Below are 55,363 nucleotides of genomic sequence, written 5' to 3'. Positions count from 1 at the left end.
GCAATTCTGCCGGATCACGCAATCGTCGCCGATCACGCTATTGCCGTGAATCACGATCCCGCCCTGATGTTCGATCACGACACGACGTCCGAGCACGACCGAATAGGGCAGTTCGATGCCATAATTGTTGCGGCATCGGCGGAACATCATCCGGTACAGCAGACTGAACGGAATGCGCAGCGGCTTGGGGCGGACCCCCATCCGCCACACGCCGAAGCGATGGATCGCGACCGCGCGGAAGCCGGGACGCGTCCAATCGCGACCATGCGCCACCCAATCCTCGCGGATCTGCGCCCATAGCGATGGCGTATCGCTCATTTGCGCACGGGGCCGCTGTTATATTCGATCAGGTCGGAGCGCCGTCCGGTCAGCCGCCCGATCTGGAAGCGCGCCAGTCCGATCATCTCGGCCCCCTTGCCGATCATCAGGAACGCCCCCGTCAGCAACGCCTGCCGCGGTTGCAGCGTCGCACGCCGCCGCGCCGCGATCCGCAGCGCCTGCAACGGCCACACCGCGGCGAACGCAACGGCGGGCACCAGCCAGAGCGGCCCGAACACGATCGCGAGCAGCACCATCGCCAGCACCAACACCGGCAACACCCCGCCCCACAGCAGGATGCTGCGGCACTGACGCCGCCAATCGGGCTCGCGCAGACCCGGATGCCGATCCGCGAGTTCGCCGAACGCGTGGCCGGAACGCTCGGTCCGGCGCCACCATTGGCCGAACCGCAGGATCGCCGCATCGTGAATCGTCATCTCATGGTCGATGCGGTACAGGCGCCAGCCCGTCTTGCGCAGCCGGATCGACATGTCCGGGTCCTCGCCCGCAATCATCTCGCCATCATAGCCGTTTATCGCGGTGAGTGCATCGACCCGCACCATCACGTCGCCACCACCGGCAGCGGCTTCGCCGACGGGGACGTTCCATTCGTCATCGCAGAACGCGTTGTAGATCGACCGTTCCGGGAAGCGCTCGCGCCGGCGACCGAACACCAGCGCAAGACCGGGATCGCGTTCCAGCGCATCGCGCGCCGCATCGAGCCAGCCCGGCGCAAGCTCGCAATCGCCGTCGACCATCTGGACAAAGATGAGCCCGGGATGATCCTTCCGCAACCGCTCCAGCCCGGCGTTCCGCGCGCGCGCCGCGGTGAACTTGGGCGGTACCGCAAGCTCCACCACCGTCACGCCCTGCGAACGCGCCCACGCCACACTGTCGTCGGTCGACCCGGAATCGACGTAAACGCGGGCAGCGGTCCCGCTGGTCGAGGCAATGCAACGGCGCAGACGCTCGCCCTCGTTGCGGCCGATCATGACGACGCCCACGTGCGCGCCGATCGTTTCAGGCCGCGAATCCGGCGAGGGCGACACAATTCGATCCATTGGCTGGGCTAGCCTTACGGGGCCCCTGCTTGTCAACCGCATGATGGTCGGCGCTTGACGCCGGGGTTGCCAAACTGGCACCGGAAGCGCCGTTCATCAGCAGGGGAAAGATTGCCGTGACCTCGACGCGACAACCAGACGTTCCCCGGAACGACCGTTTTCCAAGGACGACCTTCCTCGACCTCGATTTCGACACCGTGACGGCAGCGGAGGTCGTCGCGTTCCTGCGAACGCGGACTGTGGAGGATCGGTTCGGCTACATCGTCACGCCGAACGTCGACCATATGGTCCAGATCGACGCGCAGCCCGAGCTTCGGCCGGTCTATCAGGGGGCGCTGCTGTGCCTCAACGACAGCCGCGTCCTCGCGCGGCTCGCCAAGCTCTACGGGATCGCGCTGACCGTCGTTCCCGGCAGCGATCTGATCGTCGCGCTGTTCGGTTCGGTCCTGCAGGACGGCGACCGCCTGTGCATCGTCGGCGCGAGCGCCCCGCTGGTCGCGCAATTGCGCGCGCAATATCCGCGCATCACGATCGTTCACCACGAACCGCCGATGGGATTGCGCCGCAACGCCGCGGCGCGGCAGGCCGCGGTCGATGCGGTTGCGGCGGCGAACGCGCGGTTCACCTTGCTCGCCGTCGGGGCGCCGCAGCAGGAAATCCTCGCGTCGGAGATGGCGGCGGCTGGAACGGTCACGGGCACGGCCTTCTGCATCGGCGCGGCAGTCGATTTCATCGTCGGGGCGCAGGTGCGCGCGCCGCGGATCGTCCAGCAGGCCGGGATGGAATGGTTCTGGCGCCTCGCCGGAAGCCCGCGCCGGCTGGGCCGGCGCTATCTGGTCGAAGGACCGAAGATCTTTAGGATCGCGCTGCGCTGGCAGCGGAACCGGCGGCGCAGCACGCCGCACTGAGGTCAGAGACCCCTGCCGGGAGGAAAGCCCTCCCGGCAGGGGCCTCTGGATCAGAACACGAAGTCGGTCGACAACACGCCCGCGGTCGACTTCACGGTCAGCACCATGTCGGCGACGCCGTCGCCGTTGGTGTCGGCGGAAACGATCCAGTCGCTGCCGCTAGCCTGGACGCGAAGCTCACCGGCCTTCTTGGTGAAGTCCGCGCTGCCGACAAAGCGGAACGCGTCCCGCGTGGTCGTGGCCGTGTTGGCGTCGATCGCACTCAGGTTGATCTTGTCGCCCTGCCCTGCGCCCAGCACTACGGTCGCCGATGTCGCCGCCGTCTTGCCGAGTTCACCCGGCAGGAACCGATAAGTATCCGCGCCAGCACCGCCGTCGAGGAAATCCTTGCCCCCGCCGCCGTACAGCGTGTCGTTGCCGGCATCGCCGAACAACTGGTCATCCCCCGTGCCGCCGTACAGCGTGTCGTTCCCGCCACCGCCGCGCAGGATGTCGTTCCCGCCGCCGCCGCGCAACACGTTGGCGGCAGCATTGCCGGTGATGGTGTTGGCGCCGGTGTTGCCGGTTCCGTCGATCGCCGCATTGCCGTCCAGCCACAATGTCTCGACATTGTCGGACAGGGTGTAGCTGACGCTGGCGCGAACAACGTCGTTGGTCCCTTCCCCGGCCAGTTCGATCACCTTGTCGTTGACGTCGTCGACCAGATACGTATCGTTCCCGGCACCGCCATACAGGGTGTCCGCCCCCGCGCCGCCGTCCAGCACGTCGTCGCCGGCATTGCCGTACAGCGTGTCGTTGCCGGCCCCGCCCCACAGATAGTCGTTGCCCGCACCGCCCCACATGGCGTTGGCGCTGGCCGACCCCATGCCGATGAAGTTGGACGACCCGAGATACCGCAGGTTCTCGACATCGCTGGACAGCATGTACATCGACAGCGTGGTATTGACCGTATCGTTGCCGCCGTTGGACAGTTCGATCACCTGATCAGCATACGTGTCGACGACATAGGTATCGTCGCCCGCGCCGCCGGTCATCTTGTCGGAACCTGCGCCGCCGTCGAGATAGTCGTTGCCGTCACCGCCGAGCAGGGCATCGTTCCCCGCGCCGCCGATCAGCCGGTCGTTCCCCGCCCCGCCCGACAGCGTATCGTTGCCTGCGCCGCCGGTGATGACGTTGTCGAGCGCGTTACCCGTTCCGGTGAACGCAGTTGTCCCGGTGTAGCTGAGGTTCTCGAGATTGGCACCAAGCGTGAAGCTGGCGAGCGTCGTGCGGATTTCGTCGGTCCCACCGTCCGCCGCTTCGGTGACGACGTCGCCCGCATTGTCCACGACATAGGTGTCATTGCCAGCGCCGCCGATCATCGTATCCGCGCCGACCCCGCCATCCAGCACGTCGTTCCCCGAACCCCCGGTGATGACGTTGTCGAGCGCGTTGCCCGTGCCCTTGAAGGCCGCCGTGCCGGTGTACGTCAGGGTTTCGAGGTTGTCGCCCAGCGTGTAGCTGGCGAGCGCGGTGCGCACCTCGTCCGTCCCGCCCGATGCGAGTTCGGTGACGACATCGCCTGCGTCATCGACAATGTAGACGTCGTTTCCGGCTCCGCCGACCATGGTGTCGGCGCCCGTGCCGCCATCGACCACATCGTCGCTGGCCCCGCCGACCAGCCGATCCTGACCAGCGCCGCCCGAAAGCGTATTCTTGCCGTCGCCGCCGAGGATGACGTTGTCGAGCGCATTGCCCGTCCCGACGAACGCACCGGTGCCACCGAAGGCGAGATTCCGTTGGGTCGCATTCAGGACATACTGGTTGAGCGCGGTGGCGACATCCAGCTTGTCGCCGGACGAGATCGTGTCCGCCGGATTGGCAGCGGTCCGCCCCGCATTGGCCAGCGCCACCAACGCATCATATTTTGCGCTGCCTGCGTCATAGGTGCTGGCGAGCGCACCCCATTCGCCGTATTTCGAGGACGGGCCGACGTTGTTGAACGCGTTGATTTCGGTGCCACCTGCCGCCGCAAAGTCCGCCGCCATCTGTTTGTACAGATCCGCCATCCGGGGATCCGTGCTGAGCCGCGCGAGGAACGCCTGGATTTCGGGCTGCGCTGCAGCGGAATAGCGGATCGAGTCGGTGTGGACACCGCCTTCGTACGCGATCAGGTCGAGACCTAATTTTTTCGCGACCCCCGCCTGATATACGTCTTGCGCCTGCACACGGGCCAGCGAGTCCTTCAACGCCGCAAATCCGGACACCATTCCGGCCTCCCCGGCGCGCGACCAAGCCAGAAGATCTGTCTCACTGACCTTGTAGAGATCGAAATAGGTCGTGACCGCATAATCGTCGAACAGTTTCGAGACGTCACCGACCCGGGCGACGCCCTTCAGGACGGAGCGCTCAAGCCCTTGATACGCGGTTTGCGTCGCAAGCACGCTCTCCTGGCGGCTCGGCGCGTCCGCGAAAATCGCCTTGGCGATCGTTGCGATCTGGGCCGAACGATAGCCGTAGAATTGCACGTAGCCATCCCCGACATGTTCGGCGGAGTTGTTGCCATCGATGACCCCGTCCCCGTTGACGTCCTTGCCGAACAGCTGATCGCCCATTTTCAAGGCGTAATGGGACTGGAGAAATCCGAAGTTCCACACTTCGTTCGAATATTCGACCTTGACCTTCAGCGCCGGGTCGAGATTGTCGTGAACGTATTGCAGCGCTTTCGTGACATATTGGTCGTCCGCTTCCGCTGGAATGTTCAACCACATGTTGTTGTGCGTCTTGTTTGCCAGCGCGACCATCACCTCGATCGGAACGTCACCCGACCAGGATGCCGTGTTGATCGACTTGCGGCTGCCCCAATTGGTGGTCTTCGAGTTGTTCGTGCCGCCCCAGTCCATGAAACGCAACGTCGAGAACGGGTCGACCTTTGCCAGAAACTCCGGGGTGAAGATTTCGCCAGAGTCGAACAGCGAAAGCTGGTCCTGCCGTACGATCTGAATATCGGTTGGCGGGTTGCCAGCATTGATCGCATTGATGCTAAGCTGCGCCGACACTCCACCACTATAGCGAAAGACGATTTCGCCGGGCTTCTGACTCAGGACTTGGCTATACGAAATCGAGAAGCTGGCGTCACCCTTGTACCGCAGAACATAGACGTCGGGCATCGGGAGAGAAGCAGGGTCGAGCTCGACCATCGCATACATATGCGCCCCGCCCGTGGGGATGGCGGTCGGATACCCGTTCGCGTCAAGCGGCGGCGCCCCCATCGGGGTGTATTTGCTGTCGCGCACGGTCCAGCTTCCCGACGTCTTGAAACGGTTTAGGAACGGAAACTGGTTGCCGTAATAGCTGACGCCAGCGAGATTCATTCCGATTGTGGGTGTGTCAGGCATTTTTACTTCCCCAAAGTCAGTGCTTTGGAGAGTGTATTACTGCATTTGACGTATTAGAATCGTCGACGTGTTTGGTTAATAATTCGCCAATCGCGTGTTTCTGGAGGAGCGTCTGTTTCGGTGCGCGTTATGGCGGCACCGGCGCACTTTCCTCGGTTGCCGAATGCAATTAGGAGGAGGCGTCGCCCACACTCCCGCAGCCGCTGACGGGCCGCCAATCTCGAGCACACCATGCTGACACTCGCCAAGAACTTTGTATATCTCGAGGTTGTCATGGCGATCGGATGGGCGATGTACTTCGCTGTCCTGAAGCGGGAAAGCAGGACGGTCGCGGCGCATTTTCCGTTTCTCGTCGCTACGGCGTTCAACGCGGCGTTTTTCGCGATCCCCTATTTCCCGCTCGTACACCTCGCGGTGTTCCTGATTCCGATCGTTGCCGGACGGACGAGGAAGCACCTGCTGATGGTGATGCTGGTCGGCCTGTTCTGCATCCCAGCGCTGATCGTAAGCCTGAACACGGCAGGCCTGGTCATCTTCTCGTGGACGATGCAGGCGACGCTTGGCCTCGGTGGGCTGGTGGCGCTCGCCTCCTCGCAACGCGACCGTATGACAGAACCGGGGCGATGGAACGTCCCGCTCGCCGCATTTCTAGTCCTGATGATCATCATCGCCATTCGTGGAACCAGTGCGACCAACTGGGTGCGACAGGCCATCGCGATCATCTCGGCGTACGGAATTTCCGTCGTAGTCATCGGTCAGTGCTTGCGATCGGCAGGAAATCGCAGAGCTTTTTTGATCACGCTTGCCGGCATTGGCAGCATGCTCGCCGCCGTGCTGACGTATGAGGCGCGCGTCCACTGGCCGCTCTACACCTCGCTCTACGGCAAGTTTCAAGTTCAGCTGCCGGGAATGATGGTCAAGTTCCGCGGTGGCTCGATGCGCGCTTTCGGTCCGCTCGATGAAGCCACGAATGCCGGCTTCGCGCTGGTCATCGCATTCGCGGCAGCGCTGGCGTGCCATCGTGAATTTCGGAACGGCCCGGCGCGTTATGTCGTGCCGGGGGTGGTCGCCATCGGCCTGCTCGCGCCGCAATCGCGCGGGGGCTTGATCGGCGCGGCCGTCGTCCTGCTGTGCTACGCTTTCTATCATTATGGCAGTGCGGGATTGGCCAAGGCCGTTGCGTTGCTGACATCGGTCGGCGCGCTCTACTTCGCGCGATCTCGCCTCCTCGGCGGCGCTACTGCCGACGCCCAGAACACCGCGGACTATCGTCAACAATTGTTCAACCGCGGCATGGAGGAATTCTGGAAGAACCCGATCATCGGGGACTCGATGGATCAGGTCACGGCGCGCATGGAGGATATGCGCCAGGGTGAAGGGATCATCGATTTCGTCAACAGCTACCTGTATTTCGGACTGGCGCTCGGCGCGGTCGGCGTGCTGCTGTTCTGCATCGTGTTGTATTTTCCAGCGGCACGCTTGCTGCTCGAGCGGAACCGACTGAACCGCCATGGCCCGACCGGGACGTTCGCCGGCTTCGCCTTCGGTTCGCTGCTTGCCGCTGGCGTGATGCTCGCCTTCACCTCGATCCCGCAACGCCCGATTATCGTCACCCTCGTGGTCGCAGGCGCGGCGCTCGGCTTGCGACCGCCCCGGCGCGCGGTACGGAACGCCACCACCCCGGGTACGATGACGCCCTCCACCCCACCGTCCGAGCGCGGGCTTGCCCGGTCGGCGGTGGCCGACGTCGGACCTAGAAGTACAGGATCTTGATGCAGATCGACATGACCACGATCAGGCCGAGACACAGGGCATCGATCTTCACTGAGAACAAGCCGTCCTTGGCCGCCATATAGGCGACGTAGATGTACCCGATGAACGTCGCGACACCGCCGCCGATCAGCATGCCGATCGTCCCGCCGGCGTAGAATCCGGCCACGGTTCCCGCAATCCGCGCGACCATGAACACCGCCATCAGGTTCGCGTGCAACCGGACCTTGCCGAGCGCCATGAACGCGCTTTGATAGCCCGCGGAAATGATCCCGATCGGCCCGGTAACGCACAACAGCGCCATATAGCCCGCCGCCGCATGGTAGCGGGAGTCGTACAGCCCCCAGATCAAAGGACCGGCCGCAAGCCCGAACACGAAGAAGATCGGCAGCGACCCCAGCAGGATCCGCGTCCGGATCTTGGCGAACGTCCCCAGGAACCGCTCCTGCCCATGGATCCGCGCTTCCGACAGGGCGGGAAACCCGACCAGATTCTGCACCTGCGTGGCGAGTTCGGCCGGCATCGTCGCGAAGGTCGTCGCGATCCCCAGAATGCCGAGCGTCTCGATCGAAATGAGGCCGCCCTGGATCGCGCGAATACCCTGGCCGCCCAGATAGGTGACCATCGTGGAGACAAAGATCCACCGACCGAACCGCAACAGGTTGCGCGCCGCGACCGGATCGAGGTGGAGCTTGTGCCGATGCCCCGGCAGCGCCACGAACCCCAGCACCGTCGAAACCAACGCCCCCGCGACGCCGCCATAGGCCAGCGCCCAGACGGTTCCGAGCCACCACGCGAACAATGCGGTGATCGTCAGCGTGATGAACTGCCCCGCGACCTGCACCGTGACCAACGCCCCCAGGTGAAGCTTCTTTTCGCGCAGCGCCAGCGTCGTCGAGGCGAACCCGTTGATCGCCGCGGTCGCCCCCAGCACGCACATCAACGGAAACAGCACCGGCTGCTTGTAGACGAGCGCCGCCGGCCACGCGATCAGGCAGCACACGCCCCACAGGATGAAGCCACGGATGACCTGCACCGTCCAGGCGGTGTTGAGATACTCGTCCTTCGCGCCATCTTCGCTCTGAACGATCGCAGGCTTGATCCCGACATCGCTGAACATCGCCAGACCGATCAGGATGACGTTGGCCAACGTCATCAGACCAAAGGCTTCCGGGAACAGCAGCCGAGTCAGGATCAGGTTGGAGGCCAACTGCATGACCCGTTGCATGCCAAACCCCGCAACCGCCCATACGCTGGCCAGCGTTGCGCGCTGACGCAAGGTGTCGGCGTTCGAAAGGAGTGCCGTCAACCGCTTCATGACCATCAAATCTCACCGTATTGGAACAACGCCGAACTCGAGCAACACCACAGAGCTTTCGCGTGATCCGCGTTGCGGACGCCCAGTGGGTGGATCGCCAAGGATGGTCAGCGAGGAAGGTCGCGTATATAGCCACGAAATGCTGATCGATAGACGAAATCTACTGCGATGGTCGGGTGCCGGAATTAGCGCCCTGATGTTCGGTTCCTGCGCGCGCGCCATGCCGCAGGACCTGAACTGGCCCGGCCCCGTCGTTCCGCCGTCGCAAATGCCGCATTTGCCGATCGGCATGAACCTCGCGGGCATTTCCGATTACGCGGGCGGCTTCCCGTTCCACAATCTGATGTGGGGCTCCCGCAAATGGCTGACCCATAATGCGGGCGGCGGTGGTGCGTGGAATACGGATCAACAGGATGCGTTCGCCTTCGACGCCAACGGGTATCCGCGCGAAGTGCCGGTGAAGGTTGGCGGGCTGCCGCCGCAGTCGATCTTCACGCTTCTCCCCAATACGCTGAAACCCGGGAAGTATGTCCTCCTGCATGACGGCGAAGGCGTCTTCGGGGGCGTGATGGGGACGCGCGTGATCAGCCAGGGGCGTGGCCGTGCACTCCTCCAGATGACCCAAAACGGGAACTTGAACGAAGGGATCTCGATCGAGCGGTCGAACCCCGCCAATCCCGTGCGAAACATGCGAATCGTTCCGCTTGCGAGCGAGCACGTCGACCTCGCGGCAAATCCGTTCCTGCCCGAATTTTTGGATTTCTGCCGTCCGTTCCATGCCTTGCGGTTCATGGATTGGGGCGCGACCAACAATTCGATCGAGGAAAGCTGGTCGAGCCGGCGCCTGCCGACATTCTACACCATGACCCCGACGACCGGGAACCCCGACGATGCGAAAGACCGTGTCCCCAGCGCGTTCGAACGTCGCTTCTCGGGCGGCGTCGCGCTCGAGGTGATGATCACGCTCGCCAATACGCTCAAGATCGATCCCTGGTTCTGCATTCCGCACCGCGCCACCGACGAATATGTCGCGGAAATGGCCAAGCTGGTGCACGCGAAACTCGATCCCAAGCTGACCGCTTATGTCGAGGTTTCCAACGAAATCTGGAACTGGCAGTTCTTCCAGGCCGGCTGGATGCTGAACTCGCCGCGGCTTGGCGCGATCGTCGAGGCGAAGGGTGGCAAGGCGTGGGATGATGCCGCCAAGACCAAGGGGTCGAATCACCCCGAACGGATCGGGGCGTTGTTCGGGCACATGTTCCAGATCTGGCAGCGCAACTGGCCCGCGAAAGATCGCGCGCGCTCGCTGCGCGTTTGCGCGACCCAGACGTCATGGCTCGACGTTGCGGTGCGGACGATCGACGCGACCATGGCCAACGGGGGCTGCGATGCGATTGCGCAAAGCGGGTATTTCGGACCACGCGACGAAGAATATGCGCACTGGGACCAGCGTGGCGCCGCGTTGACCGCGGACGACGTCCTCAAGGACATGGGCACCGTCATCGCCGCACAGGCACAACCCGGCAATGCGCTGGGCGCTGCGCAACACGCCAAGAAGCTGGGGCTGCGGTACGTGGTCTATGAAGGCGGCCAGCATATTCAGCCCAAGAAGCAGGCCGAACTTCCCTATAACGCCGCGCTGGGTGCCGCGCAGACCAATTCGGCGATGTACGACCTGTATCTCGAGAATTTGCGCGGCCAGGTACACCTCGGCTGCTCGTTGTTCTGCGCGTTCAACAGCGTCGGTGCACAGGGGACGCGCTGGGGCAGTTGGGGCGCGAAAACCAGCTACGATCAACCGAACGCCGAAGCACCGAAGTACAGGGCGTTGATCGCGGCCAATACCCCCAAATCGTAACCGGCCGGGCCTCCATCGGGCTGGGGGAAGCGGCTGGTTACGCCACGGGTTTCATCAAACCCGGCCCGCTGCCGATGTCAGCGCCTGCTCGAACCGGTCCGTTGCGTCTTCCCAGCTATACCCTGCCACCGATTCCCGCGCCCGGGCGGAAAGGTCTTGCCAGGCCTCCGCGGGCATTTCGGCGATGTTGACGATGGCATCCGCCATTTCGCTCGGTTCGAACGTATCGAGCAAAATGCCCGCCCCGGGAATGAGCTCGGGCGCCGCGCCGGCCCTGGTCCCGATCACGGGCGTACGGCACGCCATCGCCTCGGTGATCGGCAAACCATACCCCTCGCTGCGGCTCGAGAAGATCCAGGCATCACAGCTCGCGTAGATTTTGCTCAGTCCGGCATCGTCGACGGATTCATGGTATTGCACGAAGCTCGGCAGATAGTCGGGCCGACTGTCGACGCCGACGACATGGACCGCCAGCGCGGGGACTTTCGTCTTCGCCGCGAGGATCGCCGAAACCGCGATATCGCAGCCTTTGCTATGCATTTCCCGGTGAATGAATCCAACGGTCGGCACAGCCTGCTTCGAACGCGGCGGAGCGTCGAATTTGACCGCATCCACCGCGTTCGTGACCACGCTCACGCTGGCGGCCGGATTCTCGCGGAGGATCGCGTCTTTCAACCATTGCGCAATGGTGATGAAGAAAAACGGCATATGCCACGTCGGGACGAGCTTGGGGAATTCCTGACCAGCCGCACCGTAATCCTGCATGAAATAGACTTTGCTCCCCTTGGAAGCAGACAAGGCTGCGACGGGCGCGGCCGTTTCCCACCAGGTTGCAACGACCAGGTCGGCATCCGGAACATCCGAATCTTTCACCGCACGCCTGGACTCCAACGGAATCATGGTGAGACCCGAATCGTTGAAATAGCTGCCTTCCCGGTACGGCGGCGGCAGCCGACGCTTCTTCGCGAGCGTTTTTACGATCGACGGTAGCGATCGGCGCCCCTTCGGCCAGTGGACGATCGATACGGAATGCCCGCGTTTTTTGAGGTTCTTTGCGAAGATCGCAATGACCCGCACTCCGCCAGCAGGGCTCAGCTCTGGGCAAACGAACGTAATATTCACCGGATCCCCCTCAATTAATAGCACAATCCGGCATGGATGCTATTTTCGGCGTCATTTCGTACTCAAATTGTATGGGGCCCCGTACTCTGAAAAGATAATTAACGCTACCGTTCGCGCAACGCGGTCTTGCGCGCCTCGTCGATCGGGCTCGTCAGATAGCTGAAGAAGCTGCGATCCCCCGTCACGATGTCGGCGGTGACCATCATCCCCGAGGTCACCGGCACGTCGCGGTCGCCCCGCGCCATCCGCGTCCGGTCGAGCGCGACGCGCAGCACATAGACCGGGCCGAGCTTCTCGTCGTCGATCGCATCCGGGCTGATCCCGAGCACGTGCCCGGGAATCAACCCATAGCGCGTGAACGGAAACGCATCGAGCTTGACGCCGACCTTCTGCCCGATGCTGACGAACCCGGCATCGCGGTTGAGCAGCTTGACCTCGGCAACGAGCTTCCCGTCGCCCGGCACCACGGTCATGATCGGCTTGGCGGCTTCGACCACCCCGCCCTCGGTATGGACCGACAGCTGCCCGACCGTCCCGGTGACCGGCGCGCGCAGCGCCTGGAGCGTGGTCCGCTGGGTCGTCTTGACCAGTTCGTCCTGGCGCAGCCGCATCTCGGCGGTGGACTTGACCAGCTCGTCGAGCAACGCGGACCGCGCATCGGCGCGCGCCTTGCTCGAATTGCTCGCCGCCCCGCCCGCCTGCGCGGTCGCGCGGTGGATCGATTGCAGCGCGGCATCGCGGTCGCGCACCTGCGCGATCCGCTGGCGCCGCATCTCGAGCACCTTCATCTTCGACACGAACCCCTTGGCGAGCAATTGCTCGTTGGCGGCTATCTGTTCGTCGAGCAGCGGGAGCGTCTCGGTCAGCTTGGCAACTTCGGCGCGTGCCGATCCGATCTCCGCGCTCGCCACGGCATTGCCCGCCTGCTGCGCCTGAATCGACGCGTTCACTTCAGCCAGCTTCGCGCGTGCGAGCGATTCCTGCAAAGCCGCGGCCGAAGGATCGGTCCCCGCCGGGGCGACGAAGCGGAAGCCCTTGCCGTCGAGCGCATCGACCACCGCCCGGGTCCGCGCGACCTCGAACGAAACGGTCTCCAGCGCCTTGCGCGCCTGCGCCGCATCGGTCGCCGAAACGGTCGGATCGAGCAGCACGAGCACCTGCCCCTTCTTCACATGGTCGCCGTCGTGCACCAGGATCCGCCGGACCACGCCCGCTTCCGCCGGCTGGACCAGCTGGACCGCGCCGGTCGGCACGATCCGCCCCTGCGCGGAGGCGATGATGTCGGTCCGCCCCAGCGTCAGCCACAAGCCCAACGCGGCGACGCCGGCGAGCAGCACCTTGGCGGTGATCCGCGCGGTCGGTGACACCGGACGCTCGATCACTTCGAGCGCGGCGGGCAGGAACGCGGCATCGTCGATCCGCAACCGCCCGACGTTCCGGGCCTTTTCCTCGGCGAGCGTGGCGGAGATCATCCGCCAGTTGGTCGTCAGCGCGTTCATGCGGCGATATCCTTCAGGCCCGATTGGCGGCGGTGGAGCTCGGCGTAGCGACCACCCTTCTTGATCAGTTCGTCATGCGTGCCGACCTCGACGATCCTGCCCTTCTCCAGCGCGACGATGCGGTTGCAGTCGCGCACGGCGGACAGGCGATGCGCGATGACCACGACGGTACGCCCCTTGGCGATCGCGCTCAGATTGTTGCGGATGATCTCCTCGCTCTCGGCATCGAGTGCGGAGGTGGCTTCGTCGAGGATCAGGATCCGCGGATCGGTGACCAGCGCGCGCGCGATCGCGATCCGCTGGCGCTGCCCGCCCGAGAGGTTGACCCCGCGCTCGACGATCGGCGTGTCATACCCCTGCGGCTGTTGCAGGATGAAGCCGTGTGCCCCCGCCAGGTTCGCCGCGCGCATCACGCGGTCGAGCGGCATCGCCGGATTGACCAAAGCGATGTTCTCGCGGATCGAGCGGTTGAACAGGATGTTCTCCTGCAGCACCACGCCGATCTGGCGGCGGAGCCAGGTCGGATCGACCTGCGCGATGTCCATCCCGTCGATCAGCACGCGACCGCTTTCGGCGAGATACAGCCGCTGGAGCAACTTGGTCAGCGTCGACTTGCCCGACCCCGAGGAGCCGACGATCCCGATCGACTCGCCCGGCGCGATGTCGAGCGTCACCCCGTCGAGCGCAGGCTGGCTGTCCACCGCATAGCGGAAGCGCACCGCCTCGAACGTAATCCCGCCCTTCATCGCGGGCAACGTCACCCGCGAGGTCGCCTGCGGCTCGACCGGATGGTTGAGGATGTCGCCCAACCGCGCGACCGAGATCCGCACCTGCTGGAAATCCTGCCAGAGCTGCGCGAGACGGATCACCGGCCCCGACACACGCTGCGCGAACATGTTGAACGCGACGAGCCCGCCGAGCGTCAGCGTCCCCCCCATCACCGATTTGGCGCCGAAGAACAGGATCGCGGCAAAGGTCAGCTTGGAGATGAGTTCGACCGCCTGGCTGCCGGTGCTGCCGACGTTGGTGACGCGGAGCGACGCGGCGCTTGTCGCGGCGAGCTGGCGTTCCCATCTATCCTGCCACTGGGGTTCGACCGCGGCGGCCTTGACCGTCTGGATCCCGCTGACGCTTTCGACGAGCAGCGCGTTGCTCGCCGCGCCGCGTTCGAACTTTTCCTCGATGCGCTGGCGCAATGTGCCGGTGACCATGACCGAAACGGCGACATAACCGACCAAACTGACGACCACGATGCCGAAAAGCGGCGGCGAATAGACCAACATCGCCGCCAAAAAGACGCAAACGAACAGCGGATCGACCAGCACGCTGAGCGACGCGGTCGTCAGGAATTCGCGGATCGTCTCGAGCTGCCGGACCCGCGTGACCGTATCGCCGACACGGCGCTTCTCGAAATAACTCAGCGGCAACGCAAGCAGATGGCGGAACAACCGCGCACCGAGCTCGACGTCGATCTTCTGGCTCGTCTCGGCATAGACGCGGCTGCGGATCCACCCGAACATCGTCTCCCATACCGAAACCGCGACAAAGCCGATCGCCAGGACATTGAGCGTCGTCTGCGCATTATGAGCCAGCACCTTGTCGATAACGTTTTGAAAAAGCAGCGGCGCCGCCAGCCCGAGCAAGTTGAGCGCGAAGGTGATCAGCAGCACTTCGCCGATCAGTCGGCGGTATCGGACGATCTGCGGCACGAACCAGCTGAGGTCGAATCGACCGTTCCCCGCCCCGCGCGCTTCGCGTGTAGTCAGCAGGATCAGCTCGCCGTCCCACAGCGCATCGAGCGTCGCGCGATCGACCTTTTCGACTGCATTTCCAGGACGTTGGATCAACACGCCGTCCTCGACGAGCCGCCCGATCACGAACCATCCCGCGGGTCCACTGGCGAGCGCCGGAAGCGGTTGCCGCGACAGCCGGCCAGGTTCGACGGTGACGGACTTGGCCTTGGCCCCGTCCTGCCGACGCGCCAACCGCACGATATCGCGCGCTGTCAGCGGTTCGGCATGCCCCAGTTCGTGCCGCATCTGCGCGGGATCGACCGAAACGTTCTGGATCGCGAACAATAGCGCCAGCGCGCGTGGACCCGTTTCCGGATCGATCTTGCGTGCCTCTTCCGGGCCAAACGCCTCGGACAATCTGCGCTCGACGCTCTCGTGCAATTTCATGAATGCGGACCTGACAGCCTTGGGATACCGTCTATTTGCCGCGGATTGGTAAAGATTAGGGTAACGACACACCCGGCCGTTTTCAGGCCGCTAGATAAAAACGCGGTCATCCAGACGGTTGTAGCGGGCGGGCGCAACGCCATCAGCATACCCGTTAGACGAAAAAGTCGTACCGGATCACCAAAGCCCTTCCGCAATCGTTCGCACTATGGCACAAACATGACACGACGCACGTTGAACGATGCGTGAGTGAGTGCCCTTTAGGAGAGTGAGCAAGACCATGATGTTCGCCGCCACGCTATCGAACGCTGGACGCTCCACCACCCGCATCCCGACGGCACGACCGGCGACGCTCCGCGACGCGCAGCGGCAACCGATCGATATCTTCATCGAGAACCTTTCGGTCGACGGGTTCGGCATGTCGACGACGACCAGCTTGTCGCGCGGAGAGCGCGTCAGCTTGCAGCTCGCGGGGATCGAACCCCGGGAGGCGCGTGTGGTGCGACGGCTCGGGCTGAGCTACGGCTGCGAATTCGTCACGCCGCTCGACCCGCGCGATCTGAGCTTGGCGCTCGACGCGGGGATCGTCCTCAACGGTCAGTTCACGGCGAATGACGACGCAACCTCGCGGCGTGATCGACAAGGACATGTCTCCAGGCTCGGACAGATCGGCATCATGGTATCGCTCAATATCCTGCTGTGGTCTGCCATCGGCGTGAGTATCCACGCCATTCTGTGATCGAAGCACGGTAACAGCAGCGAACTGTCGCTATAGTTTACAACGCCGCATAGGCGGAACCCGTGTGCTTGGAGCGACTATCCATCGCAGGCATTCGAAGTGCTGTGGTTTATCCATATGTCCATGCCGCTGTTTACCGCCAGGCTCGCGGTTTGCGCGCATAGCTGGTCTCGTCTTCCACGATTGATATCCGCAGCCTCGCAAGCTGCATCGGTATAGGATCAACCGATCCTCTCGAGGACGGCGCGGTTCCTGAGCACAAATACCGTTCCGCTAAGCGGACGCCTGTTCGCAAACACCGCCTCTTGCGTGGGATCATCAACTCCAAAGTCCTTGGCGCAAACGGGAGCCTGGACAGCTCTCAGGCAACGATGAACGGCTCTTTCTTACTCCCCTTTCGGCTACAGCCCGCGAAGATTGTTCTATCGCAGGCTACATCTTGGCGAAGGCCTGCGGTTTGCAAACAAGTGGACGTGATTAAGATCGTTACGGTGTAAGAACTTATTACACCTTCAACTTCTAGGTAGCTCTATCCCCTTGAAATACCGAAAATCTAAAACCGGCATTGATATTGCATAGCATGAAATACGCTAACGGTACCGGTATAGTGCCTTGGCGCGAGTAGAGTGTACAACTGTTCTCGTGCAAGGATTCCTCATAATGCAGTTTAAATCCCTTTTCCGTTCAGGATATCGTCTTGCAGCAGTCGCCGCTTTAGCGGTTGGCGCTACGCAGGCGTCCGCTGACGTCCAGACGTTTGCAACCTTCTCCTCCATCAGCCCTACCAAAAACATTCGCTTGGTAAATTCCGGAACCGGCGCTAGCCGCACGTCGGACTTTGACATCTATACCACGTCGACAGCTACCAGCACGTCGGTCGGCGCGACCCAAGTTAATTTCAGCTTCCTGCAGAAGGGGCTGAGCGCCGTCATCTCCAATGCCGTTGCCAACTTCACGCTCTCGGCAGCAGCGACCGCAAACGAGCAGGCCATCGCCGCAGGGTCGACTCTGGTTCAGCCCACGATTTCGGGGTTCATGACCTTTACGTCTACGCAAGCCATCACGCTGACCAGTCCGTTCTTCGCGACCAAGACCTTTGCTGCCGGCGCAAACTTGCTCACGGTGACGTTCGACGGTGCCATGTCCGGGACGAAGAACGGCAGCAACGTGAACATGGGTGGATCGACCGAAGGCGGAAACAACATCGTCTTTACGTCGGACTTTCTCGACTTCTCGAACGTAAACAACAGCGATCTGACCACGTCGTTCAGCGCCCTCACCGCGGGCCTGGGAATCGACACCAACAAGTCGCTCAAGTCGTTCCGCGCGACCGCTGGCGGACAGTTCTCGTCTGATCCTGCGCCGCTCGTCCTCAACGTCGTTCCTGAGCCGGTGACCTGGGTCATGATGGTTACCGGTTTCGCAATGCTTGGTCTGGCCATACGTCGCCAGCCACGCGCCGCGCGCCTCACCGCCTGACATCTGTAAGGATCGGGATGTCGAACCATTCGACATCCCGATCCTCTTTTTCCGGTCGCTCACTGTGTGGACCGTGGGCCCGAATTGGGCAGACGCAAATGACCCATTAATAGGCAATCGATCGTCACAATTTTTTACGCCAAAGCGATGGCGACGGTGTAGACGGTGGTGGTGGTGTTGTTCTGGATCCTCGTCGCTACCGGCGTCGCTTATGCCATGTTGGCGGCATGGCGTGTTTCCCTCGGAACCGGACGGGATCGCGCACCGACCCTGGTGCTGGCCTTTGTCGGCATGGCCGCCTGGGCCGTGTCGGGACTATCGCAAGACCTTCTTCTGATCGTCGGCGCGCAATTGTTCCGCAATCTGGCCTGGCTCGTCTATCTCGCGAACGCGACCCATCCGTTCGCCGATTCTTCCGGACGGAGGACGCACAGCGCGACCGTGCTCGGAGCGCTCTCGGTCTTTGGCGCGGTTGCAGCGGTGATGGGGTTGATCCAAGCTCCCGAGACCCCCGGCGCGATGACCTGGGCCCTCGTCACGATCGCATGCCGTCTGCTCCTGGCGATCGGCTTCATCATCTATCTGCACAATTTGTACAACGGGTTGACCAGCAACAGCGGCACCGGCTTCCGGCTGATCCTGTTCGCGCTCGGCATGCTCAACGCTTATGATCTCAACCTCTACACGGTCGGGCTGCTCGGATATCACGTCGCCGAACCGTTGAGCATCGGACGTCCGGTCCTCGCGCTGCTGCTCGTCCCCCTCTTCCTCGTCGCCGCGCGCCGCCGCGAACATTGGAAGATCGCGCTGTCCCGCAAAGCGACGTTCCAGTCGCTCTCGCTGGTGGCGATCGGGCTGTATTTTGTCAGCATGTCGATCGTCGCGCGGTCCGGCACCACGCTCGAAACCGCGGCCGGCCCGGCGATTGCGATCGGGGCGGTGCTGGCGTTGTCCGCACTGGGGGCGATCGTGCTGTTCTCCAGCCGAACGCGCGCTTGGCTCAAGGTCATCATCGTCAAGAACCTGTTCCGTCACCGCTATGATTACCGTGCCGAATGGCTGCGGTTCAGCGCGACGATTTCCGATTCCAAGGGGTCTGCCCTGTCGCTCGAGGAACGCGTGGTCAAGGCGGTGGCCGATGTCACCGAGTCTCCCGCCGGTCTGCTCCTGATGACGAGCGACCAGCACGCTTTCGATGTGGCGGCAGCGTGGAGCTGGGGGCATCGCGCAATGCCGGGAAATGGCGTGGTCCGCTTCCCCGAGGTAGAACGGGCGCAACTCCAGCAGGGCTTGATTACCACGCTGGATCCCGAAACGCGCAACACGTTCGCGGCGTCAGACCAGACGGACGACAGCGAAGCGATCGGAGACGCCTGGGTTGCGGTCCCCTTGATCTGGTTGTCGACGATGATCGGTGTCGTCATCCTCGCAAAGCCACGCCTGGCACGCGCGCTCGACTGGGAGGATTTCGACCTCCTCAAGGTCATCGGCCAGCAAGCGGCGGTCCATCTGTCGGATGCGCACAAGCAGCTCGAACTCGAGGAAGCGCGTCGGTTCGAGGAATTTAACCGCCGCTTCGCCTATATCATCCATGACATCAAAAACGTCGTGAGCCAATTGTCGCTGCTCGCCAGCAACGCGCAGCAACACGGCTCCAACCCGAAGTTCCAGGCCGAAATGAGCCGTAGCCTGACGAGCGCGGTTCAGAAGATGAACGTGCTCCTTGCTCGCCTGTCGCCGGACCGGGTCCTGCAATCCGCGACGCCCGAGAGCATCGACATCGACCGGTTGATCGATACCGTGGTGACCGGGCGAGTCGATCAACGCTCGCTTTCGATCGGGCTACGCTCGGGCGCGCAGGCGCGCGGCGATCTCGAGAAGCTCAAACTTGCGCTCGACCATCTCGTCCAGAATGCGATCGAGGCCAGTCCTGCCGACCAGCCCGTGGTGGTGTCTGCAACAGCCGAGAATCGGCAATGCCTGATTACCGTCGCCGACAAGGGAATCGGCATGTCCGCCGACTTCATCCGGAAGGGCTTGTTTAAGCCTTTTGTCTCTACAAAGGGCGGTGGCTTCGGAATCGGCGCTGCGGAAGCGAAGGCGTTGGTGACGGGAATGGGCGGATCGCTCCGCGTGACCAGCACCGAGGGGCATGGCAGCGTCTTCACCATCGAACTTCCGCTAAGCGACGTGCGTGATTAGGTAATGGCGGACATGGTCGACAACATCCAAAAACCAAAACTTTTGATCGTCGAGGACGATCTCGATCTCCAAGCGCAGCTCGAGTGGGCGTTCACCGATTATGAGGTCGTGACCGCGGGCGACCGTGCAGCCGCGCTCACCGCGCAGCGCACCGAGAACCCCGCGGTCATCACGCTCGACCTGGGGCTGCCGCCCGACCCGGACGGGACGTCCGAAGGGTTCGCCACGCTCCGTGAACTGATCGCGCAGAATCCGACGGTGAAGGTGATCGTCGCGTCCGGGCATGAAGCCCGCGAAAGCGCGCAAAAGGCGATCGCGCTCGGCGCCTATGATTTCTATTCGAAGCCGATCAACATCACCGATCTCAGCCTGATCGTCGGGCGCGCCTTCCATCTGGCGGAGATCGAAGCCGAGAACCGCCGCCTCGCCGAACAGGCCGATCAGCTTGCCAGCGCAGAGGGGATCATCACCGGCGCCCCGCAGATGCTGACGGTGCTGCGCACGATCGAGAAGGTCGCCGACGTCGATGCGTCGGTGATGCTGCTGGGCGCGTCCGGCACGGGCAAGGAGCTGCTCGCCAAGGCGATCCACACCAAGAGCGCGCGCGCGCGTGGAAACTTCGTCGCGATCAATTGCGCGGCAATCCCCGAAACGCTGCTCGAATCCGAGCTGTTTGGCCACGAAAAGGGCGCGTTCACCGGCGCGGTCAAGGCGACGGTGGGCAAGATCGAGATGGCGAACGGCGGCACGCTGTTCCTCGACGAAATCGGCGACGTCCCCTTCGCGATGCAGGTCAAGCTGCTCCGCTTCCTGCAGGAGCGCGTGATCGAGCGCGTCGGCGGGCGCAAGCCGATCCCGATCGACGCGCGCGTGGTGACCGCGACGCATCAGGACCTCACCACGCTCATGCAGGAAGGCAAGTTCCGCGAGGATCTCTACTTCCGGCTCGCCGAAATGGTGATCCGCATTCCGTCGCTCGCCGAGCGCCCTGGGGACGCAGTGCTGCTCGCGCGGTTCTTCCTGCGCAAGATGAACACCGGGAAACAGGCGCGGATCAAGGGCTTCGCGCCGGATGCGCTGACCGCGATCAACAACTGGCCGTGGACCGGCAACGTCCGCGAGCTCGAGAACCGGATCCGTCGCGCGACTATCATGGCGGAAGGGTCGATGATCACCGCGCAGGATCTCGATTTCGAGCAGACCACCCAGGGAATGGAACGCACCGAATTGCGCGTCGCCCGCGAGCGCGCGGATCGTTCGGCGATCGCGGCGGCGATTGCGCTCAATGACGGAAATCTGTCGGCGGCGGCGCGCGATCTCAACATCTCGCGGCCGATGCTCTACGACCTGCTCAACACCTACGGCATGGCGAAGAACTAGCGAACGCCACCCTTCCCCGGCGCCCGCCGGGGAAGAAGAACGTCAGCCCGAAACCGCAGACCCGCTTTTACTTGCTGGTCAGCTTTGCGCGCTCCAGCATCGGCTGCCACCACGCTTCGTTCGCGAGATACCAGGCGAGCGTGTCGGCGAGACCACCCGCAAAGTCGCGCGCTGGCATGTAATTGATCTCCGCCCGCGCCTTGCGCTCGTCGATCGCGTAGCGGCGGTCGTGGCCCTTGCGGTCCTCGACGAAGGTCTTGAGCGTCGCAGTCGCTTCGCCGCGCGCGGCGGGCGAATTGGGATAGCGCTCGGCCAGCGACGGATCGGCGGCAAACGCCGCGTCGACGCTGCGGCAGATCTCGTCGATCACGGTCAGGTTGGGGACTTCTTCCCCGCCACCGATGTTATAGACTTCGCCCGACGTGCCACGCTGGAGCGCTGCCTCGATCCCGCGGCAATGGTCCGACGTGTGGAGCCAGTCGCGCACGTTCATCCCGTCGCCATAGATCGGCAGGTTACGCCCGTTGAGCGCGTTGATGAGGAACAGCGGGATCAGCTTTTCCGGGAATTGGAACGGCCCGTAATTGTTCGAGCAATTCGTCGTCGTCACGTCCAGCCCGAAGGTGTGATGATAGGCACGCACCAGATGATCGGCCCCGGCCTTCGATGCCGAATAAGGCGAATTGGGCGCATAGGGCGTGGTTTCGCTGAAGGCCGGATCCGTCGGGCCGAGCGACCCATAGACTTCGTCGGTCGAGACGTTGTGGAAGCGATGCGGCGTGCCGCTGCCGCCGTCGAGCCACACCGTCCGCGCGGCGCGCAGCAGGCTGTGCGTGCCGAGCACGTTGGTCGTGACGAACGCGTCGGGATCGAGGATCGAACGGTCGACGTGGCTTTCCGCCGCGAAGTGCACGATGGTGTCGATCGCATGGTCGCGCAGCAACGTGGTGACCAGATCCGTGTCGAGGATGTTGGCGTGCACGAAGTCGACCGCCTCGACCCCGTCGAGGTTGGCGCGATTGCCGGCATAGGTCAGCGCATCGAGCACGACGATCGCGTCGTCGGCATGGTTGGCGCGCCAGTAATGCACGAAGTTCGCGCCGATGAAGCCGGCGCCACCGGTAACGAGCAGATTAGCCATGGTTCTGGATCTCTTCGATCATGATGTGGAGATTGTCGCGCCACGGCGTCGGCGCACGGTCGAGCGCGGCATAGGTCGCCGAACAGTCGAGCACCGAATAGGCCGGGCGCCGAGCGGGCGTCGGATAGTCTGCGGTGGTAATCGGCACGATCGGGACGGCCTTCTCGAGCAGGCCTGCGGCGAGCGCCTCCTCCTGGATTGCCACCGCGAAATCGTACCAGCTCGCCTGACCACCGTCGCTGAAGTGATACACACCCGTCGCACCTTGCTTGGCCAGTCCCCAGAGCGCCGCTGCCAACGCGGGAGCGTAGGTCGGGCAACCCACCTGATCGCCGACGACCCGGACTTGCGGATGCGCCTGCATCAACCGCAGCATCGTGCGGACGAAGTTCGCGCCGACCGGGCCGTACAGCCACGCGGTCCGCACCACCAGTGCGTCCGGGCCAGCCGCCCGTTCACCGGCAAGCTTGGTGCTGCCATAGACGCCGAGCGGCGCCGGCGTGGCATCGGGGGCATACGGCGTGGTCCCGCTGCCGTCGAAGACGAAGTCGGTCGAGACGTGAACCAGCTTCGCGCCGACCGAGCGCGCTGCGGCGGCGAGATGCCCGACCGCATCGCCGTTCACGGCCTGCGCGAGTGCCGCATCGCTCTCCGCCTTGTCGACCGCGGTGTACGCGGCGGCGTTGAAGATCACGTCGGGCGCAACCTCCTGGACATAGGCCGCAACCCGCGCGGCATCGGTGATGTCGAGCACGTCCTGGTCGCCCGAGACGATCTCGACCCCTGCCGGGGCCGTGGCGATCAGGGCATGGCCAAGCTGGCCGCCGGAGCCAACGATCAGCGCCTTCATGACGCTGCGATCTGGTCGAGGGTCTGCGCGACCTGGTCCTTCGCGGACAAGGTCGGTTCGATCCCGTCGAGCGGCCAGTCGATCCCGACCTGCGGGTCATTCCACAGCAAGGCGCGCTCATCCTTGGGCGAATAGGTGCTGGTGCACTTGTAGAGGAAGTCGGTGTCGTCCTCGAGGCTGAGGAATCCATGCGCCAACCCCGGGCCGACCCAGAACATCCGCTTGTTCGCCGCGCTCAGGTGCACGCCGGTCCACTGGCCGAACGTCGGCGATCCCTTACGGATATCGACGGCGACGTCGAACACCGCGCCCGACACCACGCGCACCAGTTTCCCCTGCGGGTTGGGTTGCTGGTAATGCAGCCCGCGCAACACGCCCTTGGCCGAGCGGCTGTGATTGTCCTGAACGAACGTCCAGTCGAGCCCGAGGTCCTTGAAGGTCGTGTCGTTCCAGCTTTCGAGGAAGAAGCCGCGATCGTCACCGAACACCTTGGGTTCGAGGATCAGGACGTCCGCAATCGGCGTCTTGATGACGTTCACCATTGCGGATGCCCCTCTTCGAGCAGGCCGAGCAGGTAATCGCCATAGCCACTCTTGCGCAATTCACCGCCGAGCCGCTCCAGCTGCGGCGAATCGATGAAGCCCTTGCGCCACGCGATTTCCTCGGGGCAGCAGATCTTGAGGCCCTGCCGCTCCTCGATAATGCGGACGTAATTGCCCGCGTCGATCAGCGAATTATGCGTACCGGTATCGAGCCAGGCATAGCCACGTCCCATGATCTCGACGTTGAGTTGGCCCGCGTCGAGATACATCCGGTTGAGATCGGTAATCTCGAGCTCGCCTCGCGGCGACGGTTTGAGCTGATGCGCGAAATCCACCGCGCGCTCATCGTAGAAGTACAGGCCGGTGACCGCATAGTTGGACTTCGGGTTCTTCGGCTTCTCCTCGAGATCGATCGCCGCCCGCGTCTTGGGGTCGAACGCAACCACACCGTACGCCGACGGGTCGCGGACATAATAAGCGAAAACCGTCGCACCAGCCGTGCGAGCATTCGCCGTATCGACCAGATCCGCCAAGCCGTGACCGTAGAAGATGTTGTCGCCAAGCACGAGCGCCGACGGCTTTCCGTCGACGAACTCGGCGCCGATCAGATAGGCTTGCGCCAGCCCGTTGGGCTCCGGCTGCACTGCGTAGGTGATCGAGATTCCGAGCCGGCTGCCATCACCCAGCAACCGCTGGAACGCGCTTTGCTCATGCGGGGTCGTGATGATCAGCACCCGCTTGATCCCCGCGAGCATCAGCGTCGACAGCGGATAATAGATCATCGGCTTGTCGTAGACCGGCATCAACTGCTTGGACGCCGCCTGAGTCAGGGGGTGCAACCGCGTCCCGGATCCGCCTGCCAGGATGATTCCGCATCTTTCAACTGTCATGCTCTGTCTCTTATCCTTGCCCTGGACCGCATCATTCGAACCATAGGCGTGCCGTTTTTCGCCTACTTAAGTTCTGCGTCGGTTCCTAGGCGTTATTGTTCAGGCGTGGCGTAATAGCCGCGATACCATGCGACGAAGTGTTTGACCCCGGTGCGAACGTCCGTCGCAGGGGCGTAACCGGTCAGGCGGCGCAACAGATCGGCGTTCGCCCAGGTGGCGGGCACGTCGCCGGGCTGCATCGGCAGATATTGGCGCACTGCCGGCTTGCCGACTTCCGCCTCGATCGCCTCGATGAAATCCTCGAGCCGGACCTTGTCCGAATTGCCGATGTTGACGATCCGGTAGGGCGCGACCGGCGAGAGACTATCGCCGGCCACGATGTCCTTTGCAGACGCGGGACGCTCCGGCACGACATCGATCAGCAACCGGATGCCGCGCACCAGATCTTCCACATAGGTGAAATCGCGCCACATGTCGCCGTGGTTGAAGATCTCGATCGGCGTCCCCTCGAGGATCCCCTTGGTAAACTTGAACAGCGCCATGTCCGGCCGCCCCCACGGCCCATACACCGTGAAGAAGCGGAACATCGTCGTCGGAATGTCCCAGACGTGCGCATAACTATGCGCCATCGCTTCGTTCGCCTTCTTGGTGGCGGCGTAGATGGTCAGCGGCGTGTCGCTCTTGTCGGTCTCCGCAAACGGCATCGCTTCGTTCGCCCCGTACACCGACGACGTCGACGCCATCAGCAGATGCGCAACCTTCAACGCCCGCGCGACTTCCATCACGTTGAACGTCCCCGTCACGTTGGTGTCGATATAAGCGCGCGGGTTTTCAAGGCTGTAGCGAACTCCGGCCTGCGCCGCGAGATGGACGATCACGTCGGGGCGCGCCCGCGTAGTATAGTCCATCAACCGGTCGGCCTCGAGAATGTCGAATTCCTCCGCGGAGAAGGCATTGCTGCGTTGCAAGTCGGCGTGCCGGGCGCGTTTCAGGCCAACGTCGTAATAATCGGACATCGAGTCGACGCCGACGACCCGGAAACCTTCGGCCAGCAAGATCTTGCAAAGATGATAGCCGATGAAACCAGCCGATCCGGTGACCAATATTACGCGCACGGAGCCATTCCAGCGATCCTTTTCGTCATTCGACCGACCGGCCCGGGGAGACCATCACTTTGCACGGCCAGCCGCGACCGCCAAGCCTGTTCCCACACGCGGGGTTGCTATTGCTTTAAAGACCCCGGGGTCGCTTGAGCACGATGTACAGCGCGCCTGCGCCGCCATGCCTTGGATGTGCAGCGCGGACGGCGGCGATCGCCGAGCTGTGCCGGGAGCCTGCCAGCCAATCCCCCGTCGCCGCCCGGATCGCGCCCCGCGCATGCGGGCGCTCGCTTGCCGGGCGCGGCGGCTTTCCCGTCACCAGCAGGACGGTGCGGTCCCCCGCGCGAATCGCCTGCGCCAGGGCCGCGTCGAGCAGATCATACGCGCTGGCGAGCGTATGCCCGTGAAGATCGACCGTCCGGTCCGGCGACACCAGACCGCGCGAGAGCTTGCGGTCCCAGCTCCCGTCGAGCGTATTGGCAACGACCGGCGGTTGCGCGCGCACGGCACGCGGCGGCATCGTCGGGCCGGTTCCCGCGGCGACGGACGCCGGAGACCGGGACGGCTTCACCACCATCGTCAACGTCGGCGGCAGCGATCCTGCCTTGGGCTTGATCGCTTGGGCCGGTTTGGGAGCGGCGGCGGATGGACTGACCGGTTTCTTCGAAACGGGTTCCGCCGGTCGGCGCGCAATGGGACGCACGCCGGACATGACGCGGACCCATAAGGCGGCCTCGTCAGGGCTGAGGGATCGGTGCCCCATTGGCCCTCTCCTGCGTCAGGCGTGCGATCGTCCCGGTCGGCACGAGCAGGAATGCCGTGCCGCGCGCCGACATGCCACCAGCGGTCGCCTCCGCGTCGGGCCCGGCACCCCAGAAAGTGTCGATCCGGTTGGGCCCCTTGATCGCCCCGCCGGTATCTTGCGCGATCCACAGCCGGCTCGCGTCCGCGCGGTCCATCGACAGCAGGACCGGCGCGCCCAGCGGCACGAACTTCGGGTCCGCTGCAGCGCTCACGCCGCCCGTCACCGCGACGCCCAGCGCGCCCTGTGGCGCGCTCGCCTGCTCGCGGAAGAAGACGTAGCTCTTGTTCTCGCGCATGATCGCGGTTGCCTCGTCGGGATGCGCGTGCAGCCACGCGACGATCCCCTGCATCGAGGTCTGCCCCGGCCCGAGCAGCCCGCGCCGCTTCATCAGCGCACCGATACCGGTGTAGTCGCGCCCGTTTTGCGACGTGTAGCCGATCCGCACGATCGATCCGTCGGGCATGCGCAGCCGCCCGGAACCCTGCACCTGCAGGAAGAACAACGCGACCGGATCCGCCGCATAAGCGATGATCGGCGCCCGCCCGCCAAGCGTCCCCTGCTCGATCGCGGTGCGATCGTCATAGGGGACGAAATTGGACCCAGACACGCGACCGCGAATCTTGCGGCCTTTAAGCGAATCGCTGAACAGCCCGAGGTCGACGTCGATCAGGTCGTTCGGGCGACCGTAGATCGGCACCGCATAGCCCGGCACCGGCTGGCGCGACGCGGCGATCTCGGGTTCGTAATATCCGGTGGCGAAAGCCTTGCCGTCGCCGACCTGCACCGCCTCGAAATATTGGGCAAAGAAGGCGCGTGCACCGCCAGGGGCAACCGTCGGCGCTGCGGCGCAGGCCGCCTGCCAGTCGCTGCCCCGCGTCAGACCGGACGAATCCGTCCGCCGCTGGAGCGATGCGCACGACGTACGGAATGCAGCGACCGCGCGCACCGCATCCTCCTCGCGCAGCGGCAAGTCGGCAACCGGTGGACCAGCGACGAAACCCGAGGCGACGGCGTTGACGCTCCCGGGAACGGCAACCGTCGGTACGGCTTTGATCGGCGTCGCGGGAACGGGCCGGGCGACCGTCGCCGGACGCGATACGGTTGCGGGCCGTTCAACCTGCCCACCGCACGCCGACAGCAGCGTCGCCACGCCGACGCACAGCAACCGCTGCGGCAGCAAACGTGCCACTTCCCCCCGTTGCACGGTCATCACGCCTCGTCGGTGTCGGCGAGCTTCCAGTTCGGATCGCTGCTCTTCAGCGTCCGCGTAAAGGTCCACACGTCATGCGTTTCCACCGCGTCGGTCATCGACCCGGCGATCACCACCGACTCGGCGTCTCGCGTAATCGCAACGATGTCGGCATCGAAGCGAACCGTGATGCGCGCGACCTTGCCGTCGAGCACCGCATCAGAGACGATCGCTTTTTCGATCGAGACGACACGATTTTCGAGCGTGTGACCGGCTTCCTTGCGCTCGTCGATCGCGGCGACGAACGCATCGCGAACGCCGGCTTCGGTGAGCCAGTCCAGTTGTTCGGTGTCACCCTGCCAGTATGATTCCAGAATCATCCGGTACGCCGCCTGTGCGCCCTGCAGGAACCGTGCGACGTCGAACGACGAATCCGCCGAAATGATCGAGCGAATGCCCGACTCGGCCTTGGGTTCGACCAGTCGACTTGCAGGCTCCCGTGATTCAGCAATCGCTTCGACAGGGCGCGGGACGAGGGTCAGGGGCGCCCTGTCCTCCGCCGGCTTGGGCAAGGGCTGTTCGTGCCCGGTGCGCTTGCCCAGGACTCGATACAGTTGGAGCGCCATGAAACCGGCGATCATCGCGAGAATAACTAATAGGAACACGCGGCCTCCGGCGGGTTGGCAGACAGGGATACATAGGCGCAACGCACGAAGGTTTCAAATGATGCGCCACGTGCGTGACACTCGGCGCCCGTTGAACTCGGCTCGCCCCCCTGCTACGCGCGCGGCTTCGACTGCGCCACCCGTGGCGCTATCTATAGTACGGACATTAAGGACGCGTTGCATGAGCGAGCAGGACGACGGCTTCATCACTTCGACCGGGATTGCCGGTGAGCCTCTCGCCAACGGGGCGGACACCGCCCCCGCAGCCGGGATGATCTCGCAGTATATCAAGGACTTCTCCTTCGAGAACCCGAATGCCCCGGCAATCTTCCAGAACCAGACCGCACCCGCGATCGACGTGCAGTTCAACATCGCATCGGCACAAGTCGGGGACGATGTGTACGAGATCGTGCTGCGGATCGAAGTGAAGGCGGACGCCGACGGACAGGTCGCGTTCCTCGTCGATCTTTCTTACGCGGGGCTGTTCGGCCTGCGTAATTTCCCCGCCGAACATCTCCAGCCGTTCCTGCTGGCGGAGGCGCCGCGCCTCATGTTCCCGTTTGCGCGCCGCGTCCTTGCCGATGCGATTCGCGACGGTGGCTTCCCGCCGCTGCTGCTCGAGCCGATCGACTTCGGCGGCATCTTCCTCGCGCAGCAGGAATCCGGCGCGACGGCCAACCCGCTCGGCTCGGCCTGATCCGATGACGTCCCCCCGGCGCTGCGCCGGGGGGATACCGGGCCGCCCGCACATTTGATCTTGGAAAGCGGCCCGACTCGATGAACCTTACCCGCGCGCTCGGATCGATCGGCAGCCTTACGCTCGCCAGCCGCATCCTGGGGCTCGTCCGCGATTCGCTGTTCGCGCGCTATGTCGGCGCCGGCTTCGCGTCGGACGCGTTCCTCGTCGCGTTCCGCCTGCCCAACCTGTTCCGCGCCTTGTTCGCGGAGGGTGCGTTTTCGGCAGCGTTCATCCCGATGTTCAACCAGAAGGTCGGCGACAAGACCGGAGACGGCCTCCCCACCGGCCTCGCCTTCGCGCGCGACGTACTGTCGGTGCTGCTGCCGATCCTGATCGTCATGACCGTCATCCTCGAACTCGCCGCCTGGCCGGTGACGTATCTGCTCTCCGGTGGCTTCAACGACGTCCGTTCGGACCAGTTCGATTTCGCGGTGACGCTGTCGCGGCTGACGATTCCCTATCTCATGCTCATCAGCCTGGTGTCGCTGCTCGGCGGCATCCTTAACTCGCTCCAGCAATTCTGGGTCAACGCCGCCGCGCCGATCCTGCTCAACCTGACGTTGATCGCCGCGCTGCTGGTGTTCCACGCCGCCGATCCGGCGGGCACCGCGCGCAATCAGGCGGTCGCGGTGAGCGTGTCCGGGGTACTGCAACTCGGCTGGCTGGTCTGGGCGTGCCGTGCCAACGGCGTCCGGCTCGGGTTCAGCATGCCGCGATTGACCCCCGACGTCCGCAAGATGCTGTCGCTGATCCTCCCTGCCGCGGCGGGCGCGGGCGCGGTCCAGATCAACCTCGTCGTCTCGACCGCGCTGGCCGCCTCGCTGCTGCCGCACGGGTCGGTCACCTATATCTATTTGGCGGACCGCGTGAACCAGCTTCCGCTGGGCCTGATCGGGATCGGGCTGGGCACGGTGCTGCTCCCGCTGATCTCGCGCCAACTCGCCGCGGGCGAAGAGGCGACCGCGATGACGACGCAGAACCGCGGGCTCGAACTCGCGTTGCTGCTCACCCTGCCCGCGACGGTCGCGCTGGTGCTGTGCGGCGCGCCGATTGTCGCCGCGCTGTTCGAGCATGGCAAATACGGCACGCTCGACACCCTCTATACGGCACAAGCGCTCGCCGCTTTCTCGATCGGCCTGCCGAGCTACATTCTGGTCAAGGTCCTGACTCCGGGCTTCTACGCAAGGTCGGACACCAGGACGCCGGTCCGCTTCGCGACGATGTCGATGGGGGTCAATCTGCTGCTCAACCTCGCGCTGATCGTCCCGCTCAAACATATGGGGCCGCCGCTCGCGACCGCGCTGGCGTCAACCTTCAACGTCGTGCTGCTCTATCGCACCCTGCGCCAGCGCGGGCATTTCGAACCCGACGCCCGGCTCAAGCGCCGCGCGTGGCGGCTGGCGCTTGCGGCGCTGGCGATGGGGCTGATCCTGTGGCTGCTGCAAGGGCTGTTCGCCCCCTACACGCACGGCACCTGGATGATCCGGACCGGCGCGATGGTCGTACTGGTCGCCGCGGGCGGGCTGGTCTATGCAATCATGACCTTCGTGCTCGGGGCGTTTACCCGGGACGATCTTTCCTTCCTGAAGCGCAAACGCGCCTGACGTAAGAGAACTGACCATGCGCGTCGTTTCCGGCATCCAGCCAACCGGCAATCTCCACCTCGGCAATTATCTCGGCGCGATCCGGCAATGGGTCGCGATGCAGGATGCGATCCCCGCGGGCGACGATTGCCTGTTCTTCCTCGCCGACCTCCACGCCTTGTCGCAGCCCGTGATCCCCGCGGAGCTCGACGCGAACACGACCGAGATGGCGGCGACGCTGCTGGCGTGCGGGATCGATCCGAAGCGGTCGATCCTGTTCAACCAGGCGCGCGTGCCCGCGCACAGCGCACTCCACTGGATCCTCGGCGGCACCGCGCGGATGGGCTGGCTCAGCCGGATGACGCAGTGGAAGGACAAGGCGGGCAAGAAGGGCGAGACGCAGAGCGTCGGGCTGTTCACCTATCCGGTGCTGCAGGCCGCCGACGTCCTGCTGTATCAGGCAACGCACGTCCCCGTCGGCGAGGACCAGAAGCAGCATCTCGAACTCGCGCGTGACATCGCGGTCAAGTTCAACACCGATTACGGCGACACCTTCGCGCTCCCCGAACCGCTGATCTCCAAGGCGGCGCCGCGCATCATGAGCCTGCGCGACGCGAGCGCCAAGATGTCAAAGTCCGATCCGTCGGACGCATCGCGGATCAACCTGGTCGACAGCGACGATCTGATTTCGAGCAAGATCCGCAAGGCCAAGAGCGACGCGGACGCGCTCCCCGAAGCGGTGGCGGATCTGGCGGAGCGGGCCGAGGCGCGCAATCTCGTGACGATCTACGCGGCGCTGGAAGGCAGCACACCCGATGCGGTGCTGGCGCAATATGCCGGTCAGGGGTTCGGCGTCTTCAAGCCCGCGCTGGCGGACCTCGCGGTGGCGACGCTCGCGCCGATCCGCGATCGATTGACGGCGCTGCTCGAGGATCGCGCCGCGGTCGCCGCCGTGCTGGCGGACGGTGCGGCGCGCGCCACGACGCTGGCGGCACCGACCCTCGCCGCCGCGCAGCGCGCGGTCGGCTTGCAGGTCTGAGATCCGCCGCTTCGGGGAGTCCCCGAAGCGGCGGGCTCCAGATCAGATCCGCTTCGCGCCCGGATAGGCCAACGCCAGATCGCTGCCCGCATCCGCGGTAAGGTCGCACCGGCCTTCCAGCGTCAGGCATTCGCCCGCCTTGAACGCGACGCCGTCGACGACGCCCGCGCCCGTCAGCGGAACCAGCCAGCCGGTCAGCCCAGCGGGCAAATCGATCGTGTGCGTGCCGCCAGCAAGGCGTTCGATCACGAACTTGGGCCCTTCCGCCAATACGATACGGTCGGTGCCGTCCTGCGGCGGAGTCGGCAGCGGTACGAACGGCACGGGGTCCGAAACCTTGACGCCCGCATCCAGATGCAGTTCGCGGTCGCTGCCGTAATCATACAGCCGATACGTCAGGTCGACGTTCTGCTGGATCTCGACCAGCGTGACGCCCGCGCCGATCGCATGGACCGTGCCCGCTTCGGAATAGAAGAAGTCGCCCGCCTTGACCGGCTTCCAGTCGAGCAGATGCTCGATCGATCCGTCGAGCGACGAAGCGCGCAGCGCGTCCTTGGTCATCGGCTCGAGCGTCCCGAGCGCGATCGTCGAATCGGGTTCCGCCGCAAGGATGATCCACGCCTCGTCCTTGCCGCGCGGATAGCCCGCCGCCTGCGCGGCCGCATCGTCGGGGTGGACTTGCACCGACAATTTCTCGCTCGTGAAAAGATATTTCACCAGGAGATCGGGTTCGCCTGCGTGCGGGGTCTGGAACCACACCTCGCCGACCTTCTCGCCATCCGCGGGCGGATTGGCAAAACCGGGCCACAAGGTATGGCGACCCCATGGCTTTTCAACGCGTTTGGTGGCGAGCAAAGTAGCGGTCACGGGGGTGTTTCTCCTGGAGGGTCCAATGGCGCAAACGCGGCACTGGCGCGATGTGATCCGCGCCAGCACTGCAACGTTCAAGGGAAAAGCGCTAGCCGGAAGGGTGCGTACGGGAAAGCACGGTGAAAAGGATTGTTCGCGCCTCGACGGTTCGGCTAAGACGACCCCCGATGCGTACCCCCCATGCCCGCTCGCCCCTGTTTCGTGCCACAGCGCTCGCGCTGATCGCCGCCACCGCTTTCACCACCGCTGGCTGCGCGAAGCGTGGCAAGTCCGACATTCCGTATGTCGCGCGCGACGTGGGCACCTTGTACACGACCGCACGCCTGCGGCTCGACCAGGGCGACTATAAGATCGCGGCCGCGCTGTTCGACGAGGTCGAGCGGCAGCACCCTTATTCGGTCTGGGCGCGCCGCGCGCAGTTGATGAGCGCGTTCAGCTATTATCTCGCGCATGATTACACCGCATCGATCCAGTCGGCGCAGCGCTTCCTGTCGGTGCATCCGGGCAACCGCGACGCGCCCTACGCCTATTACCTCGTCTCGCTCGGCTATTACGAGCAGATCAGCGACGTCACGCGCGACCAGAAGATCACGCAGCAAGCGCTCGATTCGCTCGGCGAACTGATGCGGCGCTATCCGAACAGCAAATATGCCGCCGATGCGCGGCTCAAGGTCGATCTCGTGCGCGATCACTTGGCGGGCAAGGAAATGGAGATTGGCCGGTTCTACGAACGGCGCGGTCTCTGGCTCGCGGCGAGCGGACGGTTCCGCCGCGTCGTCGACGACTATCAGACGACCACCCATGTCCCCGAAGCGCTGATGCGCTTGACCGAAACATCGCTCGCGCTCGGCGTGCCCGACGAAGCGCGCAAGGCGGCCGCAGTGCTTGGCGCCAACTATCCCGGCACGCCTTGGTATGCGCGCGCCTACAAGCTGTCGCAGGAATATCCGCCGGTCGCGGTCGCCGCGATCCCGCCCGGCCAGCAGATCGTACCGTTGACGAGCGCGCTGAGCATCCCGACCAAGTCGAAGGAGATCAACCGCGACACGCGCGCGGCGCCGGTGGGCGGATCGTCGACCAACCCGAACAACCCCAATCCGGTCCAATAAGCCGCGTGTCCCCGGTTCCGCCGGCGCCGGATGCAAAGAACAATTCCGGAACGGCGCAGGATAGTCTAGAGGCGACGGCACGATGCTGATTTCGCTGGCCATTCGCGACGTCGTCCTGATCGAAGCGCTCGACTTGCACTTCGTCGCGGGGCTGGGTGTGCTCACGGGGGAGACCGGCGCGGGCAAGTCGATCCTGCTCGACGCGCTAGGCCTCGCGCTCGGCGGTCGTGGCGAGGCGGGGCTCGTGCGCCAAGGCGCAACGCAGGCGGTCGTCACCGCGACCTTCGATACGCCCGCCCCCGAAGGGCCGATCGCCACATTGCTCGCCGAGAACGGCTTCGATACCGAACCCGGCGAACCGCTGATGATCCGCCGTATCGTCAAGGCGGACGGCGGCAGCCGTGCCTTCGTCAACGATCAGCCCGCCTCGGCGGGGCTGCTGCGCGAGATGGCGCAGCATCTGGTCGAGATCCACGGCCAGCATGACGACCGCGGCCTGCTCAACGCGCGCGGGCACCGCGCCTTGCTCGACGCGTTCGGGCGAGTCGATACCAGTCCGGCGGCAGGCGCGTACAAGGCGTGGCGCGCCGCCGAGGGCGCGCTGGCGACCGCGCATGCGACGATCGAAAGCGCCGCGCGCGACCGCGAGTGGCTCGAACACAGCGTCGCCGAACTGCGCGCGCTGTCGCCAGAACCGGGCGAAGAGGAAACCCTCGCCGAGCGCCGCCGGTCGATGCAGCGCTCGGAAAAGATCGCCGCCGACCTTTCCGCGATCGAGCAATGGCTCGAAGGCTCCGACGGCGGTCTCGCCCAGCTCCGCCAGGCCGCGCGTGTGCTCGAGCGCGTCGCGGAGGATCATGAGGCGCTGGCCGAGGCACTCGCCGCAATCGACCGCGCGGTGATCGAGGGCGCGGTCGCCGAGGATCAATTGCGCATCGCCAAGACAGACCTCTGGTTCGATCCGTCCGCGCTGGAGGATGACGAGACTCGCCTGTTCGAACTGCGCGGAATGGCGCGCAAACACCGCGTCCAGCCCGACGATCTGGCCGAGCTCGCCGCCGAGCTCGAGGCGAAGCTGGCCGCGCTCGACGCGGGCGAGGAAGGCATCGCCGCGCTCGAACGCAAGCTCGCAACCGCGCGCGCCGAGTTCGATCGCGCCGCCACCACCCTCACCGAGGCGCGGACCGCCGCCGCCGAACGGCTCGATGCGGCGGTGCGCGGCGAGCTTGCGCCGCTCAAGCTCGACGCTGCGCGATTCCGCACCGTGGTCGCCCCCGCGACCGCCGATGCGTGGTCGTCGGCGGGCAAGGACCGAGTTGAGTTCGAGATTTCGACCAACCCCGGCGCGCCGTTCGCGCCGCTGGTCAAGATCGCCAGCGGCGGCGAATTGTCGCGCTTCATCCTCGCGCTCAAGGTCGCGCTGGCCGAACAGGGCAGCGCCGCGACGATGATCTTCGACGAGATCGACCGCGGCGTCGGCGGCGCGGTGGCGAGCGCGATCGGCGACCGGCTGGCGCGGCTCGCGGGCGGCACGCAGGTGCTCGTCGTCACGCACAGCCCGCAAGTCGCCGCGCGCGGCGCGCAGCATCTGCTGATTGCCAAGCGGCATGACGGCGTGGTGACGCGCACCGGCGTGACCCCGCTCGACGACACCGACCGCCGCGAGGAAATCGCGCGCATGCTCTCGGGTGCGGAGATCACCCCCGAAGCGCGTGCGCAGGCGGACCGGTTGCTGGAAAGCGTCTAGCGCAGCCGCAACGACGTCTTTCAGTTGCGCTCCCCCGGGGGATCGGAACGAGCATAAGCCGTTCTCCCGGCGGCCAATTGTGCAAATGCCTCGGTGGATCGCGCGCCTCCACCATCATCGATCGAGCAAATACCGCGACAACCCCGTAATAACCTGCTACACCGCCCAAATCGCGCGACACCGCTCCCAAGCATCGCGCGGCTGAGAGACGTCCCGCGCTCCCGCTTGTCACACCGGACGTGGTCTCTGTTCTTCTCTCTTTCCCTTTCAGGTCAGCCTGTTCGCTGCGGTTTTTCCGCGCACGGCTGATCAAACGCCATCGGATGCGCCGGCCGGGGCCGGACGTCGCATTCGTCTTCGATCTCGGCCCCATCCGGAAGCTGCCCAATCGGGGCACCGTCCGGGCTTAAGGAATACGTTATGGCTATCGGCACAGTTAAGTTCTTCAACGCCGACAAGGGTTATGGTTTTATCGCGCCTGAGGGCGGCGGTGGTGATGCGTTCGTCCACATCAGCGCGGTTGAAGCCGCCGGTATGGCGACGCTCGATCGCGACCAGCGCGTTTCGTACGAGCTGGAAGAAGATCGTCGCGGCAAGGTCTCGGCTGTAAAGCTCGCCCAGGCCTGATCGGTTTACGATCCGGGGGTGTCGCCGTGATGGCGGCACCCTTGCTCGTCTCCCCCGGCGAGCGCGTTTCTTTCATGCGTGGAGACCCCCTACGAACACGACCGCAATGTTCTATCGTGATCGCGCCGTTCAGGCCGAAACCGATGCAGCGTCCGCGACGCTGGACAATGTCCGCAGCCGCTGGCTTCGCGCAGCCAAGGCATGGCACGAAATGGCCACCCGCGCCGAAAAGACCGCGGAACGCCGTTCGACCAACGAAGAGGCCAAGCACCTCGCCGAAATGGACGCCAGCGAAGACGATTAGCTTGATGTACGGCACGGCCCTCCGCTAGCGCAGGGCCATGCCCGCCACGCCTCCCCTCCCCGCACTTCCCCAGACCGAAACCGACGCCGCTGCCGAACTCGCGCACCTCGCCGCTGAGATCGCCCGTCACAACACCCTCTATCATACGCAGGACGCGCCCGAACTTTCGGATGCCGACTATGATGCGCTGGTCCGCCGCAACACCGCGCTCGAAGCCGCCTTTCCGCAGCTGATCCGCAGCGACTCGCCCAATACGCAAGTCGGCGCCGCCCCCGCCGCGCATCTCGCCAAGGTCGCGCATGCGCGCGCGATGACCAGTCTCGACAATGCGTTCACCGATGAGGACGTCGCCGACTTTGTCGGGCGCGTCCGCCGCTTCCTTGCGCTTCCGGCCGATACGCCGGTCGATCTCACCGCCGAACCCAAGATCGACGGCCTGTCCTGCTCGCTCCGCTATGAGAAAGGCCAGCTCGTCCAGGCGCTGACGCGCGGCGATGGGCAGGTCGGCGAGGACGTTACCGCCAACGTCCGCCACATCCTGGACATCCCCGATACCCTGCCCAAAGGCGCGCCGGACGTGTTCGAGGTGCGCGGCGAAGTGTATATGGCAAAGGCCGATTTTGCCGCACTCAACGCCCGTTTGCTCACCGAGGCGGAGGCCACGGGCAAGGAAGCCCGCCAGTTCGCCAATCCCCGCAACGCCGCCGCCGGATCGCTCCGCCAGAAGGACGCCGCCGTCACCGCGACTCGCCCGTTGCGCTTCTTCGCCTGGGGCTGGGGCGAAACCAGCGCCCTCCCCGGAGACACGCAGGCGGACATCGTCGCGGCGATCGGCGGCTGGGGCTTCCCCATCGCGGAAGGCTTTGCCCACGCGACGACGACCGACGCCGCGCTCGCGGTCTATCGCGGCATCGAACACGCCCGCGCCGACTTGCCGTTCGACATCGACGGCGTCGTCTACAAGCTCGACCGGCTCGACTGGCAGGCCCGCCTCGGCACCGTCGGCCGCACACCGCGCTGGGCGATCGCGCACAAATTCCCCGCCGAGCGCGCCGAGACCACGCTGACCGCGATCGACATTCAGGTCGGGCGCACCGGCGCGCTCACCCCGGTGGCACGGCTCGCGCCCGTCACCGTCGGCGGAGTCGTCGTCACCAACGCGACGCTCCACAATGCCGACGAAATCGAGCGGCTCGGCGCGCGAGTCGGCGACCGCGTAGTGCTGCAACGCGCCGGCGACGTCATCCCGCAGATCGTCGAGGTCCTGACCTGCGACGAGGATCGCCCCGCCTTCGCGTTCCCGACCACCTGTCCCGAATGCGGCTCGCTTGCCGAACGCGGCGAAGGCGAAGTCGTCGTGCGCTGCACCGGCGGCCTGATCTGCCCCGCGCAGCGCGTCGAACGCTTGATCCACTTCGTCTCGCGCCACGCCTTCGACATCAGCGGCCTCGGGCTCGTCCGGATCGAGGAGTTCTTCCGCGACGGCTTGATCGCGTCGCCCGCCGACATCTTCCGCCTCCACACCCACCGCGCGGCACTGGTCACGCGCGAGCGGATGTCTGAGCTCGTCGTCGACAAGCTGATCGCCGCGATCGACCTGCGCCGCGAGATCGGGCTCGACCGGTTCCTCTTCGCGCTCGGCATCCGCCACGTCGGCGAAATCACCGCGCGTGACCTCGCGCGGCGCTATGTGTCGGCGCGCGGATTCGCGGCGATGGTGCGCAGCGCGCTCCGCGTCCGCCGCGCGACAAAGCCTGTCCTCGGCGAGACCGACGCCAAATTCGTGCTCCGTCGCGGCAAGACGCTCGCCGCCGCGATCGAGACCGCGGGGATCGGCCCCGAAGTCGCCGACGCGTTGCTCGAATTCTTCGCCGAACAGCACAATCGCGCGGTCGTCGCGGCATTGCTGCGCGAGGTAAAGCCGCTCGACGTCGTCCACGAGACGCGCGAATCCCCGGTATCGGGCAAAACCGTCGTGTTCACCGGCAGCCTCGAAACGATGAGTCGCGACGAAGCCAAGGCGCAGGCCGAGGCACTCGGCGCGCGTGTGGCGGGGTCGGTTTCGGCGAAGACGAATCTGGTGGTTGCGGGCCCGGGCGCAGGATCCAAGCTCAAGAAAGCGGCGGATCTCGGCATTTCGGTCATCGACGAAGCGGCTTGGGCGGAGATCGTTGCGCAGGCGATGTGATGCTATTTTGCAACGCACCATGAACGGATTGTCAGATACGCGATAAGTTCCATTGCGAGTGTCATCCAACCGAAATATTTCACGTGCAGTGGCTCGGGCAAGACGATGCGGACAGGGTCACAGGCCTACCGGGATCGCTGTTTTCGAGATCCTGTAGGGGGACCCCAATGCGACACAATCTGCTCCTTGGCGCGGCCGTAGCGGCGCTGATCATTCCTGCTGCCGCAAGCGCGCAGGAAACCACGTCGACCATTCGCGGTGTCGTAACCGCCGCCGGCGTTCCAGTGCCGAACGCAAGCGTCGAAATTGTCGACGTTGCGTCGGGCACGCGCTCGACCACCACGACTGGCGTCGATGGCGGCTACAATGCGAGCGGCCTGCGCGCCGGTGGCCCGTTCACGGTTTCGGTCACCGCAGCCGGCTATTCGACCGCCCAGGTCACCGACGTCAACACGATCGTCGCCCAGGCATATGACCTGCCGATCGAACTCGCCGCTGCAACCTCGGCAGGGGGCCCCGACATCGTCGTCACCGCGTCCAGCCTGCCCCGCGCGCGCACCATCTCGCAGGGTCCGGCAACCGTCCTCAACGCGCGTCAGATCGCCAACATCGCTACCGTCAACCGCGACATCCGCGACCTGATGCGTCGCGATCCGTTCGCGCGCCTCGACGACACCCCCTCGGGCGGCCGCGCCGTTTCGTTCGCCGGCCAGAACGCACGCTTCAACCGCTTCTCGGTCGACGGCGTCGCGATCACCGACAACTTCGGCCTCAACACCGATGGTCTTCCCAGCCGCCGTTCGCCGATCCCGCTCGACGCGATCGGCCAGTTCCAGGCGCAGGTCGCTCCCTACGATGTCCGCCAGGGCAACTTCCAGGGCGGCGCGATCAACATCGTGCTCAAAAGCGGCACCAACAATTTCCACGGCACCGGTTTCTACGCGCTGTCGGGCGACGATTTCGTCGGCAACCGCACCAAGGACATCAAGGTCGCGATCCCGAGCTTCAAGGTCGAGAACTATGGCGCCGAGCTGAGCGGCCCGATCATCAAGGACAAGCTGTTCTTCATGGTCGCCGGCGAGCGTCTGCGCGGTGGTCGTCCGATCACCGAAGGCCCGACCGACAATAACGCCGGCAACCCCGTCCAGGGCCTGACCCAGGCACAGGTCGACAATATCTCGGCGATCGCCAAGAGCGTCTACAATTACGACACCGGCGGCGTGCAGCGGAACCTGGGCGACAAGGACGACCGCGTCGTTGCCAAGATCGACGCGAACATCTCCGACGAGCAGCGTCTGTCGCTCACGTACACGTACGCGAACGACGCGATCAATCTGCTCAACAACACCTTCGTCAACTCAGCGACGGGTAGCCCGGGCCTCGGCCTCGCGTCGAACGCCTATATCCAGGGCAACCGCCTCCACACCGGCGTCGCGCAGTTGAACTCGACCTGGTCGGACAGCTTCTCGACCGAAGTCCGCGCGTTCTACAAGAACTACACGCGCATCCAGCAGCCGCTGCTCGGTCGCGGTTTCGCCCAGTTCCGCGTCTGCACCCAGCCGACCTCGGACGCGGTCGCTGCAACGCCCGCAACCTACACGGGTTGCGCCAACAACGCGCCGGTCGTGTCGTTTGGCCCGGACACTAACCGCCAGACAAACGAACTCCGTACCGAGACCTGGGGTGGTCTCGTCCAGACCCGACTGACACTCAACGACCACGATTTGCGCCTGTACACTGAAGTCCAGGACGTCTCGGTGTTCAACTCGTTCCTGCCTAGCAGCGCGGGCAACTACTACTTCGACTCGGTCGCGGACTTCACCAACCGCCAGGCGAACTCGTTCGGGTACGGCAACGCCGTCCCGTCACTGGTGCCGGATGATGCGGCCGCCAAGTTCCGCTACCAAAGCATGAACTTCGGCATCATGGATGCTTGGAAGATCACCCCGACGCTGAACCTCAGCTACGGCATGCGCTACGACCTGTACTCGATGCACAGCACGCCTGCGCGCAACAACAACTACATCGCCCGTTATGCCAATGGCGCGATCGTCAACGGCGAGCTCAAGACGATCGGTGCAAACACCACCAACATCTCGGGCTTCGGTCTCTTCCAGCCGCGCGTCGGCTTCGACTGGAAGCCGTTGGACCGCCTGAGCATTCGTGGCGGCGGCGGCATCTTCGGCGGCGGCACGCCCGACGTCTATGTGTCGAACAGCTTCTCCAACACGGGGGCGATCACCAATAACTTCACGACCAACCGCATCGGCACCGGCATCGGCTGCAACGTCCTCACCACCGCTGCGCAGTGCCAGGCCGCGCTGAACGGCGTGACGGGCACGAGCATCCCGGGCGCGGTCAACGGCTACCTCGCCGGAACGACCGCGGCACCGGCGTCGACCACCAACGCACTCGATCCGAACTTCAAGATCCCGTCGCAGTGGCGTGCAACGCTGAGCACCGAATACACCGCCAACCTCGGCCCGCTCGGCGACAACTGGACGTTTGGCGCGGACTTCCTGTATTCGAAGGTCCGTAATCAGGTGTACTTCACCGACATCCGCTCGCAGCCGATCGCCGGATCGCTGACCCCGGACGGCCGCCAGCGCTATCGCAACATCATCGGCGGCGCGAACGCGTTCACCGATACCAACACCGACATCCTGCTGACCAACACGACGAAGGGCCGGTCGTACATCGCGGTCGCGCGCCTCGACAAGACGTTCGACTTCGGTCTCAATGTCAACGGCAGCTTCACCTACCAGGACGTCAAGGACGCCGCCCCGGCAACCTCGTCGACCGCCGGTTCGAACTACAGCAACGGTGCGTTCGTCGATCCGAACAACGTCGCCTACGGCATCTCGAACGATCAGGTTAAGTACTTCTTCAAGTATAGCCTGACCTACGACCATGCCTTCTTCGGCGATTACAAGACGACCTTCGCACTGTTCGGTGAATCGCGGATCGGCCATCCGTTCAGCTATACGTTCCAGGACTTCGGCAACGGGCGCTCGTCGGTCTTCGGCACTACCGGCGTCAGCTCGGGCACCGGCACCGGCGGAAACCGCTACCTGATGTACGTCCCGACCGTGAACGATCCGCTGGTATCGTACAGCAATGCGGCGACCCGCAACGCGGTCAACGCGTTCATCGACGCATCGGGTCTGGGCAAGTATCGTGGCCAGGTCGCACCGCGTAACGCCTTCCACTCCAAGTGGTTCACGCGTCTCGATCTTCACCTCGCGCAGGAACTGCCGACCTATGTCGGTCGCTCGCGCGTGACGGTGTTCGCCGACATTGAGAACTTCACCAACTTCCTCAACCCGAAGTGGGGCCAGACCCGCGAGTACATCTTCCCGTACAACGCGGCCGTCGTTCGCGTGCAGTGCCTGACCACGACCGGCAATGCCGATGGCGCTGGTACAGTCGCGGCAAATGCCGGTCAGGCTTGCGCACAGTATCGCTACTCACCGACCAGCGGCGCTGCGAACTTCACGACGCCAACCGATCAGGTTTATGCGAACCAGTCGCTCTACTCGATCCGCATCGGCGCGCGTTTCACCTTCTAAGCGCTGCGGAAATCTTCCTAGACACCTGGCCGTCGCTCCCTCGGGAGTGGCGGCCATTTTTTTGCTACCCGCCTACGCCATTCCCGCCGCACCAACCCCGTTCGCCCTGAGCGAAGTCGAAGGGCCGGCGCTGCGCAAGGCCTTCGACTACGCTCAGCCCGAACGGGAGGTTGGCCAAGCCCGCTATGCTCCAGCCGCCGCAGCCGCAGCCTTCGCATAGATCGAGTTGATCGGCCGCGAGAACACCCGCCCCACCATCGGCTCGAAGAACGCCAGCGGCGCACTCTCGAACGCCGGGTCGAACGCCGCCTGGTCGTATTTCTCGCAAAACTCGGCGCATGCCTCGAAATGCGGATGCCCGCGATACGCATCGCGCAAATCGCGATCCGCGCCGATGTAGTGGAAGAAATAATAGCCCTGGAAAACGCCATGCGTATTGGCGATCCAGTGCAGCTCTTCCGACACGAACGGCCGCAGCATCGCCGCCGCGATCTCCGGGTGATTATACGTCCCAAGCGTGTCGCCAATATCGTGCAACAGCGCCATCACCACATACGCCTCGTCGCGCCCGTCGCGATGCGCGCGCGTCGCGGTTTGCAGCGAATGCTCGAGCCGATCGACCGGAAACCCGCCATAATCGCCGTCGAGCAGTTTGAGATGCGTCAGCACGCGCCCCGGCAAGGTCTTCGCGAAATCGCCGAAATGCGCACCGATGATGCGCCAGTCGGCCTGGGTGCCGTGCTCCATCGCGGTGAACTGCGCACGGTCGGGCATGTCGTTCATGGCAACCTCTCCACTCGGCCCGGTCGCATCGTGACGTGCGGCTCGGCAAGCCGCGATCATAGCGCGCTTTGCGCTTCCGGCCAGTGCGGGCTAGAACGCGCGCCATGCCGCTGACCACCAAGCCCACCCTCTTCTCGCGGCCGTTCTTCGAGGACAAGAGCCGCGCCTTCTGGACGCTGCAGGCAGCCGGCTGGACCGGCTACCTCATCCTCCGCGGCGTCTCGAGCATCTCGAACGCGAGCGAGCTGTCGGTCCTCATCCCGGTCGTGATCGAATCGATCGTCGGCTACAGCATCACGCTGCTGCTCTCGACGCTGTACCAGATGTACCGCCGCCAGCCGCGGCTCGCGATGGCGCTGCTGACGATCGTCACGCTCGCGGTCGCGACGTTGCTCTATTCGGTGCTCGACGCCTTCTCCTTCTCGTTCATCAAGCTGTCGACGCCGGGGCTGACGGTCAGCCTCGTGCTCGGCACGATCTTCCTCAATTTCACCGTGCTCGCCGGCTGGACCGCGCTGTATTTCGGGATCAACTTCTACCTGATCGTCGAGGAACAGATCGACCAGCTCGCCACGCTCGAGAACACCGCGTCGTCGGCGCAGCTCGCGATGCTGCGGTATCAGCTCAACCCGCATTTCCTGTTCAACACGCTCAACTCGATCTCGACGCTGGTGCTGCTCAAGGAAACCGAGCGCGCGAACGCGATGCTTGGGCGGCTGTCGTCGTTCCTGCGCTACACACTCGCCAACGAGCCGACCGCGCACGTCACGGTGCATCAGGAGTTCGAGACGCTGAAGCTGTATCTCGAAATCGAGAAGATGCGCTTCGAGGAACGACTCCGTACCGAATTCGAGGTCGATCCGCGGGCGGCGCACGCCCGGTTGCCGTCGCTGCTGTTGCAACCGCTCGTCGAGAATGCGATCAAATATGCGGTGACGCCGCAGGAAGACGGCGCCGACATCTCGGTCAGCGCGCGGCTCAACGGGGATCGGGTGCAGATCGTCGTATCCGACACCGGTCCCGGCTTGAACGAAGCGAAATCGCGGACAAGCGTTTCTCAGAGCCATCCCCTTTCCACTGGGGTCGGGCTTGCCAATATCAGGGAGAGACTGGCCCAGGCGTTTGGGCCGGATCACAAGTTCGAGACACGATCGATCCCGGGGGGCGGATTCGGGGTCGAAATTGAAATCCCGTTCCAGCTCGAGGAACCGAAGAAAGAGGCCGCATGACGATCCGAACCATCCTCGTCGACGACGAGAAACTTGCCACCCAGGGGCTTCAGCTCCGGCTGGCGGCGCATGAAGACATCGAGATCATCGACACCTGCCAGAACGGCCGCGAGGCGATCCGCAGCATCAAGACCCACAAGCCCGACCTCGTTTTCCTGGATATCCAGATGCCGGGGTTCGACGGCTTCTCGGTCGTCCAGGGGCTGATGGAGGTCGAGCCTCCGTTGTTCGTCTTCGTCACCGCTTATTCTGACCATGCGCTCAAGGCGTTCGAAACGGATGCCGTGGATTATCTGATGAAGCCGGTCGAGGAGAGCCGCCTCGCCGACACGCTCGACCGTGTCCGCCAGCGGCTTTCCGAAAAGCGTGGCGCGGTCGAGGTCGACCGGCTCAAGGAAGTGATCGCCGAAATCGCCCCCGACTCGGTCGAAAACCTTACCGACGGCGGCGAGCAGGTTTCCTCGAACCGCTTCGAGAAGCTCATCAACATCAAGGATCGCGGGCAGATCTTCCGGGTCGATGTCGACACGATCGAGCGGATCGATGCCGCGGGCGACTACATGTGCATCTATACCGGCGACAACACGCTGATCCTGCGCGAGACGATGAAGGATCTCGAAAAGCGCCTCGATCCGCGCCGGTTCCAGCGCGTGCATCGCTCGACGATCGTCAACCTCGACCTCGTCAAGGAAGTGAAGCCGCACACCAATGGCGAATGCTTCCTGGTGCTCCAGTCGAACGCGCAGGTGAAAGTCTCCCGCAGCTACCGCGACGTCGTCGCTCGCTTCGTCCACTAACCAGAAAGCCCCTCCCCCTCGGGGGAGGGGTTGGGGTGGGGCAGTCCAGCAAGCTGCCCCCCCTTTTTAAAACCCAGCAATCAACCGCAACCCCAGCACCAGCGTCCCGCGCTGCCCCGTCTCTGCATAGGCACGGCGGATGAATTGCAGGTCGGGCTGCACCGACAGCCACGGGGCGATGCGGTCCTGATAGCTAATCTCCAGCCCCGTCTCCGCACGCGACGGGTCGCTTCCCGCCGCCTGCAGGGTCGCGCGAAAACACGACGACAGCACGCCTTGCGCAATGCCGAAGGCGAACTGCCCCGCGGGCCGCCCCGCGACATACCCCCGCAGCAAAACGCCCGTCTGGAAGCCGCCCTGGAACGGCGTCGTCCGCCCTTCCGAAATGCCTGCCCGCAGGAACACGTCGACCCCGCGCGCATCGTCGCCCGCAACACGCTGGTCGATCAGCAGATACGCCCCCGTCGCAATGCGGCGGAGCGGGACACCGGCGGCGTCCAGCGCGAACAGGTCGTCCTGTCGCCGCGTATAGCGCCACGCCCCCACCGCCAGCTTCCCGCCACGAGTCGTCCCGGCCTCCGCGATCAGCAACGCGCCATCGCGCATCGAAAGATCGATCCCCGCCGCATCGCCGATCACCCCTGCACGCGCATCGACGACCGCGGCGCGGACATAGCCGGTGGCGCCCACTGCGACGTTGAGCCGTACGGTCAATGCGGTCGAGGGGAAGATCGACGGTCCATTGGGTCCGGTCGCGGCGAGTTCGGACCCGACCCCGAACGCCGGGGCGATCAACAGCCCGGCCGCATCGTTCTGGTAGAATTCGGCATTGAGGTCCGACAGGCCTACCAGCAGCCCGACCCGGCCACCCGCGAACGTCTGCTCGATCCAGGCTTCGTACAGCTTGGTCCGGCCCTCGGTCACTTCGATATTGTCGATCCCCTGCAGGGTTCCTGCCAGCGTGTTGATCGCGCGCCCGTGGTTGCTCAGCAGGTGGACGTGCGCACGGGCGCCGCCCCACCCGATCAGTCGGTCCAGATCAGCCTCGGCGGTCAGTTCGGCATTGCCGAGCACCCCGACCCCGCGCCGTTCGCCACCATCGGCCACGCCAATCATGTCGAGGATGTATTTGCCCTCCAGCGTGATCGTTCGCTCCACCGCGGCAACCGCGGGCGCCGGTATGTCCGCGATTACCGTCTGCGCAAAAGCGGGACCGGACCACGCTGCCCCCAATGCGAGCACCGCCGCAACGCCGCGAGACCGGGACCTGACCATTAAATTCATCGACCGTCCTCCGCCTCGGGCTTTTTCCAATATTATAGGAAGGAGATGAGCCAGCGTTCGAACGAGGTCGTAAATGTCAGAATCAACAAGTACCGCCTCGCGCCCAGACATGTCGCTCAGCCGCGCCCTCCGCTTCGCAGGGTTTGCACTCGTCGGCCTGATGACATTTTCCGGGGGTACCGGGATCGGTGCAGCGTGGATGCAGTCCGCCGCCCTTCGGCAGCAGACGGAAGCGTCGGCGCTGTTCGCCAACCACGAGCGCGCAGACATGATGCACGACGCGATCCGAAGCGACGTGCTCGCCGCCTTCCAATCGGTCGAAGCCGGCAGCGACATCAAATATGATGACATCCTGAAGGACGTGCGCGCGCATGTCACCGATCTGCAAAGCGGCATCGCCGCTGATGCGGCCTACGACGGCTCACCGGATGTCGTCGCGGTCACGTCCAAACTGGCCGTTCCGATGACGGCCTATGTCGATGCTGCACTCGAAATTATTGGAAAAATAAAGGAGGACCCCGCAACCGCAAAACGCATGTTGCCGGGCTTTTTCGAGCAGTTCCGTACCCTCGAAGGGTCGATGGGGGCCGCCTCCGACGCGATCGACAGCAACAGCAAGATATCGGCGCAAAATGGCGAGCGGATCGGGCTGATCGCGATCGTTTCGCTTTTCGTGGCGCTCGCGCTTGGGATTGCCGGGATGATCGGCTTCGTGAAGCTCTCGGTTCGGAAGGTCGTTCGCCCGATCGAGGGCCTTGCCGCAACCATGCGGGAATTGGGGTCGGGGAATTTGGCGGCAGAAGTGACCGGGGCGGAGCGCGGCGACGAACTCGGCGACATGGCCAAGGCAATGCTCGCCTTTCGCAACCAGCTACAGGCAGCCGAAGCATCGAAGCAGGCGCAAGCCGCGCTGATCGTCGAGAGCATCGGCACCGGGCTCACTGCGCTCGCCGCGGGCGACCTGACCGCCGAAGTCACCGCCGACCTGCAGGCGCCGTTCACCGCGCTCAAGCTCAGCTTCAACACCGCGGTGCAAAGCCTGCGTGGTTTGATCGGGTCGGTCAGCAGCAGCACCGCCACGATCCGCACCGGATCGAACGAGATCGCGCACGCCAGCGAGGATCTGGCGCGGCGTACCGAAAGCAACGCCGCCAGCCTGGAACAGACCTCCGCCGCAATCACGCAGATGGACCAGCGCTTGCAGGCGACCGCGATTGCAGCGGGGCGCACGGTCGAACGCGCGGACGGCGCGATGACGACGGTCGCGGGCGGCCGCGGGATCGCCGACGAAGCCGTTCAGGCGATGACGCGAGTCAGCGAAAGCGCAAAAGGCATCGACACCGTGATCGAAGGGCTCGACAAGATCGCGTTCCAGACCCGCGTCCTGGCGATGAACGCCGCGGTCGAGGCGGGGCGCGCCGGACAGGCAGGCAACGGCTTCGCGGTCGTCGCCGATCTCGTCTCCGCGCTGGCCAAGCGCGCCGAGGAAGAGGCCGGTCGCGCGCGGGAGCAACTCACCGCCACCCAAACCGACATCGGCACCGCGGTCGAACGGGTCCAGCGCGTCGACGGCGCGCTGCTCAACATCGCGAAGGACGTCGGGGAAGTGCACACGCTGCTCGCCAACATCGCCGTCGACAATCAGGCACAGTCGACCGCGATCACCGAGGTGTCCGCTGCGGTCAACGCGATGGACAAGGCAACGCAGCAGAATGCCGCAATGGTCGAACAAACCTCCGCCGCGGCGCGCAGCCTGACGTCGGAAGTCGCCGCACTCGCGCAGCAGGCGGCAAAGTTCATCGTCGTCGGCGGGACGGCAGCACCCCGAACCCGCCTGGCGGCCTGAGCCGGACGGGTCGGACGCGGGCGCGCGTCAGCCCGCTTCGGACGCATCCTGGGAAGGCGCATCGCCGGTGCCCTCGGCGGGGCGTTCGAACCAGGCTTCGACCTCGCCCGACAGCTTCAGCGTCAGCGGTTGTCCGTGCCGGTCGACCTTCTTGCCGAGCGCAACGCGGATCCAGCCTTCCGACCGGCAATATTCCTCGACGTCGGTGCGCTCGGCACCCTTGAAGCGGATCCCGATCCCGCGCGACAGCGTGTCTTCGTCGAAGAACGGGCTGCGCGGGTTGGAGGAGAGGCGGTCTGGGGGAAGATCGGTATCGGTCATGATGACCGCGCTCATGACGCAAAACGGCGCAACATGCCAGACACGAAAACGGCGCGGTCCACAGACCGCGCCGTTCGCGCATTCGAGCCGGAGTGCGCTGCGATCAATCGCAGACGCGCACCCGGACATAATCGTCGTAATAGCGGTCGTAACGCCGCTCGACCCAGCACCGGCCCCAGTCGCGCTGCGACCGATAGGCGTAATAGCCGTCGTTCGGGTAATAGCCGTGGCTGCGGTAATAGCCGTCGTCATAATAAGGCTGGTACCCGCGCTGGCGGTAATAATCGTCGCGGTAGCGGTCGTTGCGGTTCGCGGTCAGCGCCGCACCGATCGCCAGCCCGGCGATCCCGGCAACGACGGCGGTGCCCGCGCCGTTGTTATACCCGCGATAGCCACCGTGGTAGCCGCCGCCATACCCATAGCCATAGCCGCGTCCATAGCCGCCGCGCCAACGCTGCGCATCCGCGGGGGCCGCTGCGGTCAGTGCCGTCGCGGCAAGCGCGAAGCCGAGACCGACTTTCTTCAACAAGCTGTTCATGTCCAATCTCCTCAATCCAGCAGGCCCTGTGGGTCGTCAAACGCATGGGGGGCTAGCGTGTTGCAGGATATGCCGCCTACCGCCTGAACTGACGCGGAATACGGTGTTTAGCGCGTGTTCACCTTTCTCCGCAAAGCGCCCTGCAACGCGGTGCGATCGTACAAGCGATCCATCGGACCGGGATGCTGGCGGAGCCCTGTCCGCAACCCCGCGTTTCGGGTACAGTCGTCCAAGAAGTGGAGTCCCGGATGTTCGTCGATTTCCAGAATGGCTGGCCCCCGCCGGAGCCGTGGACTCCCAAACCCCCGCCCCGGCGCATGACCAAGCGGGCGGAGAAGCTCACCACCTGGATCATCGGGTTCAACCTGCTGATGCTGCTGATCGGCCCGCTGGCGGGCGCGACGCTGTTCGATGCGGTGCGGGTGTTCTGGCACGGGTGAAACCCGCCGGATGATACGACGGATAGGGCCTCAGTTGCCCTCGGCGTCCACCGTAAAGACCATCGGCTTGCCGCGTGACGTCGGCTCCCACCCCGCGACCAGCGCCGCGCGCACGCAGCGCGAGACGGTCGGGTCGTCGATCTGGAGTCGCCCGCGCGGCAGCCCCTTGAGCAGCCGCTTGGGGGCGGGGAATTCCATCAGCGCCTCGCGCCGACAGTCTTGCTCCAGCAAGGAAATCGTCATTCCCTTCCAGCCGTCGGCATCCGACCATTGCGGCTCCCGCTCGAGGCGCCAATCATAAAGGGTACCATCGACGGTGACGGTCCCAGCATTGCTGCGGATGTTAGACATGACGGTGCCCTTAGCATGCCTGCGGTCGCATGCCACGCCTTCGACAAATGCCCGGCCGGCCGGCGGACCTTCGTCCCGACCGAAACGCGGTAACGACCTCGCACGCTTGCGATCGTGCCCCCTTCCCCGGCGCGCTGTTTCATGGTGATGTTGCACAGCGAGCGCGTCAGGGGAACGATCGACGCGCAGCGGCGGGATCAAGGGGAAAGCCATGAATCGTTGGAGTTTTATCAAGGCCATCCTGGCGGGCGCAGTGCTGTCACCCGGGGCGGCGCAGGCGGCGCAAGGCGAATGCCGCCTCGCCCGCTTTCTCACGATCCCGGTGACGATGGAGGGCCGCCGCCCGATGGTCACCGCGCAGATCGCGGGGCGCGACGCGCGGTTCATCCTGGATAGCGGCGCGTTCTTCAGCACGATCGCCCCGGCCAACGCCGCCGAATTCGGCCTCACCATCCGCGATGTCGCGCCCGGCGCGCAAATGACCGGGATCGGCGGGACGACCGCGCTACGGCAGACGACCGCCCGTACCTTCTCGATCGGCGGACAGACCTTGCCGCAATTGGTGTTCGCGGTCGGCGGAACCGATACCGGGCGGACCGGGCTGATCGGACAGAACATCCTTGGCCTCGCCGATGCGGACTATGATCTCCCCCACGGGATCGTCCACCTGACCAAGGCGAGCGGGTGCCGCAACGGCGGCGTGACCTATTGGGTCGGCAGCAAACCCTTCACGATCGTACCGCTGATGCCGACCAGCGTGACGCAGCGCCATACGATCGGGACGATCACCGTCAACGGCGTCAAGATGAAGGCGATGTTCGATACCGGAGCCCAGAGGTCCTACCTCGCTCTGTCCGCGGCGCGGCGGATCGGCCTTACCCCGCAGACTCCCGGCGTCGTCGAGTCGAACTTCGCTTACGGTCTCGGCACCGGGCGAAGGCGGGCGTGGACCGCCCGCCTGGCGACGATCGATTTCGGCGGCGAGGCGATCGCCAAACCGTCGATCGATATCATCGATGAGGATCTGTTCGGTGTCGACATGCTGATCGGGGTCGACTTCTTCCTGACCCATCATCTCTATGTCGATAACACCAACCACCGCATGTACATCACCTACGAAGGCGGCCCGTTGTTCGGGATCAATCCGAAAGGGGCGTTCGACAATACCGGCAAGCCGTTGGACCTGAGCGACACCGCACCCGTGCCGACCGACGCCGCCGAATTCAGCCGGCGCGGCGCCCTGCTCGCCAGCCGTCGCGATTTCACCGGCGCGCTCGCCGATTTCGACAAGGCGGTCGCGCTCGCGCCGAAGCAGGCCGAGTATCGGATCCAGCGCGGGATCGCGCATTTGAACAACAGTCAGATGCTGCTCGGCGCGAGCGACCTGGACGCCGCGATCCTGCTCGCGCCCGGCAATGCCGACGCGCGTCTGGCGCGCGCGCGGTTGCGGATGGAATCCCGCGATCCCAAGGGCGCACGCGAGGATCTGGAAGCAGCCGACGCCGCGCTCGCCCCCGCCTCGGACGCCCGCTTGCAGCTTGCCGGGCTGTACACCGAAGTCGGTGCCGCGGATCGTGCGGTGCCAAGCTTCGACGCGTGGCTCAAGTTCCACCCCGAGGACAGCGGCCGCGCGCGTGCGCTCAACGGTCGATGCTGGGCCAGCGCGCTCGGCAATCAGGATCTCGATCGCGCGCTCGCGGATTGCAACGCCGCCTTGCGGATCCGCAGCGGCGACCCGTCCTATCTCGACAGCCGCGCGCTGGTCTATTTCCGTCGCGGCGAAACCGACAAGGCGATCGCCGACTATGACCGCGTCCTCGCCGCGCAACCGCGCAACGCCTGGTCCCGCTTCATGCGCGGGCTGGTGTTCCAGCGCACCGGGCAGACCGCCAAAGCCAACGCCGATCGCACCGCCGCGCTGGCGATCGAGCCCGACGTGGCCGACCGTGCCAGACACTATCACCTGACCGGGTGAGCGCCGGATGCTTCTCCGTCACCCGGGGGCTGCCCCCCGGGTGACGGATCAGACCCCCTGCGCTCAGAACCCGAACGACAGACGCGCATACCCGAACTGCCCCGGCAGATCGTAGGTCGTCGGGTCGAAGTTCGCGCTCTGGCAGGTGAAGCACGGCGGCGGTGCCTTGTTGAAGATGTTGTTGACCCCCAGCGTCAGCCGCCACCGGTAATCCATCCACGCCGGCGACAGATAGACCTGCGCATCGCCGTAGAAGGTCGCACCCATCGTGTGGATGCCGTCGCGTTCGTCGACCTTGCTGATGTAGCGCCCGGTAAACGATGCGCCATAGCCGCGGGTCGACCAGTCGAGCGTCGCATTGAACTTGAAGCGCGGATACGCCTGGTCCGGGCTGCCGCGCTCGGTTCCGGCATATTCCTGGACCGGCGCGTTGAGATCTGCGGGCGGCACGATGTTGTACTTGAGCAGATACGCGGCGTTGACCATCAGGCCGACCGTCCCACCGCGGACGTCCTTCGAGCGGAACAGGAACGTCCCGTCGAGCCCTTCGGTCTGGATCGCGTTGAGGTTGAGCAACCGCCCGTTGATCCCCCCGACTTGCCCGGCCGGCGTGCGGCGCACTGCGGCGCAGCTGACCGGATCGGCGTTGAAGGCGCAACGCGACAGCGTCAGCGACGCGGGCACCGAGTCGATCGCGTTGGTCAGGTCGATCTTGTAGTAATTGACCTCGAGGCTCAGCCCGCGCGAGAAGCCACGTCCCCAGGACGGGCTATAGACCCCGCCCGCGGTCCAGGTCTTTGCGGTTTCAGGGCGCAGCGCCGCGTTCCCCTGCGAGAACACGCCGAGCTGCCCGCCATTGGGCTCGATATAGCTGCCGTTCGCGGGCACCCCGTTGGCGATGCAGTTCGCGCGGACAGTGGCGTTGGTCTGGAACGATCCGCCGGGCGCGCTGGTGCACGGATCGTCGATCGTCGCGTCGAAGCGCGATGGTCCGGCGTAGAGTTCGCCGATGCTCGGCGCGCGCAGGCTCTCCGCGAACCCGCCGCGCAGCAGCAGGTCGGGGACCGGCTTCCACAGCCCGGAGGCGGTGAAGGTGGTGTTGCTCCCGAACGACGAATAGTTCGAATGCCGGACGGCACCGTCCAGTTCGAGCCGGTTGAAGAAAGGTACGTCCTTCAGGATCGGTACGCGCAATTCGCCGTAGATTTCGTCGACGTTGAACCCGCCCCGCGCCGGGCTGGTCGGCACGTCCGCGCCGAGCCCGGCGACGATCAGCGGATCGGGATCATAGCTCGCATATTGGTCGCGATGCTCATAGCCGATCGCGACGCCGATCGGTCCCGCGGGCAGGTCGATCAGCTCGCCCGACAGGTTGGCGGTGAAGTCCCACAGCTGTTGAAGGCTCTTGTCGCGCTGGTCGAAGGTCACGTAGCGCAGCATTTCAGGCGTGATCGACCCCGCCCCGCCGATCGTCGCGCCGCCGAAGATGTTGAACGGCACGCACGCCCCGGTGCAATTCGCGACCGGGCCGAGCGCGCGTGCAAGGTTCGCCGCATTGACGTTCCCGGTGAACAACTGGTGCGCATCGTTGAGGCCATAGACGCCGTTGACGTCCCAGAACCACTTGTGCTCGCCGACATGGAACGACCCGTCGAACCCCATGGTCGCCGAGAAGGTATCGACATCCTGCGTGAACACGCGCTGCCCGCCCTCGACGAAGCGGCGGCGGATCGTCGAATAATTGGCCGGCGTCCCGTCCGCGCCCGAGGACAGCGTCACCCCGAACGGATTGAACGGGTTGGTCCGGTCGATCGAGATCGTGTCGAGCAGATTGCCGTTCCCCGCATCCGGCCCGACGAACAGCGGCAGGAACGCCGCCTGCGTCTGCGAATGGCGATGCGTGTAGATCAGCTTGGTGCGGAAATTGACGGTATCCGACAAAGCCTGCTTGAAGTTGAGGAACGCGCCATAGCGTTCGGACGGCGTCAGCAGATAGTTGAACGGCGCGAAGTTCCAGCTGTCGGTCGCCGAGGAGTAGCGGCGGAAGTCGCTCGGGAACACGCTATTGCGACCGATCACGGGGGCGTTGAGCGTATAGCTCCCGCCCAGCACGTCATACCGCCCGCCCGGCGTCGCGCTGGAGCAGCCGCCCGCCGCGCAGCTCGTCGCGCCCGGGGTCGGCCATTGCGAGATCTTGCGGTCGGCGGTGCTCACCCCGTCCTGCTTGGTGTAATTCCCGCCGAACACGACCGAGGTCCCGCTTGCCTTGTTCTGGACGCCGTAGCTCGCCTCGTAATTCTGCGTGTGCCCGTCGCCCTGGCGATAGGTGCCATATTGCGCCGATGCCTTGAGCCCGACCTGCGATTGTTTGGTGATGATGTTGACGACACCCGCCACCGCATCCGACCCGTAGAGCGGCGACGCACCCGACTGGAGCACTTCGATCCGCTCGATCATGTTGGTCGGCAGCGTGTTGAGATCGACCGAGGCGGGAATGCCCCCCGCCGCCGACCCGTTCACGAAGCGCAGGCCATCGACCAGGATCAGCGTCCGCTTGGCGGCGAGATAGCGCAGGTCGACTTCCGCCGAACCCGAGCTCACCCCGGTGCCGTCGGGCGGCCCGCCGACGTTGCCCGCGTTGTTGACCTTGGTGTTGAGCCCGCCCGCCGCGCTCGGCAACCGCTGGAGCACGTCCGCGACCGAGGTCAGCCCGGTCCGCGCGATCGACGTCTGGTCGACCGTGACGACGGGCTTGTCCGAATCGAGCGGGCTGCGGCGGATGCGCGACCCGGTGACGACGATGTCGTCGGCGGGCGCTGCGGTTTCGTCGGGTGTGGCAACCTGCGCCTGTGCAGGTGCAGCGGCAATCGCCGCGAGCAGGACGAGCGCACTCGTCCCGAGAAGGTGTTTCACCGTAAGCTCGTGCATGACATGTTTCCCCTGTTCACGCTTCCGAGACATCATCCCCCAATGTCATGGGCAATTTTGAAACGATGTTGCGACGCGGAACAAGGGTTAATGACATATGAACGTTTTTTGACGGTGGACTGTGGTCCGGAAGTAACACTGTCCGAAAGGACGAGCCCCCACGCCCCCGCAGGAACGCCCGTCACGCAGGGTCGGAGGCGTCGTCCTCGCGCGGCGGCGACGGAGCGTCGGGCAAGTCCACCCCCGCGCACGACCACGGCAGTTCGTGCACGAAGCGCGGGTCCATCCCCGTCCCGTCGTTGAGCGTCCCGTCGGGCCACAGCGTCTCGTCGAACTGCGCGGCATCGCCGAACGCGTCCGCCGGGTCGCGCTCATAGGTCGGTTCGAGCTGCCCCCAATGCTGCTCGTCGAGCCAGCCGATCTTGACCAGCCCGCCCCGCCCGTCCGCGAGCTTCTGCGCGATCGCATCGTCGCCCCCCGCCGCGATCACCGCATCCGCCGCGCGCCGCCGCGCCGCGCACGCCTCGACCGCCGCGGTGATCGCAGCGGCGGCGGTAGCATCGAGCGTCACCCCGTCGAACGCGTCGAGCGTCGCCGCGAGCGTATCCTGCCGCGCGGCCTGCGCGTGCGCGTCCGACCCGGCGGCATCCCCCTCCGCGTCGCAGCGGTCCGCGGCCCCGCCAGTCGCCACCGAGACCCGCCC

42 protein-coding genes and 2 pseudogenes are annotated in these 55,363 nt (G+C 64.8%); 21 read left to right on the top strand and 23 right to left on the bottom strand.

Annotated features, from left to right (window positions below):
* Positions 1-318 (bottom strand): annotated as a pseudogene (locus QBJ92_RS15745) (serine acetyltransferase); the annotation flags it as partial.
* Positions 315-1,379 (bottom strand): glycosyltransferase, encoded by a 1,065-nt coding sequence (locus tag QBJ92_RS15740; protein ID WP_277970650.1) that lies wholly within the window; start codon positions 1,377-1,379, stop codon positions 315-317. The gene QBJ92_RS15740 and the pseudogene QBJ92_RS15745, both read right to left, overlap by 4 nt.
* 116 nt (positions 1,380-1,495) lie before the next feature.
* Here QBJ92_RS15740 and QBJ92_RS15735 point away from each other — a divergent pair, with 116 nt between their 5' ends.
* A complete protein-coding gene (locus QBJ92_RS15735; protein ID WP_277970649.1) occupies positions 1,496-2,287 on the top strand; it encodes a WecB/TagA/CpsF family glycosyltransferase in 792 nt (263 codons plus the stop codon).
* Between the two features lie 50 nt (positions 2,288-2,337).
* Here the strand turns inward: QBJ92_RS15735 and QBJ92_RS15730 are convergent, their stop codons facing one another.
* Complete coding sequence (locus QBJ92_RS15730) at positions 2,338-5,664, bottom strand: calcium-binding protein (protein WP_277970648.1); 3,327 nt, start codon at positions 5,662-5,664, stop codon at positions 2,338-2,340.
* 231 nt (positions 5,665-5,895) lie between these two features.
* On the opposite strand from QBJ92_RS15730, the gene QBJ92_RS15725 reads away from it, so the two are divergent.
* Positions 5,896-7,437: an O-antigen ligase family protein gene (locus QBJ92_RS15725; RefSeq protein WP_277970647.1), complete on the top strand. Its 1,542-nt coding sequence runs from the start codon at positions 5,896-5,898 to the stop codon at positions 7,435-7,437.
* On the opposite strand, the gene QBJ92_RS15720 is transcribed toward QBJ92_RS15725, so the two are convergent.
* On the bottom strand, positions 7,418-8,752 hold the full coding sequence (locus QBJ92_RS15720) for an oligosaccharide flippase family protein (RefSeq protein WP_277970646.1): 1,335 nt from the start codon (positions 8,750-8,752) through the stop codon (positions 7,418-7,420). The two genes, QBJ92_RS15725 and QBJ92_RS15720, sit on opposite strands and share 20 nt — an antisense overlap.
* Before the next feature lie 196 nt (positions 8,753-8,948).
* Between QBJ92_RS15720 and QBJ92_RS15715 the strand changes: the two genes are divergently transcribed.
* Positions 8,949-10,610 carry a hypothetical protein gene (locus QBJ92_RS15715; protein ID WP_277970645.1) on the top strand — a complete coding sequence of 554 codons (1,662 nt, stop codon included), beginning with the start codon at positions 8,949-8,951 and terminating at the stop codon, positions 10,608-10,610.
* 54 nt (positions 10,611-10,664) lie between these two features.
* Here the strand turns inward: QBJ92_RS15715 and QBJ92_RS15710 are convergent, their stop codons facing one another.
* From QBJ92_RS15710 to QBJ92_RS15700, 3 genes are all read right to left on the bottom strand, one after another.
* A complete protein-coding gene (locus QBJ92_RS15710) occupies positions 10,665-11,732 on the bottom strand; it encodes a glycosyltransferase family 4 protein (RefSeq protein WP_277970644.1) in 1,068 nt (355 codons plus the stop codon).
* A gap of 104 nt (positions 11,733-11,836) precedes the next feature.
* Complete coding sequence (locus tag QBJ92_RS15705) at positions 11,837-13,231, bottom strand: HlyD family type I secretion periplasmic adaptor subunit (RefSeq protein ID WP_277970643.1); 1,395 nt, start codon at positions 13,229-13,231, stop codon at positions 11,837-11,839.
* Positions 13,228-15,411, bottom strand: coding sequence for a type I secretion system permease/ATPase (locus QBJ92_RS15700; protein WP_277970642.1), 2,184 nt, complete (start codon positions 15,409-15,411; stop codon positions 13,228-13,230). Before QBJ92_RS15700 ends, QBJ92_RS15705 begins: the two co-directional genes overlap by 4 nt.
* A 268-nt stretch (positions 15,412-15,679) precedes the next feature.
* Between QBJ92_RS15700 and QBJ92_RS15695 the strand changes: the two genes are divergently transcribed.
* From QBJ92_RS15695 to prsR, 4 genes are all read left to right on the top strand, one after another.
* Complete coding sequence (locus QBJ92_RS15695; RefSeq protein ID WP_277970641.1) at positions 15,680-16,150, top strand: pilus assembly protein PilZ; 471 nt, start codon at positions 15,680-15,682, stop codon at positions 16,148-16,150.
* Between the two features lie 642 nt (positions 16,151-16,792).
* Positions 16,793-17,629, top strand: a complete 837-nt coding sequence (locus QBJ92_RS15690) for a PEPxxWA-CTERM sorting domain-containing protein (protein ID WP_277970640.1) — start codon at positions 16,793-16,795, stop codon at positions 17,627-17,629.
* Positions 17,630-17,797: 168 nt separating this feature from the next.
* Positions 17,798-19,831 (top strand): XrtA/PEP-CTERM system histidine kinase PrsK, encoded by a 2,034-nt coding sequence (gene prsK, locus QBJ92_RS15685; protein WP_277970639.1) that lies wholly within the window; start codon positions 17,798-17,800, stop codon positions 19,829-19,831.
* 3 nt (positions 19,832-19,834) lie between these two features.
* Positions 19,835-21,211: a PEP-CTERM-box response regulator transcription factor gene (gene prsR / locus QBJ92_RS15680; protein ID WP_431358421.1), complete on the top strand. Its 1,377-nt coding sequence runs from the start codon at positions 19,835-19,837 to the stop codon at positions 21,209-21,211.
* A gap of 67 nt (positions 21,212-21,278) precedes the next feature.
* Here the strand turns inward: prsR and rfbB are convergent, their stop codons facing one another.
* The 8 genes from rfbB to QBJ92_RS15640 all read right to left on the bottom strand — a co-directional run bounded on the left by rfbB (position 21,279) and on the right by QBJ92_RS15640 (position 28,393).
* Complete coding sequence (rfbB, locus tag QBJ92_RS15675) at positions 21,279-22,352, bottom strand: dTDP-glucose 4,6-dehydratase (protein WP_277970638.1); 1,074 nt, start codon at positions 22,350-22,352, stop codon at positions 21,279-21,281.
* Complete coding sequence (gene rfbD, locus QBJ92_RS15670; protein ID WP_277970637.1) at positions 22,345-23,202, bottom strand: dTDP-4-dehydrorhamnose reductase; 858 nt, start codon at positions 23,200-23,202, stop codon at positions 22,345-22,347. Before rfbD ends, rfbB begins: the two co-directional genes overlap by 8 nt.
* Positions 23,199-23,744 (bottom strand): dTDP-4-dehydrorhamnose 3,5-epimerase, encoded by a 546-nt coding sequence (gene rfbC, locus QBJ92_RS15665; RefSeq protein ID WP_277970636.1) that lies wholly within the window; start codon positions 23,742-23,744, stop codon positions 23,199-23,201. Before rfbC ends, rfbD begins: the two co-directional genes overlap by 4 nt.
* Positions 23,738-24,634: a glucose-1-phosphate thymidylyltransferase RfbA gene (rfbA, locus tag QBJ92_RS15660; protein WP_277970635.1), complete on the bottom strand. Its 897-nt coding sequence runs from the start codon at positions 24,632-24,634 to the stop codon at positions 23,738-23,740. The genes rfbC and rfbA overlap by 7 nt, the downstream gene beginning before the upstream one ends.
* 92 nt (positions 24,635-24,726) lie before the next feature.
* Positions 24,727-25,749 (bottom strand): SDR family NAD(P)-dependent oxidoreductase, encoded by a 1,023-nt coding sequence (locus tag QBJ92_RS15655; protein ID WP_277970634.1) that lies wholly within the window; start codon positions 25,747-25,749, stop codon positions 24,727-24,729.
* 115 nt (positions 25,750-25,864) lie between these two features.
* On the bottom strand, positions 25,865-26,497 hold the full coding sequence (locus tag QBJ92_RS15650; RefSeq protein ID WP_277970633.1) for a Smr/MutS family protein: 633 nt from the start codon (positions 26,495-26,497) through the stop codon (positions 25,865-25,867).
* The gene (mltA, locus tag QBJ92_RS15645) at positions 26,472-27,749 is read right to left on the bottom strand and encodes a murein transglycosylase A (RefSeq protein ID WP_277970632.1); all 1,278 of its coding nucleotides are present in this window, start codon (positions 27,747-27,749) and stop codon (positions 26,472-26,474) included. The genes QBJ92_RS15650 and mltA overlap by 26 nt, the downstream gene beginning before the upstream one ends.
* Entirely contained in the window at positions 27,749-28,393 is a 645-nt protein-coding gene (locus QBJ92_RS15640) for a Tim44/TimA family putative adaptor protein (RefSeq protein ID WP_277970631.1), read from the bottom strand. Before QBJ92_RS15640 ends, mltA begins: the two co-directional genes overlap by 1 nt.
* 181 nt (positions 28,394-28,574) lie before the next feature.
* On the opposite strand from QBJ92_RS15640, the gene secB reads away from it, so the two are divergent.
* The 3 genes from secB (at position 28,575) to trpS (ending at position 31,754) form a co-directional block, all read left to right on the top strand.
* Positions 28,575-29,090: a protein-export chaperone SecB gene (secB, locus tag QBJ92_RS15635; RefSeq protein WP_277970630.1), complete on the top strand. Its 516-nt coding sequence runs from the start codon at positions 28,575-28,577 to the stop codon at positions 29,088-29,090.
* An 80-nt stretch (positions 29,091-29,170) separates the two neighbouring features.
* Positions 29,171-30,736: a murein biosynthesis integral membrane protein MurJ gene (gene murJ / locus QBJ92_RS15630; protein WP_277970629.1), complete on the top strand. Its 1,566-nt coding sequence runs from the start codon at positions 29,171-29,173 to the stop codon at positions 30,734-30,736.
* Positions 30,737-30,752: 16 nt separating this feature from the next.
* Positions 30,753-31,754 carry a tryptophan--tRNA ligase gene (gene trpS / locus QBJ92_RS15625; protein ID WP_277970628.1) on the top strand — a complete coding sequence of 334 codons (1,002 nt, stop codon included), beginning with the start codon at positions 30,753-30,755 and terminating at the stop codon, positions 31,752-31,754.
* A 42-nt stretch (positions 31,755-31,796) separates the two neighbouring features.
* Here trpS and QBJ92_RS15620 read toward each other — a convergent pair whose 3' ends face one another.
* Positions 31,797-32,621, bottom strand: coding sequence for a class I mannose-6-phosphate isomerase (locus tag QBJ92_RS15620; protein ID WP_277970627.1), 825 nt, complete (start codon positions 32,619-32,621; stop codon positions 31,797-31,799).
* Between the two features lie 170 nt (positions 32,622-32,791).
* Here QBJ92_RS15620 and QBJ92_RS15615 point away from each other — a divergent pair, with 170 nt between their 5' ends.
* From QBJ92_RS15615 to QBJ92_RS15590, 6 genes are all read left to right on the top strand, one after another.
* Positions 32,792-33,733, top strand: a complete 942-nt coding sequence (locus QBJ92_RS15615) for an outer membrane protein assembly factor BamD (protein ID WP_277970626.1) — start codon at positions 32,792-32,794, stop codon at positions 33,731-33,733.
* An 82-nt stretch (positions 33,734-33,815) separates the two neighbouring features.
* Positions 33,816-35,480, top strand: coding sequence for a DNA repair protein RecN (gene recN / locus QBJ92_RS15610; RefSeq protein WP_277970625.1), 1,665 nt, complete (start codon positions 33,816-33,818; stop codon positions 35,478-35,480).
* A 420-nt stretch (positions 35,481-35,900) separates the two neighbouring features.
* Positions 35,901-36,107 (top strand): cold-shock protein, encoded by a 207-nt coding sequence (locus QBJ92_RS15605; protein WP_010164742.1) that lies wholly within the window; start codon positions 35,901-35,903, stop codon positions 36,105-36,107.
* Between the two features lie 106 nt (positions 36,108-36,213).
* Complete coding sequence (locus QBJ92_RS15600) at positions 36,214-36,411, top strand: hypothetical protein (protein ID WP_277970624.1); 198 nt, start codon at positions 36,214-36,216, stop codon at positions 36,409-36,411.
* Positions 36,412-36,448: 37 nt separating this feature from the next.
* Positions 36,449-38,599, top strand: coding sequence for an NAD-dependent DNA ligase LigA (ligA, locus tag QBJ92_RS15595; RefSeq protein ID WP_277970623.1), 2,151 nt, complete (start codon positions 36,449-36,451; stop codon positions 38,597-38,599).
* A 167-nt stretch (positions 38,600-38,766) separates the two neighbouring features.
* Positions 38,767-42,168: a TonB-dependent receptor gene (locus tag QBJ92_RS15590; RefSeq protein WP_277970622.1), complete on the top strand. Its 3,402-nt coding sequence runs from the start codon at positions 38,767-38,769 to the stop codon at positions 42,166-42,168.
* 183 nt (positions 42,169-42,351) lie between these two features.
* On the opposite strand, the gene QBJ92_RS15585 is transcribed toward QBJ92_RS15590, so the two are convergent.
* Positions 42,352-42,942, bottom strand: coding sequence for an HD domain-containing protein (locus QBJ92_RS15585; RefSeq protein WP_431358422.1), 591 nt, complete (start codon positions 42,940-42,942; stop codon positions 42,352-42,354).
* A gap of 113 nt (positions 42,943-43,055) precedes the next feature.
* On the opposite strand from QBJ92_RS15585, the gene QBJ92_RS15580 reads away from it, so the two are divergent.
* Positions 43,056-44,180: a sensor histidine kinase gene (locus QBJ92_RS15580; RefSeq protein WP_277970620.1), complete on the top strand. Its 1,125-nt coding sequence runs from the start codon at positions 43,056-43,058 to the stop codon at positions 44,178-44,180.
* Positions 44,177-44,977, top strand: coding sequence for a LytR/AlgR family response regulator transcription factor (locus QBJ92_RS15575; RefSeq protein ID WP_277970619.1), 801 nt, complete (start codon positions 44,177-44,179; stop codon positions 44,975-44,977). The genes QBJ92_RS15580 and QBJ92_RS15575 overlap by 4 nt, the downstream gene beginning before the upstream one ends.
* Before the next feature lie 66 nt (positions 44,978-45,043).
* Here the strand turns inward: QBJ92_RS15575 and QBJ92_RS15570 are convergent, their stop codons facing one another.
* On the bottom strand, positions 45,044-46,261 hold the full coding sequence (locus QBJ92_RS15570) for a carbohydrate porin (protein ID WP_277970618.1): 1,218 nt from the start codon (positions 46,259-46,261) through the stop codon (positions 45,044-45,046).
* Positions 46,262-46,334: 73 nt separating this feature from the next.
* On the opposite strand from QBJ92_RS15570, the gene QBJ92_RS15565 reads away from it, so the two are divergent.
* The gene (locus QBJ92_RS15565; RefSeq protein ID WP_277970617.1) at positions 46,335-48,107 is read left to right on the top strand and encodes a methyl-accepting chemotaxis protein; all 1,773 of its coding nucleotides are present in this window, start codon (positions 46,335-46,337) and stop codon (positions 48,105-48,107) included.
* Between the two features lie 27 nt (positions 48,108-48,134).
* Here the strand turns inward: QBJ92_RS15565 and QBJ92_RS15560 are convergent, their stop codons facing one another.
* Complete coding sequence (locus QBJ92_RS15560; RefSeq protein ID WP_277970616.1) at positions 48,135-48,428, bottom strand: DUF3297 family protein; 294 nt, start codon at positions 48,426-48,428, stop codon at positions 48,135-48,137.
* Between the two features lie 103 nt (positions 48,429-48,531).
* A complete protein-coding gene (locus tag QBJ92_RS15555) occupies positions 48,532-48,966 on the bottom strand; it encodes a hypothetical protein (RefSeq protein WP_277970615.1) in 435 nt (144 codons plus the stop codon).
* A 248-nt stretch (positions 48,967-49,214) separates the two neighbouring features.
* Between QBJ92_RS15555 and QBJ92_RS15550 the strand changes: the two genes are divergently transcribed.
* The gene (locus QBJ92_RS15550; protein WP_277970614.1) at positions 49,215-49,406 is read left to right on the top strand and encodes a hypothetical protein; all 192 of its coding nucleotides are present in this window, start codon (positions 49,215-49,217) and stop codon (positions 49,404-49,406) included.
* 30 nt (positions 49,407-49,436) lie between these two features.
* On the opposite strand, the gene QBJ92_RS15545 is transcribed toward QBJ92_RS15550, so the two are convergent.
* Positions 49,437-49,757 carry a hypothetical protein gene (locus QBJ92_RS15545; RefSeq protein ID WP_277970613.1) on the bottom strand — a complete coding sequence of 107 codons (321 nt, stop codon included), beginning with the start codon at positions 49,755-49,757 and terminating at the stop codon, positions 49,437-49,439.
* Positions 49,758-49,968: 211 nt separating this feature from the next.
* On the opposite strand from QBJ92_RS15545, the gene QBJ92_RS15540 reads away from it, so the two are divergent.
* On the top strand, positions 49,969-51,732 hold the full coding sequence (locus QBJ92_RS15540) for an aspartyl protease family protein (RefSeq protein WP_277970612.1): 1,764 nt from the start codon (positions 49,969-49,971) through the stop codon (positions 51,730-51,732).
* Positions 51,733-51,795: 63 nt separating this feature from the next.
* On the opposite strand, the gene QBJ92_RS15535 is transcribed toward QBJ92_RS15540, so the two are convergent.
* Entirely contained in the window at positions 51,796-54,645 is a 2,850-nt protein-coding gene (locus tag QBJ92_RS15535; RefSeq protein WP_431358420.1) for a TonB-dependent receptor domain-containing protein, read from the bottom strand.
* A 196-nt stretch (positions 54,646-54,841) separates the two neighbouring features.
* Positions 54,842-55,363: pseudogene (locus QBJ92_RS15530) on the bottom strand (hypothetical protein); the annotation flags it as partial.

Origin of the sequence: Sphingomonas echinoides, assembly GCF_029623395.1 — a bacterium.
Classification (GTDB): domain Bacteria; phylum Pseudomonadota; class Alphaproteobacteria; order Sphingomonadales; family Sphingomonadaceae; genus Sphingomonas; species Sphingomonas echinoides_A.
The sequence above is the reverse complement of the archived record's forward strand: the minus strand, read 5'-3'. Positions and strand labels throughout refer to the sequence as shown.

Excerpts from the sequence above, each read along its gene's own strand:
- QBJ92_RS15740 (WP_277970650.1), bottom strand. The coding sequence starts at position 1,379 with ATGGATCGAATTGTGTCGCCCTCGCCGGATTCGCGGCCTGAAACGATC.
- QBJ92_RS15730 (WP_277970648.1), bottom strand. The coding sequence starts at position 5,664 with ATGCCTGACACACCCACAATCGGAATGAATCTCGCTGGCGTCAGCTAT.
- QBJ92_RS15725 (WP_277970647.1), top strand. The coding sequence starts at position 5,896 with ATGCTGACACTCGCCAAGAACTTTGTATATCTCGAGGTTGTCATGGCG.
- QBJ92_RS15720 (WP_277970646.1), bottom strand. The coding sequence starts at position 8,752 with ATGAAGCGGTTGACGGCACTCCTTTCGAACGCCGACACCTTGCGTCAG.
- QBJ92_RS15715 (WP_277970645.1), top strand. The coding sequence starts at position 8,949 with ATGTTCGGTTCCTGCGCGCGCGCCATGCCGCAGGACCTGAACTGGCCC.
- QBJ92_RS15705 (WP_277970643.1), bottom strand. The coding sequence starts at position 13,231 with ATGAACGCGCTGACGACCAACTGGCGGATGATCTCCGCCACGCTCGCC.
- QBJ92_RS15700 (WP_277970642.1), bottom strand. The coding sequence starts at position 15,411 with ATGAAATTGCACGAGAGCGTCGAGCGCAGATTGTCCGAGGCGTTTGGC.
- prsR (WP_431358421.1), top strand. The coding sequence starts at position 19,835 with ATGGCGGACATGGTCGACAACATCCAAAAACCAAAACTTTTGATCGTC.
- rfbB (WP_277970638.1), bottom strand. The coding sequence starts at position 22,352 with ATGGCTAATCTGCTCGTTACCGGTGGCGCCGGCTTCATCGGCGCGAAC.
- rfbD (WP_277970637.1), bottom strand. The coding sequence starts at position 23,202 with ATGAAGGCGCTGATCGTTGGCTCCGGCGGCCAGCTTGGCCATGCCCTG.
- rfbC (WP_277970636.1), bottom strand. The coding sequence starts at position 23,744 with ATGGTGAACGTCATCAAGACGCCGATTGCGGACGTCCTGATCCTCGAA.
- rfbA (WP_277970635.1), bottom strand. The coding sequence starts at position 24,634 with ATGACAGTTGAAAGATGCGGAATCATCCTGGCAGGCGGATCCGGGACG.
- QBJ92_RS15650 (WP_277970633.1), bottom strand. The coding sequence starts at position 26,497 with ATGGGGCACCGATCCCTCAGCCCTGACGAGGCCGCCTTATGGGTCCGC.
- mltA (WP_277970632.1), bottom strand. The coding sequence starts at position 27,749 with ATGACCGTGCAACGGGGGGAAGTGGCACGTTTGCTGCCGCAGCGGTTG.
- secB (WP_277970630.1), top strand. The coding sequence starts at position 28,575 with ATGAGCGAGCAGGACGACGGCTTCATCACTTCGACCGGGATTGCCGGT.
- murJ (WP_277970629.1), top strand. The coding sequence starts at position 29,171 with ATGAACCTTACCCGCGCGCTCGGATCGATCGGCAGCCTTACGCTCGCC.
- trpS (WP_277970628.1), top strand. The coding sequence starts at position 30,753 with ATGCGCGTCGTTTCCGGCATCCAGCCAACCGGCAATCTCCACCTCGGC.
- QBJ92_RS15615 (WP_277970626.1), top strand. The coding sequence starts at position 32,792 with ATGCGTACCCCCCATGCCCGCTCGCCCCTGTTTCGTGCCACAGCGCTC.
- recN (WP_277970625.1), top strand. The coding sequence starts at position 33,816 with ATGCTGATTTCGCTGGCCATTCGCGACGTCGTCCTGATCGAAGCGCTC.
- QBJ92_RS15605 (WP_010164742.1), top strand. The coding sequence starts at position 35,901 with ATGGCTATCGGCACAGTTAAGTTCTTCAACGCCGACAAGGGTTATGGT.
- QBJ92_RS15600 (WP_277970624.1), top strand. The coding sequence starts at position 36,214 with ATGTTCTATCGTGATCGCGCCGTTCAGGCCGAAACCGATGCAGCGTCC.
- ligA (WP_277970623.1), top strand. The coding sequence starts at position 36,449 with ATGCCCGCCACGCCTCCCCTCCCCGCACTTCCCCAGACCGAAACCGAC.
- QBJ92_RS15590 (WP_277970622.1), top strand. The coding sequence starts at position 38,767 with ATGCGACACAATCTGCTCCTTGGCGCGGCCGTAGCGGCGCTGATCATT.
- QBJ92_RS15585 (WP_431358422.1), bottom strand. The coding sequence starts at position 42,942 with ATGCCCGACCGTGCGCAGTTCACCGCGATGGAGCACGGCACCCAGGCC.
- QBJ92_RS15580 (WP_277970620.1), top strand. The coding sequence starts at position 43,056 with ATGCCGCTGACCACCAAGCCCACCCTCTTCTCGCGGCCGTTCTTCGAG.
- QBJ92_RS15575 (WP_277970619.1), top strand. The coding sequence starts at position 44,177 with ATGACGATCCGAACCATCCTCGTCGACGACGAGAAACTTGCCACCCAG.
- QBJ92_RS15570 (WP_277970618.1), bottom strand. The coding sequence starts at position 46,261 with ATGAATTTAATGGTCAGGTCCCGGTCTCGCGGCGTTGCGGCGGTGCTC.
- QBJ92_RS15565 (WP_277970617.1), top strand. The coding sequence starts at position 46,335 with ATGTCAGAATCAACAAGTACCGCCTCGCGCCCAGACATGTCGCTCAGC.
- QBJ92_RS15560 (WP_277970616.1), bottom strand. The coding sequence starts at position 48,428 with ATGACCGATACCGATCTTCCCCCAGACCGCCTCTCCTCCAACCCGCGC.
- QBJ92_RS15555 (WP_277970615.1), bottom strand. The coding sequence starts at position 48,966 with ATGAACAGCTTGTTGAAGAAAGTCGGTCTCGGCTTCGCGCTTGCCGCG.
- QBJ92_RS15550 (WP_277970614.1), top strand. The coding sequence starts at position 49,215 with ATGTTCGTCGATTTCCAGAATGGCTGGCCCCCGCCGGAGCCGTGGACT.
- QBJ92_RS15545 (WP_277970613.1), bottom strand. The coding sequence starts at position 49,757 with ATGTCTAACATCCGCAGCAATGCTGGGACCGTCACCGTCGATGGTACC.
- QBJ92_RS15540 (WP_277970612.1), top strand. The coding sequence starts at position 49,969 with ATGAATCGTTGGAGTTTTATCAAGGCCATCCTGGCGGGCGCAGTGCTG.